This is a genomic window from Pedobacter jejuensis (assembly GCF_003725795.1).
Lineage (GTDB): Bacteria > Bacteroidota > Bacteroidia > Sphingobacteriales > Sphingobacteriaceae > Pedobacter > Pedobacter jejuensis.
The window spans coordinates 1-57671 of sequence record NZ_RBEE01000001.1 but is presented as its reverse complement, the minus strand read 5'-3'; the positions used below and the strand labels follow the sequence as shown (position 1 = coordinate 57671).

52 protein-coding genes (1 of these 52 running past the window's edge) are annotated in these 57671 nt (G+C 35.4%); 26 read left to right on the top strand and 26 right to left on the bottom strand.

Annotated elements, in window-relative coordinates:
• The 4 genes from D7004_RS20895 to D7004_RS00250 form a co-directional block, all read right to left on the bottom strand.
• Positions 1-252, bottom strand: partial view of a DUF6427 family protein gene (locus tag D7004_RS20895; protein ID WP_244214212.1) — the start only. It extends 591 nt beyond the left edge of the window; 252 of the gene's 843 nt are visible here — the first part of the coding sequence; its start codon is at positions 250-252; the stop codon falls past the left edge of the window.
• An 895-nt stretch (positions 253-1147) separates the two neighbouring features.
• A complete protein-coding gene (locus D7004_RS00260; RefSeq protein ID WP_123203866.1) occupies positions 1148-2137 on the bottom strand; it encodes a glycosyltransferase family protein in 990 nt (329 codons plus the stop codon).
• 23 nt (positions 2138-2160) lie between these two features.
• Complete coding sequence (locus D7004_RS00255; RefSeq protein WP_123203865.1) at positions 2161-3015, bottom strand: UDP-2,3-diacylglucosamine diphosphatase; 855 nt, start codon at positions 3013-3015, stop codon at positions 2161-2163.
• A gap of 361 nt (positions 3016-3376) precedes the next feature.
• On the bottom strand, positions 3377-5872 hold the full coding sequence (locus tag D7004_RS00250; RefSeq protein WP_123203864.1) for a YfhO family protein: 2496 nt from the start codon (positions 5870-5872) through the stop codon (positions 3377-3379).
• Positions 5873-6069: 197 nt separating this feature from the next.
• On the opposite strand from D7004_RS00250, the gene D7004_RS00245 reads away from it, so the two are divergent.
• Entirely contained in the window at positions 6070-6579 is a 510-nt protein-coding gene (locus tag D7004_RS00245; RefSeq protein ID WP_123203863.1) for a GbsR/MarR family transcriptional regulator, read from the top strand.
• A gap of 262 nt (positions 6580-6841) precedes the next feature.
• On the opposite strand, the gene D7004_RS00240 is transcribed toward D7004_RS00245, so the two are convergent.
• The 5 genes from D7004_RS00240 to D7004_RS00220 all read right to left on the bottom strand — a co-directional run bounded on the left by D7004_RS00240 (position 6842) and on the right by D7004_RS00220 (position 12673).
• Positions 6842-7102, bottom strand: coding sequence for a DUF4834 family protein (locus D7004_RS00240; RefSeq protein WP_123203862.1), 261 nt, complete (start codon positions 7100-7102; stop codon positions 6842-6844).
• A gap of 87 nt (positions 7103-7189) precedes the next feature.
• A complete protein-coding gene (locus tag D7004_RS00235; RefSeq protein ID WP_123203861.1) occupies positions 7190-7387 on the bottom strand; it encodes a YwbE family protein in 198 nt (65 codons plus the stop codon).
• Positions 7388-7406: 19 nt separating this feature from the next.
• Positions 7407-9449 carry an excinuclease ABC subunit UvrB gene (gene uvrB, locus D7004_RS00230; RefSeq protein WP_123203860.1) on the bottom strand — a complete coding sequence of 681 codons (2043 nt, stop codon included), beginning with the start codon at positions 9447-9449 and terminating at the stop codon, positions 7407-7409.
• Positions 9450-9704: 255 nt separating this feature from the next.
• Positions 9705-12077, bottom strand: a complete 2373-nt coding sequence (locus tag D7004_RS00225; protein ID WP_123203859.1) for a M1 family metallopeptidase — start codon at positions 12075-12077, stop codon at positions 9705-9707.
• Positions 12078-12088: 11 nt separating this feature from the next.
• Entirely contained in the window at positions 12089-12673 is a 585-nt protein-coding gene (locus tag D7004_RS00220) for a HupE/UreJ family protein (protein ID WP_208646768.1), read from the bottom strand.
• 90 nt (positions 12674-12763) lie between these two features.
• On the opposite strand from D7004_RS00220, the gene D7004_RS00215 reads away from it, so the two are divergent.
• The 4 genes from D7004_RS00215 (at position 12764) to D7004_RS00200 (ending at position 15363) form a co-directional block, all read left to right on the top strand.
• Positions 12764-13276, top strand: a complete 513-nt coding sequence (locus tag D7004_RS00215; protein ID WP_123203858.1) for a DUF6702 family protein — start codon at positions 12764-12766, stop codon at positions 13274-13276.
• 83 nt (positions 13277-13359) lie between these two features.
• The gene (gene upp / locus D7004_RS00210) at positions 13360-14004 is read left to right on the top strand and encodes a uracil phosphoribosyltransferase (RefSeq protein ID WP_123203857.1); all 645 of its coding nucleotides are present in this window, start codon (positions 13360-13362) and stop codon (positions 14002-14004) included.
• 120 nt (positions 14005-14124) lie between these two features.
• Entirely contained in the window at positions 14125-14823 is a 699-nt protein-coding gene (locus tag D7004_RS00205) for a YjjG family noncanonical pyrimidine nucleotidase (RefSeq protein ID WP_123203856.1), read from the top strand.
• Between the two features lie 21 nt (positions 14824-14844).
• Positions 14845-15363 carry a DinB family protein gene (locus D7004_RS00200; RefSeq protein ID WP_123203855.1) on the top strand — a complete coding sequence of 173 codons (519 nt, stop codon included), beginning with the start codon at positions 14845-14847 and terminating at the stop codon, positions 15361-15363.
• Between the two features lie 14 nt (positions 15364-15377).
• On the opposite strand, the gene D7004_RS00195 is transcribed toward D7004_RS00200, so the two are convergent.
• Positions 15378-16277, bottom strand: coding sequence for a hypothetical protein (locus D7004_RS00195; protein ID WP_123203854.1), 900 nt, complete (start codon positions 16275-16277; stop codon positions 15378-15380).
• A 108-nt stretch (positions 16278-16385) separates the two neighbouring features.
• Between D7004_RS00195 and D7004_RS00190 the strand changes: the two genes are divergently transcribed.
• From D7004_RS00190 to D7004_RS00170, 5 genes are all read left to right on the top strand, one after another.
• Positions 16386-17705: a flippase gene (locus tag D7004_RS00190; protein ID WP_123203853.1), complete on the top strand. Its 1320-nt coding sequence runs from the start codon at positions 16386-16388 to the stop codon at positions 17703-17705.
• The gene (locus D7004_RS00185) at positions 17702-18349 is read left to right on the top strand and encodes a class I SAM-dependent methyltransferase (RefSeq protein WP_123203852.1); all 648 of its coding nucleotides are present in this window, start codon (positions 17702-17704) and stop codon (positions 18347-18349) included. Before D7004_RS00190 ends, D7004_RS00185 begins: the two co-directional genes overlap by 4 nt.
• A 17-nt stretch (positions 18350-18366) precedes the next feature.
• The gene (locus D7004_RS00180) at positions 18367-19128 is read left to right on the top strand and encodes a class I SAM-dependent methyltransferase (RefSeq protein ID WP_123203851.1); all 762 of its coding nucleotides are present in this window, start codon (positions 18367-18369) and stop codon (positions 19126-19128) included.
• Positions 19129-19233: 105 nt separating this feature from the next.
• A complete protein-coding gene (locus tag D7004_RS00175; protein WP_123203850.1) occupies positions 19234-19644 on the top strand; it encodes a GxxExxY protein in 411 nt (136 codons plus the stop codon).
• Positions 19645-19777: 133 nt separating this feature from the next.
• On the top strand, positions 19778-20683 hold the full coding sequence (locus D7004_RS00170) for a glycosyltransferase (RefSeq protein WP_123203849.1): 906 nt from the start codon (positions 19778-19780) through the stop codon (positions 20681-20683).
• A gap of 197 nt (positions 20684-20880) precedes the next feature.
• Here D7004_RS00170 and D7004_RS00160 read toward each other — a convergent pair whose 3' ends face one another.
• The gene (locus D7004_RS00160; RefSeq protein WP_123203847.1) at positions 20881-21084 is read right to left on the bottom strand and encodes a DUF2683 family protein; all 204 of its coding nucleotides are present in this window, start codon (positions 21082-21084) and stop codon (positions 20881-20883) included.
• Positions 21085-21165: 81 nt separating this feature from the next.
• On the opposite strand from D7004_RS00160, the gene D7004_RS00155 reads away from it, so the two are divergent.
• Positions 21166-22617 carry an alpha-L-fucosidase gene (locus D7004_RS00155; RefSeq protein WP_123203846.1) on the top strand — a complete coding sequence of 484 codons (1452 nt, stop codon included), beginning with the start codon at positions 21166-21168 and terminating at the stop codon, positions 22615-22617.
• A 1-nt stretch (position 22618) separates the two neighbouring features.
• Here the strand turns inward: D7004_RS00155 and D7004_RS00150 are convergent, their stop codons facing one another.
• Positions 22619-23365: a class I SAM-dependent methyltransferase gene (locus tag D7004_RS00150; protein WP_123203845.1), complete on the bottom strand. Its 747-nt coding sequence runs from the start codon at positions 23363-23365 to the stop codon at positions 22619-22621.
• A gap of 135 nt (positions 23366-23500) precedes the next feature.
• On the bottom strand, positions 23501-26692 hold the full coding sequence (locus D7004_RS00145; protein WP_123203844.1) for a S41 family peptidase: 3192 nt from the start codon (positions 26690-26692) through the stop codon (positions 23501-23503).
• A gap of 84 nt (positions 26693-26776) precedes the next feature.
• On the opposite strand from D7004_RS00145, the gene D7004_RS00140 reads away from it, so the two are divergent.
• The 4 genes from D7004_RS00140 to D7004_RS00125 all read left to right on the top strand — a co-directional run bounded on the left by D7004_RS00140 (position 26777) and on the right by D7004_RS00125 (position 30146).
• Complete coding sequence (locus tag D7004_RS00140; RefSeq protein WP_123203843.1) at positions 26777-28048, top strand: glycosyltransferase; 1272 nt, start codon at positions 26777-26779, stop codon at positions 28046-28048.
• Position 28049: 1 nt separating this feature from the next.
• A complete protein-coding gene (locus D7004_RS00135; RefSeq protein ID WP_123203842.1) occupies positions 28050-28682 on the top strand; it encodes a DUF1016 N-terminal domain-containing protein in 633 nt (210 codons plus the stop codon).
• 1 nt (position 28683) lies between these two features.
• Positions 28684-29430, top strand: a complete 747-nt coding sequence (locus D7004_RS00130; protein ID WP_123203841.1) for a glycosyltransferase family 2 protein — start codon at positions 28684-28686, stop codon at positions 29428-29430.
• 155 nt (positions 29431-29585) lie between these two features.
• Entirely contained in the window at positions 29586-30146 is a 561-nt protein-coding gene (locus tag D7004_RS00125) for a type 1 glutamine amidotransferase domain-containing protein (protein WP_123203840.1), read from the top strand.
• A 63-nt stretch (positions 30147-30209) separates the two neighbouring features.
• Here the strand turns inward: D7004_RS00125 and D7004_RS00120 are convergent, their stop codons facing one another.
• The 4 genes from D7004_RS00120 to D7004_RS00105 all read right to left on the bottom strand — a co-directional run bounded on the left by D7004_RS00120 (position 30210) and on the right by D7004_RS00105 (position 35116).
• A complete protein-coding gene (locus tag D7004_RS00120; RefSeq protein ID WP_123203839.1) occupies positions 30210-31253 on the bottom strand; it encodes a hypothetical protein in 1044 nt (347 codons plus the stop codon).
• A gap of 362 nt (positions 31254-31615) precedes the next feature.
• Positions 31616-33421 (bottom strand): translational GTPase TypA, encoded by a 1806-nt coding sequence (typA, locus tag D7004_RS00115; protein ID WP_123203838.1) that lies wholly within the window; start codon positions 33419-33421, stop codon positions 31616-31618.
• A 320-nt stretch (positions 33422-33741) separates the two neighbouring features.
• A complete protein-coding gene (locus D7004_RS00110; protein ID WP_148042729.1) occupies positions 33742-34293 on the bottom strand; it encodes a hypothetical protein in 552 nt (183 codons plus the stop codon).
• Positions 34294-34306: 13 nt separating this feature from the next.
• Complete coding sequence (locus D7004_RS00105; RefSeq protein WP_244214204.1) at positions 34307-35116, bottom strand: alpha/beta hydrolase; 810 nt, start codon at positions 35114-35116, stop codon at positions 34307-34309.
• A 167-nt stretch (positions 35117-35283) separates the two neighbouring features.
• Between D7004_RS00105 and D7004_RS00100 the strand changes: the two genes are divergently transcribed.
• The 10 genes from D7004_RS00100 (at position 35284) to D7004_RS00055 (ending at position 46906) form a co-directional block, all read left to right on the top strand.
• Entirely contained in the window at positions 35284-35991 is a 708-nt protein-coding gene (locus D7004_RS00100) for an esterase family protein (protein ID WP_123203836.1), read from the top strand.
• A 60-nt stretch (positions 35992-36051) separates the two neighbouring features.
• Positions 36052-37107 (top strand): ATP-grasp domain-containing protein, encoded by a 1056-nt coding sequence (locus D7004_RS00095; protein WP_123203835.1) that lies wholly within the window; start codon positions 36052-36054, stop codon positions 37105-37107.
• A 28-nt stretch (positions 37108-37135) separates the two neighbouring features.
• Entirely contained in the window at positions 37136-38236 is a 1101-nt protein-coding gene (locus D7004_RS00090; protein ID WP_123203834.1) for a carboxylate-amine ligase, read from the top strand.
• Positions 38237-38243: 7 nt separating this feature from the next.
• Positions 38244-39071: a type 1 glutamine amidotransferase gene (locus D7004_RS00085; protein WP_123203833.1), complete on the top strand. Its 828-nt coding sequence runs from the start codon at positions 38244-38246 to the stop codon at positions 39069-39071.
• 83 nt (positions 39072-39154) lie between these two features.
• Entirely contained in the window at positions 39155-40342 is a 1188-nt protein-coding gene (locus D7004_RS00080; protein WP_123203832.1) for a hypothetical protein, read from the top strand.
• A gap of 317 nt (positions 40343-40659) precedes the next feature.
• A complete protein-coding gene (locus D7004_RS00075; RefSeq protein ID WP_123203831.1) occupies positions 40660-40818 on the top strand; it encodes a FeoB-associated Cys-rich membrane protein in 159 nt (52 codons plus the stop codon).
• Between the two features lie 10 nt (positions 40819-40828).
• Positions 40829-41416 carry a Crp/Fnr family transcriptional regulator gene (locus D7004_RS00070; protein ID WP_123203830.1) on the top strand — a complete coding sequence of 196 codons (588 nt, stop codon included), beginning with the start codon at positions 40829-40831 and terminating at the stop codon, positions 41414-41416.
• 274 nt (positions 41417-41690) lie between these two features.
• Positions 41691-42221 carry a YceI family protein gene (locus D7004_RS00065; protein WP_123203829.1) on the top strand — a complete coding sequence of 177 codons (531 nt, stop codon included), beginning with the start codon at positions 41691-41693 and terminating at the stop codon, positions 42219-42221.
• Positions 42222-42275: 54 nt separating this feature from the next.
• Positions 42276-43145, top strand: a complete 870-nt coding sequence (locus D7004_RS00060; protein WP_123203828.1) for a pirin family protein — start codon at positions 42276-42278, stop codon at positions 43143-43145.
• Between the two features lie 356 nt (positions 43146-43501).
• Complete coding sequence (locus D7004_RS00055; RefSeq protein WP_123203827.1) at positions 43502-46906, top strand: glycosyltransferase; 3405 nt, start codon at positions 43502-43504, stop codon at positions 46904-46906.
• Between the two features lie 48 nt (positions 46907-46954).
• On the opposite strand, the gene ispF is transcribed toward D7004_RS00055, so the two are convergent.
• Positions 46955-47434, bottom strand: a complete 480-nt coding sequence (gene ispF / locus D7004_RS00050) for a 2-C-methyl-D-erythritol 2,4-cyclodiphosphate synthase (RefSeq protein WP_123203826.1) — start codon at positions 47432-47434, stop codon at positions 46955-46957.
• A 56-nt stretch (positions 47435-47490) separates the two neighbouring features.
• Complete coding sequence (porV, locus tag D7004_RS00045) at positions 47491-48678, bottom strand: type IX secretion system outer membrane channel protein PorV (RefSeq protein WP_123203825.1); 1188 nt, start codon at positions 48676-48678, stop codon at positions 47491-47493.
• A 675-nt stretch (positions 48679-49353) separates the two neighbouring features.
• Here porV and D7004_RS00040 point away from each other — a divergent pair.
• Positions 49354-51012 carry an SUMF1/EgtB/PvdO family nonheme iron enzyme gene (locus D7004_RS00040; RefSeq protein WP_123203824.1) on the top strand — a complete coding sequence of 553 codons (1659 nt, stop codon included), beginning with the start codon at positions 49354-49356 and terminating at the stop codon, positions 51010-51012.
• A gap of 104 nt (positions 51013-51116) precedes the next feature.
• Here D7004_RS00040 and D7004_RS00035 read toward each other — a convergent pair whose 3' ends face one another.
• The 7 genes from D7004_RS00035 to D7004_RS00005 all read right to left on the bottom strand — a co-directional run.
• A complete protein-coding gene (locus tag D7004_RS00035; RefSeq protein WP_123203823.1) occupies positions 51117-51617 on the bottom strand; it encodes an acetyl-CoA carboxylase biotin carboxyl carrier protein subunit in 501 nt (166 codons plus the stop codon).
• A 2-nt stretch (positions 51618-51619) separates the two neighbouring features.
• A complete protein-coding gene (locus D7004_RS00030; protein WP_123203822.1) occupies positions 51620-52345 on the bottom strand; it encodes a DUF4159 domain-containing protein in 726 nt (241 codons plus the stop codon).
• Positions 52332-53048, bottom strand: coding sequence for a 16S rRNA (uracil(1498)-N(3))-methyltransferase (locus D7004_RS00025; protein WP_123203821.1), 717 nt, complete (start codon positions 53046-53048; stop codon positions 52332-52334). The genes D7004_RS00030 and D7004_RS00025 overlap by 14 nt, the downstream gene beginning before the upstream one ends.
• An 8-nt stretch (positions 53049-53056) precedes the next feature.
• On the bottom strand, positions 53057-54481 hold the full coding sequence (locus D7004_RS00020; RefSeq protein WP_244214203.1) for a hemolysin family protein: 1425 nt from the start codon (positions 54479-54481) through the stop codon (positions 53057-53059).
• Positions 54481-55032, bottom strand: a complete 552-nt coding sequence (locus D7004_RS00015; RefSeq protein WP_123203820.1) for an inorganic diphosphatase — start codon at positions 55030-55032, stop codon at positions 54481-54483. The genes D7004_RS00020 and D7004_RS00015 overlap by 1 nt, the downstream gene beginning before the upstream one ends.
• 2 nt (positions 55033-55034) lie before the next feature.
• Positions 55035-55691 carry a DedA family protein gene (locus tag D7004_RS00010; RefSeq protein ID WP_123203819.1) on the bottom strand — a complete coding sequence of 219 codons (657 nt, stop codon included), beginning with the start codon at positions 55689-55691 and terminating at the stop codon, positions 55035-55037.
• A gap of 515 nt (positions 55692-56206) precedes the next feature.
• The coding region (locus D7004_RS00005; RefSeq protein WP_123203818.1) for a T9SS type B sorting domain-containing protein at positions 56207-57671 on the bottom strand (1465 nt) is incomplete at its 5' end.

Below are 57671 nucleotides of genomic sequence, written 5' to 3'. Positions count from 1 at the left end.
TAGTTTCAAAAACTTATCTATTAGCCAAATTAAGAGAAAATTACATAGCAAAGCCGGACTTAAAACCATAAATGGTAGAAATAAACTTGCACCAGTAATAAACATTAAAGCTGGCAAAAAACTTGGTTTAGATAAAAGGTTATGGTTATTAATTATCCTATTGAATATAAGTGCTTGGCTAAAAACCAGAACACTAGCAAAAAAAATATTGGTTGATGGAGAAAAGGCTTTATCTAAATCGATATTTATCATTAACCTGGCAAAAGGCTCTAGAAAGTCGAAATTTAACTGGGCCGGCATCTCATAAAAAATAACGATACGCATGAAAAACGTGTACGCCAGTAATAAAAGAAGGTTAATCGGATTTAATTTTCTGAACTGATTAATCATGCCATGCTAAAGAATAGGCAAAGTAAACATTTTATTTTGACTAAAAATATAGCAAGGTCTCAGGATAACTTATGATTATGATGTAAAGGACATCTAATCTGTGAGGACACAAACCGAGAAACGAAGGAAAAATCTGTGTATTTAGCGTATTCTGCGGGAAATTTTACTCCGTTAAAAACAACCTTGGTCTTTGTTAATCTAAGTTCGATTATTAATAAGATGCTTTTTTAGTTTACGTCACCCTGAATTTATTTCAGGGTCTTGTTTGCAGGCAAGAAGCCCAACTGTGGTCTGTGTCCTCACAGACCACTAGTACAAATAAATCTGTATAGCTATAAGTAACAGAAAAGGCAATAGATAAATTTCATTCTGTGGCGACACAAACCGAGGCAATGGGACCTAGGAACGAAAGAAAAATCCGCGTATTTAGCGTATTCTGCGGGAAATTTAAATCCGTTAAAAACAACCTTAGTCTTTGTTAACCCAACCGTGGTCTGTGTCCTCACAGACCACTAGTACAAATAAATCTATGTAACTATAAGTAACAGAGAAGGCAATTGATAGATTTCGTTCTGTGAGGACACAGACCGAGGGAAGGGAATTTATTTCAGGATCTTTTTTGAAGCCAAGAAGCTAAAATAAATTCAGCATGACATGTCGCACAAGCAATACGGAGACAAAACAGCAAATATTAAGTTTAAGAATCGAACTCAAGTTAAAAAGACACAAGAGTGGATGAAGCGACAAATAACATCACTTAAACCCTTGCGTATTTTTTTACCATATCATCTATGATTTTAGCCGTTTCATCAGGAAAATTAAAGGTATGCTCTTGAGGTTTTGCTACCCAGTCTTTTACAATCGGCAACCAATTTTTGGTGCTTCCCCAAATTACTGGCAGTCCAAATTTCTTTAATGCAAAGGCGTTACACTGTTGCTCAAACTGAAACCGCATTGGCGCCACCAAAAGCTTCTTACCTAAGTATAGTGCTTCCGCGGGGCCTTCAAAGCCACCTCCTGTAAACAAACCTTCACAGGTTGCAAGGCTTTTATTAAACTTTTCATTGTTAACAGGCTCAACAAAGACATTTTTTTCCTGGTAACTATCTTTACTATGCTTGGAGAAAACCTGCCAGTTTACATTGGGTATCTGAGTAAGTAACTTTACCAATCTTTTATCATCGACTGCGGGTAGATAAACCGTATAATGTCCAAGGTTTTTACTTTCCAATGCCCTTATTTCTGACCGGATAACTGGAGTATAAATAAAATCGTCGTACCTATCGAAATGGAAACCGATGTGATATTTGGTAGGTGCATAGTGACTAAGAATCACCTTACCCCAATCAATAGTACGTGGGCGAGGAACTTTTTTTGACTTAAATGCTGCCTGATGGCTTAAGGAAACGCAATCTACACCTTGCAGTTTGCAAGCCCAGGCACTTACCGGTTCAAAATCATTTACAATAAGATTGTAGTCTTTAAGGTTAAGCTGCATCATATCTTTCCTAAAGCGAAAAAGATTCATGCTCAGCCAGGTTTTAAAATGATCTACACCACCTTTTTTACCAAAAATAAAGCTAAAACCATGCAACTGGTACTTTACCGGCTGACTTAATTTTACATCGGCTTGCGTTCCACTAACTAAAATATCGAGTTCGCCGTATTTCTGCAGTAAGGGAATGATTTCTCTTGCCCTGCTAATGTGCCCATTTCCTGTGCCTTGTATTGCGTAAAGTATTTTCATTGTTATCTGCCGAATATCTTAAATTATCGGGCAATTTCATACTTTATATTTTGCAAAAGCAAATTTATATCCAACTTACTCTTTAAATCTTCTGCATCAGATAGTATTCCTTCATCTATTTCATCTTTCACAAAATCACGATGATCATATTTAAAAATATTCCAACCCTGCTCATTATATTCTAAAGCGGTTAAACTTTCTACCCAATCACCACTATTTAAATAGGTTACTTTTCCAGTATCTGTGGCTATTTCTCTTTTCTCTGCCTGATGGATATGCCCACAAATCACATATTCGTAGCCCTTTTCTATAGCTAGTTCGGCTGCAACCTGTTCGAAACTATTGATAAACTTAACTGCATCTTTAAAACGAGCCTTTATTTTTTTTGAGAAACTCATTTTTTCTCTGCCAAACGCATTAAGCACCCAATTAACAAAACTATTTATCAAAATTAAAGTATCGTAACCCACGGCGCCCATTTTGGCCAGCCATTTAGAATGTTGCATGGTAACATCAAAAACATCACCATGAAAAAACCAAGCCTTCTTACCATCAATTTCCATAATGAGTTTATTGCCCAAATGAAATGAACCCATTTCCATACCATCAAACTTCCTCAACATTTCATCGTGATTGCCAGTTAAATAATGTACCTCTACACCTTCTGAAACAAACTTCATCAACTTACGGATAACTTTCATGTGCGATTCTGGCCAATAGCTCTTGCTAAATTGCCAGATATCAATAATATCGCCATTTAAAATAAGTGTTTTAGGCTTAATCGTTTTTAAATATTTTAAAAGTTCTTTCGCATGGCAACCATAGGTGCCCAAATGTACATCGGATATCACGACTACTTCGACATTTCTTTTATCCATAAATAAGAATTTTAGGGGGAGGAAATTTTATTACCGCTTTAAAAAAGCAGTTTGAATGTAAGAAAGCTATTTTACCATTCCTCTTCCTCATCGAGTTTTACCTCAAAAGGGCTAAAGAAATAAAGTACAACGACTAAAAGACAAATCGCAAAGAATGATTCTAACATTACATCTGATTTTATATACAAATGTAAGTTACTGAATATCAAACAAATGTTATCATATTGTTAAATTTAATCATTTGATTGATAAGTATTTTGAAATGACATGAAATAAAAATACCCCCAAACTGTATTGCTTGAGGGTATTAATATTAAGCCATTAAATTATAATGGCATTTAAGCCTAAAAATATTTAATATTTATGCTTTAAGCGTTTTCTTTTTTTTGTTTTCTGTGTAGAAGCCAAATCCTAAACCAAGCACTAATAAAATTGAACCTGCCAATGATATTTTCTCGCCAGTATAATAAGAAGTTGGGTGAAAAATGAATTCAAGTTTATGATTACCAGCCTCCAATTGAGCGGCACGTAATACATAATCGGCCCTAAAATAAGGTTTTTCAACGCCATCGATATACATTTTCCAGCCTTTGTTGTAGTAAATTTCTGAAAATACTGCAATTACATCTTTTGCTGTAGAGTATTCGTAAGTCAGGTGATCGGGATTGTAGTTTGTCAATTTGATGAAACCTTCTTCTCCTGTGCCTAAAATTTTGCTGTTCATTAAGACTTTATAACTTTCATCAACAATAGCTTCTTTTTTTGCATCGAAACTGCTGATAGCTTTCATCTCTTCATCAGAATTTTTTACATATTGAACACTACCAACAAACCAGGCATTACCCGCGGCAGTTGGGTTACGCTGCATTTTATACGAGCCTGTTTTTTGATCTTGGCTGATGATGTATTTAGTATTCAACATATCCAATACATCTTGGTTGATGCTTTTTGTGAATTGATTTTGAATCAACTCATCGTAACGTTTTAGTTTAGCTGCGTGGTAACCACCAACAGTTTTATGAAATGTGGATGTACTCGCATCCTGAAATGTTGAAATCGACAAATCAAAAACCCTGAAATTGGGATCTTTATCTGCCGCTATAAACGTATCTACATCACGAGGCTGAAAATAATTCTCTAAAGTAGATTTAGTTTCAAAGTTTTTATTGTTTAAGTATCGTCTGTCAACCTGCCACATATCTACTAAAATTGCAAGACTTAATAAGCCGAATGCAAATTGCATATTCATTTTCTTTGTAATGAATGCCCATACAATTCCAAAGCCTATCAGCACGAAGAAGAAAGAACGAAAGGCATCAGCACGAGCGATAGAGATTCTATCCTCCACTAAACCATTTGCAATTTTTTGTGCAATTGATGCATTATTCTGTAAATATTGGGTTAAAGCCTGTACAATTTCTGCATGATTAGATGTTTTGAAACTAAAAAACAATGTTGGTATTAAAGCAACTATCAATGCAAAACCACCAACTATGCCAGCTGACCAGGTTAACTTTTTAACCAATTCTTTTTGGTCGATATTTCCTTCCTGCGCTTCTTTAACGGCTAACAATGCCAATACAGGAACAAGCAATCCAATTACAGCAAGGATTGATTCTACTGCTCTAAATTTATTGTATAATGGAAAGTAATCGAAAAATAAATCGCTAACCAACGGGAAGTTTTTACCTAACGATAATAAAATAAATAATATTGTTGTGGCTAAAATCCACCATTTCAATCGACTACGAACGATAAATAAACCAAAAACAAATAGAAAGCAAATTACAGCACCGAAATAATATCCTCCAGAAGTACTAGGTTTTTCACCCCAATATTCCTGCATATTTAATTGCTGACCTAAAGATTGAATGGCTTGTATAGTTTGTCCCTGGTCTCCATCAGTAATTTCAGCAACAGCCTTGTACATATTGCTTTCTGGCTTAACCAATTCATCAATACTTGTTTTGCCGCCATATAAACTTGGAATTAAAAAACTAAATGTTTCTCCAACGCCCTGGCTCCATCCATAAGCATATTCTTTAGACATGCCAGCACCTTTTTCTGCATTTGCAGAGTTTAGATTAGATTTTCCACGATTGGTCTCTTTAGCATATTCGGAGGTTGTCCACAATAAACTTGCATTTACCATTACAGATAGCAAAACAGCCACAGCCAAAAAGCCAATTGCTTTACCCAAAGCAGGGAGGGTTTTAGCTTTATATGATTGATAAACTTCGATTCCTACAAAAATTAATATTGCTAAAAATAAATAATAGGTCATTTGGATGTGGTTGGATCTAATTTCCAACGCTAAAAACAATGCAGTTAAGCTTGCACCGTACCAGTATTTACCTCTTAATGTTAATATTATTCCGGCAATGATGGGTGCAAAAAAACCTATAGCCAATGCCTTGTTGCTATGCCCAGTGGCAATTAACACAAAATTATATGACGTAAAAGCAAATGCGATGGCACCTGCCGCAGCCAGCCATGGGTTAACTTTTAAAACTATAAAAAGAAAATAGGCACCTAATAGAAGCAACATAACCGTACCAACAGGGTTTGGTAATGCCTTAGTAATTAATGCGATACCATAAGTTGCTCCGTTATATGCGTATTGTACCCAAATTTGATAGGAAGGCATTCCGCCAAACATTTGATTGGTCCAAAGTGGGCCTTTGCCATCCTTCGCCTTGTAATCCATTATTTCCTTTTGCATGGCTTTTGATTGGATAACATCGCTTTGTGCGGGCGCTTTACCCTGCAAAACAGGACTGAAGTAGGCAAAACAAATGACTACAAAAATTGCAATAATGGCTAAATGGGTGCCATTGTTTTTAAACCAGTTATTCATTAAGGTTTGTTTAAGTTTAAACGAACGTCAAAAATAAAAATTTAAAGGGTATATTAAAGGAATAAATTGAATGCCTTCACATTAAAAAATTATAAACCTGCAAATAGCGATTTAAATATTCCAAAAATGAATGCTTATTATGGATGAATTAACTTTCAATAATTTTTGAAAGTATAAAAATCAACTTACATTTGTATATGGAATTAGCTGAAGCAAAATTGAAATTTATTGAGGCTTGGGGAAAATTAGGCTCGGAATGGGGAATTAACAGAACCATGGCGCAGGTTCATGCCTTGCTGTTAATTTCTCCTGAAGCAATTACTACCGAAGATATTATGGAGCAGTTAAGTATTTCGAGAGGAAATACAAATATGACCGTTCGAGACTTGATTGGTTGGGGTTTGGTTGAAAAACAACATAAAGCAGGCGAACGGAAAGAATATTTTTTCGCAGATAAAGATGTTTGGAATATTGCTCGCCAAGTTGCTAAAGAACGTAAGAAGCGAGAATTAGAACCAGTTCTAAAAATATTATCAGAATTAACCTCTGTAACTGGCGATGATAAAGATCCTGAATTTAAAACCTTTCAGAAATCGATAGGAGACATTAATAGATTAGCTAAAAACATCGATAAAACCATGGAAGCTATGATGAAGGCAGAAGAAAATTGGTTTTTAAGCTCGATACTAAAAGTTTTTAAAGGTTAAAGTTTTCTGACATAAAATAACGAATAAGTTCAATCAAATTAATTTTACCTAATAACCTGCGTTCGATTATTAATTTTCCTTCGCAGTATTAATAAGCTGTTTTTTTAGTTTACGTCACCCTGAATTTATTTCAGGGTCTTTTTTTGAAGGAAAGATGCTGAAATAAATTCATCATGACGTGTCGTACAAGCAATAAGGCAATAAAATTGAAAACGTATTAAGGTTAAGAATCTTAGGTTAACAAAAAAAGTCTTGATTTTCATCAAGACTTTGGTTCTTTAACTTCTTCGTAATCTACAAAATCACCAAGTTTATCTGTTTTACCTTGGTCAGGTTTGGGTGGCATGTAATCAATAGAAATTGCACCCTCTGGTTTTCTTTTTGGTTGTTGTGGTTGCCCAGTTGCTTGCTGTTGCATTTTGCTAGCAAGATTGCTGAACAGCATTGGCAAAATCAATCGGATTAACATTCTGATAATCCAAAGCACTAATATTGCTATAAAAATGAACTTAACTAATCCCATCCTAAATTTAATCTTCTACAAATATAGACGTAGCTATAAATATTTTGTTACTTTTTAAACCTTTAATTGCATTTTGATTACAATTTGTTAATCTTCAACAATTTCGCAAACTCTTCCAACTTGTCCATCGTCAAGCCTTACTTTTATCCCTCTGGAGTGAAATGAAGATGAAGTTAATAAATCCTTAACAATACCATAGGTAACATTTCCGCTTCGCTGATCCTTTTTTAAGATAATTCCAACCTCTAAACCAGGGTAAATATCATTTCTATTTTGTCCGTCCATATTAAATTAAAATCCAGAATTATTTCCCAAACTTTTCGCTAAACATTTTTTCCAAAGCAAACATTTCATCACGCAGTTTTGCAGCTTGTAAGAAATCCATATCCTTTGCCGCCTTTTGCATTTCTTTTTTGGTGTTATCAATTGCTTTTTGCAACTCACCTTTACCCATGTATTGCACAATAGGATCTGCAGCAATGCTAATTTCTGCATTTTCAATATATGCTCTGGCTTTGTTGTCGCTTGCTTTCTGAGAGAAATCTAATACAGATGTTTGTTCTAATATTGCCTCACGAGATTTTCCAACGGTCATTGGGATAATACCATGCTCTAAATTATAGGCAATTTGAATATCTCTTCGTCGGTTGGTTTCAGAAATTGTTTTTTCCATGCTATCCGTAACTCCATCTGCGTACATAATTACCCTGCCCTTATCATTTCTTGCAGCACGTCCAATGGTTTGAATTAAAGATTTTTCTGACCGCAGGAAGCCTTCTTTATCTGCATCTAAAATAGCAACCAAGGTTACTTCAGGTAAATCTAAACCTTCCCGTAGTAGGTTAATACCGATTAACACATCAAATTCGCCTAAACGCAATCCGCGAAGAATTTCTACTCTTTCTAAAGTTTTAATTTCAGAGTGGATGTATCGGGTCTTGATGTTCAACCTATCCATATATTTCGTTAACTCTTCGGCCATGCGTTTGGTTAAAGTAGTTACCAAAATACGACCACCTTGTTTAATCGTAATGTCGATTTCGTCTAGCAAATCATCAACCTGATTAATTGCAGGTCTGATTTCAATTACCGGATCCAATAAACCAGTCGGGCGAATGACTTGCTCTACCACTACCCCTTCAGATTTTTCTAATTCATACTCTGCAGGTGTTGCGCTTACGTATATGGTTTGGGGTGCTAGTGCCTCAAATTCCGTAAAATTTAGTGGGCGGTTATCTAATGCGGCCGGTAAACGGAAACCATATTCAACTAATGATAATTTACGCGATCTATCGCCACCGTACATTGCCCTGATTTGGGGAACGGTAACGTGACTTTCATCAATAACCATTAGATAATCATCAGGAAAATAATCTAATAAACAGAAAGGCCGCATACCCGGACTACGACCATCGAAGAAACGGGAATAATTTTCTATACCTGAACAATATCCCAACTCTTTCATCATTTCGATATCGAAGTTTGTCCGCTCTTCCAATCGTTTCGCTTCTAGCAAATGTCTATCTCCAATAAGTTGGTTTTTACGAATTTCCAATTCTTCCTGAATGCCCCAAATGGATTGATTAAATCTATCTTTAGGTGTAACGAATAGATTTGCAGGATATATCGCCATATCTTCCAGCTTTTCAATGGTTTTACCGGAAACCGGGTCGATGGCAGAAAGTTCTTCGATATCATCTCCGAAAAAAGAAACCCTGTAAGCATGATCTAAATATGCAGGATAAATATCAACTGTATCACCTTTAACCCTAAAAGTTCCGCGTTTAAATTCGGTAGTTGTGCGGGCGTACATAATCTCTACAAGGCTGTGCAAAAATGAATTTCTGGAAATGCGTAAACCTACACCAAAACGAAATACCATTCGTGAAAAATCTTCTGGATTTCCCATACCATAAATACAGGAGATGGATGAAACCACAATCACATCTCTCCTACCACTCATTAATGCAGAGGTTGTGCGCAAACGCAGTTTTTCTATTTCCTCATTGATGCTTAGATCCTTTTCAATGTATGTATTGCTAGATGCGATAAAAGCTTCAGGCTGATAATAATCGTAATATGAAACAAAATAATTTACCGAGTTTTCTGGAAAGAAGTTTTTAAACTCACCATAAAGTTGAGCTGCTAATGTTTTATTATGACTTAAAATTAAAGTTGGCTTTTGAGTTTGCTCTATAACATTAGCAATTGTAAAAGTCTTTCCAGAACCAGTTACACCTAATAATGTTTGATAATTTTCGTTAGCATTTACACCATCTACCAGTTGTTTTATGGCTCCGGGCTGGTCTCCGGTTGGTTGATATGCGGATGTGATTTTGAATTTCATTGGTGTATCAAATATACGGTTTTAGCCGTAAAGACTAAACAGGCAAAAGTCAGGAAAGTTCATTACGATTTTGGTTTTAATTGATTGACAACGGTCAATAAAGGTGGCAAGATGAATCGCAGCAAGTTAGCTTTGATAACTTTTAAAAAGTTGTCAAAGCTGTTGTCTATCAATCGACGAAATCCGCGAAGCCAAAAAGCAAAGCCTCGCTGAGTTTCAACGAAGCTTTGCCATATAAATAAACAATAAAATCTGTTATTTACCCGCAGCCTTTTGCATTGGGTTTACACCAACAGATTGGCCGCGAACTGAAGATGCTGCTTTAGCTTTGAAAACCTTAAACTTACTTTCTTTTGCCTTACCGCCCCATGTATTATTTGAGGTATCGATATCAGCTGTTTCTCTTAACGGGTCAATCAAAATAGATTCTACTTCTTTATCCTTTACATAAAATTTTGAAGTTTTTAATTCATTATGTCTCCATACTTGTGCAGGAATTCTATCGATGTCTTTTGAGCCATCTTTGTAGATAAATTCAACAATAATTGGCATTACCAATCCTCCCTTATTGCTGAAATTTAATTCATAGAAAAACTTATTTTCATACTTCTGCTGGTCGGCTGCTGGTACAACATCCAAAGGAAAAGAACCAACAGTTTTTACGGCAGTCGTAGTATCTACAGATACCAAACCTCTATCATATTTATAATAGAAATCTTGTGCTGCAGGGGTTTTATCGGCATAGAAACTAATCTTTTTATCCTCACGGTTTCTGATTTTAGAAATATCCTGAAAAGCATTTACAGCTGGCTTATCTACCTTAATCATTCTAGATCTAGCTTCAGGGATTGTAGTTGGGAAATCTGCTTTCGCAAACTTCACTGTATCTAAAGCGATATCGCATGGCTCAGTTCCGTAAAACCAACCTCTCCAAAACCAATCTAAATCTTCACCGCTTGCGTCTTCCATCGTACGAAACAAATCGGCTGGTTGTGGATGTTTAAAAGCCCATCTTCTAGAATATTCTTTAAATGCATAATCGAAAAGTTCACGTCCCATAATGGTTTCACGAAGAATATTTAAACCTGTTGCAGGTTTCGAATACGCATTCGGACCAAAGCGAGCGATGTTTTCAGAGTTAGTCATAATTGGCTCCAACTCATCTTTGGGTAACTTCATGTAATCAACAATGGTATAAGCGGGGCCTTTTTTACTTGGAAAGGTATTATCCCAAAGCTCTTCGGTTAAATATTCAACGAAAGAATTTAAGCCTTCATCCATCCATGTCCACTGGCGTTCATCACTATTTACAATCATAGGGAAAAAGTTATGCCCAACTTCATGAATAATTACGCCAAGCATACCATTTTTAGTGCTTTCGCTGTAAGTTCCATCAGCATCGGCACGACCGTAATTGAAACAAATCATTGGATATTCCATTCCATTTGCAGCTTCTATACTTTGCGCAGCAGGGTATGGATAAGGAATTGTGTAATCAGAATAGGTTTTGATGGTATGCGCTACTGCACGAGTAGAAAATTTGCTGTATAAATTATAAGCTTCTTTTCCGTAGAAACTCATGCACATTACGGTATTATTATTCGCGGCAATTTTTTGAGGCATTGCATCCCAAATAAATTTACGAGAGGCTGTCCATGCAAAATCGCGAACATTATTTGCCTGGAAAACCCAGGTTTTAGTGCCAGTAGCTTTTTTACCTTCAGCGGTTTTAGCTTCAGCAAGCGTTTGTATTTCTACCGGTGCATTGGCAGTTTTTGCAGCATTGTATCTACTCAATTGTGCAGGATTTAATACCGCACTGTAGTTAATGCATTCTCCTGTCGAGCCCACCAAATGGTCGGCAGGCACCGTCATTTGTACTTTGAAATCGCCAAAAGTTAATGCGAACTCGCCTCTGCCAGTAAATTGGTGATTTTGCCAACCTTGAAAATCGCTGTAAACACATAAACGAGGATACCATTGCGCCATGGTAAACAAATAGTTTCCATCTGCAGGGAAAAATTCGTAACCACCACGACCACCAACAGACATTCTATCGGTAATTTTATAATTCCAATCGATATTAAAAACATACTTCTGCCCGGTTCGTAAAGCTACAGGCAAATCAATTCTCATCATCGTTTTATTAACCGTATAACTCAGTTTTTTACCAGTTGCATCGGTTAATTTTAAAACGTTTATACCAAAACCATTATTTGCGGTAGAACTTAAATTATCAATGCTTTGCGTTGTACCAACTGCAGGCATTTTTGTTGCATCCTGATAATTTGCACTTTTATCGGTACTATGCTCATTTTCATCAAGTTGTAGCCAAATATAAGTTAAAGGATCGGGCGAATTATTGGTGTAGGTTACGGTTTCGCTACCCGTTAACAAAAGGTTCTTTTCATCAAGCGTACACTTAATGTTGTAGTCTGCCCGCTGTTGCCAGTATTTTACACCTGGTGCGCCACTTGCTGTGCGCTGTCCATTTGGTGTAGGCAAAATGGTTCCTAACTGCTCAAATTTATTGCCATGGTTGCTTCCAGGGTTGTTTTGAATGTTTTGAGCCATTGCTAAGCTACCGGCAAAAGCCATTAAACCTGTTAATGTAAATAGTTTATTCATGTTATATTCTATTAAAAAGGGATTCTCTCTAAAGCCATTTTTAAAGCCAGGCTAAATACGGCTGCAGAAATAAATAATACCCAACTTGGGCGTTTAATTTCACTATAATTTAGAACTATAAATGTAGCAGCTAAAATTATAATAACTACAAAAATTTGTCCTGCTTCTAAACCGACATTAAAACCAAAAAGTCCCCAGCCAATATTTTGATCTTTGGCTAGCATTATTCTGATTGAGTTTGCGAAACCCATACCATGTATCAAACCGAAAATTAATGCCAAATAGTAATTTATTTTAATTGATTTTAAAGAAAAATCTTTAATAAACAAATTACTAAGAGCGGTAAATACGATTGTGCAAGGTATTAAAAACTCTACCCATTTGCTCTCAAAACGTATAACATCGGTAACGCTTAAAAATAAAGTTAACGAATGCCCAATTGTAAAAGCAGTTACCAAAATTAAAACTTGCTTTAAATTATGATAGCTATAAATGGCTACTAAAGCCAAAATGAACAATTGGTGATCTAAAGCATCGGCACTTATGATGTGTTCCCAACCTAATTTAAAATAAAAGATAAAATCTTGCAACGGCATTATAATAAATTAGCTTTGTGAGCGAAGCTTTAGTATTTTTGATTGCATAAAATTAAAGTTTTAATTATAAAAAAGGCAAAATCAATATAAATGCATTTCTTAAATACCAAATTTGTTACCTTATTTTTAGTTTTTGCACTTATTAGCAGTACAAAAAGATTGAAGCATCCACTACATGTAAGTACAACAGAAGTAAACGTTAATGCCAAAGATAAAACCCTAGAAATTAGTACCCGAGTGTTTAGTGATGATTTTGAATCCGTTTTGGCCAAAATATACAAGCAAAAAACGGATCTTTCCAAACCTGAGCTTAAAACGCAAATGGATAATTTAATTAAGAAATACTTGTTATCGCATTTACAGATTAAGACCAACGGCAAAGTTGTAGCGCTAAATTATATTGGCTTTGAGCAAGATCATGAAGCCACAAATATTTATTTAGAAGCAGAAAAAATTAATGCTCCTAAATCTATCGATGTAAGCAGTACGATTTTATACGACATGTTTGATGATCAAATGAGCATTGTTCATGTAGTAAATGGTGGTGTAAGAAAAAGCACAAAAATTTTATATCCTGATAAAACTTTTACAGCAAGTTTTTAATTACTTATTGTTAGAATGAAAGTAAACACACATAGCTGAAGAATTTTCAGAGGATGGTTAAATATGCAGACTAAATAATTATGATGACATTCGATTTAAGCAAGACTAAATCTATCGCCAATACTTTTATTGCCGAATTGCGTGATGAAACTATCCAAAAAGATTCTATGCGTTTTCGCAAAAACATGGAGCGACTGGGTGAGTTTTTTGCTTTTGAAATCAGTAAATCCCTCAAATTTATCAACAAAGAAGTAACAACTCCATTAGGAATTTCACAATGTGATATTTTGGAAACACAACCCGTATTGGCTACAATTTTACGTGCCGGTTTACCGCTACAGCAAGGCTTGCTAAACATTTTTGATAAGGCTGAGTGCTGCTTTATTTCTGCATATAGGAAGGTAAAAAAGAATGGCGATTTTATCATTCAAATGGATTACATCTCAACACCTGATTTAGATGGTAGAGTGCTTATAATGGCCGACCCAATGCTTGCCACCGGGCAAAGTATGGTAATGTGTTGTAAAGAATTGATGAATCGATATAATGTTGCAGAATTACATATTGTAGCAGCCATTGCCAGTGTAGAAGGTATTGCTCATGTTAAAGCCAACCTGCCAAAAGCTAAACTGTGGCTTGGTGCAATTGATGAGGAAATGACCAGCAAGGCTTACATTGTTCCTGGTTTGGGTGACGCAGGTGATTTAGCTTACGGTGAGAAAATTTAACGAAGGTTATTTTAACAGGATTTGCGGAATTTTAGAAAGACCAGGATTTATTCATCATAATTTAATATCCAACCCAAACATTTCAAAGTTTTTACAGTTCAATGTTTTAACAATTTAACAATTTTGAAAAACAAAAAACACATTTTCTTCGATTTAGACCATACCATTTGGGATTTTGACCGTAATGCAGAAGAAACTTTAAATGAGCTGTATCAGATTTATAATCTTCACGAATTGGGATTAAAATCTTGCGAAGAATTTATAAGCACCTATACCGAAAATAACCACCAGCTATGGGCGGATTATCATTTGGGAAAAATTACCAAAGATTTTTTAAGAGCAGAAAGGTTCAATAAAACTTTTCTTCAGTTAGGCGTTCAGCCAGATGCCGTTCCTAATCAGTTTGAAGATGATTATGTAAGCATTTCGCCAACTAAAACAAATTTGTTTGATGGAGCAGAAAACGTATTGACTTACTTAAAAGAGAAATATACACTTCACATCATATCCAATGGGTTTAAAGAAACTACGTTAACCAAAATGAATCTTTCTGGATTAAACCCTTATTTCAAAAATGTTATCATATCAGAAGATGTTGGTGCTAACAAACCTAATCCGGTTATTTTCGAACACGCTTTAAATAAAGCCAAAGCGGTTAAGGAAGAAAGTATAATGATTGGTGATAGTTTAGAAGCTGATGTTTATGGTGCGCTGAACTTTGGCATGGAAGCCATTTTTTTTAATCCAACCAAAAAAGAAAAACCTGCAGATGTTAACAAAGAAATTATTCATTTAAAGGAGTTACTATCTTTATTCTAAGCTTATCTGCTACCTTTATGTATGAATTCGAGCAAAGTTAAAATTTCATTTCACCATATTATTGATGCGTACAAGGCAAAACTTTCTTCGTACTCTGATGATGTTTTTCAAATAACGCCACCTATAAACGGCTGGAGTTATAGCGAAGTTTATGCTCATATCTTCGATGCAAGTTTACTTTCACTTTTAGCGCTAGAAAATGCTGCACAAGGAAAAGGAGAAAATCAACCAACACATTTTGCCGTAAAACTGATACTGTTTTTTGGTTCTTTCCCTCCGGCAAAAAAATACAAAGCACCAAAAAGATTGGCCGAAAGGGTAAAAAAAATAAGCAAAGCTGAAGCATTAGATTTTATTTTAGAATTCGAAAAAGCATTGGAATTAACCTATCCATTAATTGCGACAGCAAATTTGCATTCGAAGACAAAGCACCCAAGGTTAGGGTATTTAAATGCAAAACAATGGTTTCGATTTACTGAAATCCATTTAAAACATCATCTAAAGCAATTGATTCGCATAGAAAAAAGCTTCGGCTTGTAATTTCAAGAAATAAACTAATATTTCACATTTGGAAAATCTGTTCTGGCCTTATTAAACTGATTTTCCATATCAGTGGTCCAGCCAAAAGCAATTGTTGCCTGCCCTTTTAAATTTACACCCGCTGCACCACTCCAAAAATGCACAAATTCGCCAAAATTCATATCTCTTGAATAGTCTGTCCCATTGGAAGGAAAGTTTTCTGATAACAAAACAAAGAATTTATTTAGAGCAGCTGTACCGCCATTTTTTGAATATATTGGATAAAACCAGTTTTTAAACCACTGAGTATTTGCTTTAGGGAAGTTATCAACCGTAGCCATGCACTTATTGTACCAACGCTCTGCATCACTCGCCATACCCAGATTTTTATACACATCGTACTGATAAATTTCCATCCACTTACTATCGCCCCAAATTTTAAAGGCTGGCGAGTTGTGTTTTCCTTTGGAAGCAAATTCTACAATGTGGCCAACTTCATGAGTTACAATGTCTTTTTCATTTGCTGTAAATCCCTCCCATGCTTTGGGATCTACCAGACCAACATCAATCACATTTCTATTATCATGGCTGGCTTCAAAATAATTTGAAGGATGCCCTCCTCCATATTTGCCAGTATGAAAAATGGCATATAACTTTTTATTTGAACCAAAACTACCGTAAACAGTTTTGGTATATTGCCAAACTTTTGTTAAATAATCGTTGGGCCAGGTAACGGATTTATTTACATCCTTATCGTAGAAAACGATTAAATCATCATTAGAAAAAACGCTATTAAGTATTTGATTGTGCTCAAACCAGTGTTCCTGCCAGGTCTCGGAAATTTCAGGTTCTTTAACAGCATCACTATCTTTTTTACATGCTGTAAAAATTAATAGAAAGGAGAAAACGCAGGAGATAATTCTGAATTGTTTCATAACCTATTATATTAGTTTAATTATTAACGCTTTATTGCTTTAAATGTTTTCTTTACAGATTATATATAGGTTACAAAGCGACAAACAATTTTTCACATCTTTGCGATAATGAAATTACCCACCATAAAAGGTTTTGATGAGGAAGCATTTAACAAGTATTTAAAAAATACGGGTTGGTTGATGTTTGGAAAGATTATCAGCCTGGTGGTAAATCTTGCCATAACTACATACCTGGGGCCAATTTTATTTGGAAATTTAAGTTTCGGATTATCCTTGGTGGCTATATTAGCAGCCGTTGGCGGTTTAGGGCTCGATACATTTATCATCCGTGAAGTTATTCAGGAGCCTGGCAAAAGAGATGAGATATTAGGCACTTCTTTGTGGTTAAGAATAATTACGAATGGCTTGCTAATTCCCATTGCCATCGGAATTTATCTAATTAGTCATTCCTTATCCTCCAATCCCGGAGAATCACTTGTATTGTTAATCGCATTACTTTCCTTTGCCTCTTTTTTCAAGTCGTTTAATGTTATTGATTCTTATTTTCAATCTCAGGTTCAATCGAAATATGTTGTTCAGGTGCAGAACATTAGTTTAGTAGTTACCTCCATTTTCAAGATTTTAATAATAGCTTTCAGTTTGCCGTTAATTTATATCGTTGTGGCATATATACTGGATGCTGTTGTTTTAGCAATTGGATTAATTATCGCCTATCAAAAACGAGGCTTAAACATATTTAATTGGAGTTTTAATAAAACAAGAGCAAAATTATTATTAAAAAAATCCTCGCCACTTATACTTTCTGCTGTGATGGTTACGATTTATATGAAGATTGATGTGGTAATGTTGAAGAGTGTTGGAAGCAAGGCAGTAGGAATTTATAGTAGTGCGCAAAACTTAAGTGAGGCCTGGTATTTTATACCAACCGCAATAATAACATCTGTTTTTCCTGCTTTACTTAATGCCCGTAAAACTGATTTAGTAAGGTATAAAAAACGCTTGGGGAATCTTTACGATTTATTAGTGTACATCAATATTCCTATAGCCTTGTTTATTAGTTTTTTTGCCGCTGATATTATTCACATTGCTTACAGTGGAAAATACGACGGTGCCGGAATAATGCTTTCAATCCATATCTGGTCGGGTATTTTTGTGTTTTTAGGAATGGCAAGTTCTCAATATCTTATTGCTGAAGGATATACTAAAATTTCTTTTTATAGAACAGCAGCTGGCGCTATTGTAAACATACTTTTAAACCTTTGGCTTATTCCCAAATACGCCGGAGTAGGAGCTTCATTAGCTACCCTAGTTGCCTGCTTCGTATCTACATTCTACCTTTTATTAATCCCGAAAACCCGCCACCAAGGTATTATGATGTTAAAATCGTTATTTTTGGTCACGGCATTTCAAAAAATATTTAAACATTGAGTACTCTAAAAGCATTAACAACATTAATTGCGAAGCCAAACAGGCTTAAAGCATTATTATCTTACGGACACAAAGGCTATTTAAACAGCATTGGCTGGTTTACTGCATTCGATAAAAAACAGGCGGTTGATGGAAAAGGCAATGCACTTCCGTGGGTAACCTATTCTTTCATCGATTTTATAAATTTTCGAATAGAAAAAACCCATCATATTTTCGAATATGGTTCAGGCAATTCTACTTTATTTTATGCAGAAAGAGCCGGTACAGTTACCGCTGTAGAGCATGACAAAGGTTGGTTTGATAAAGTTAAAAATAGCAGTCCGGCAAATGCTGAAATGATTTTCTGCCATTTGGAGCGAGATGGCGAGTATGCTAAAAAGGCAACTTTGCTAAATAAGAAATTCGACATTATTATTGTTGATGGTCGCGATAGAGTAAACTGTTGTAAATATAGTGTAGATGCTTTATCAGCAAATGGGGTAATGGTTTTGGATGATAGTGAACGCCGAACATACCACCAAGCAAGAATTTTCCTGCAAGAGAAAGGGTTTAAAGAAATCAGTTTCAGCGGAATTTCGCCAGGCTTGTTTTATGAAAAAGCAACATCGGTTTTTTACAAGGCGGACAACTGTTTAGGCATTTAAACTTCATATTTTGATTTATGATAAGCGAAGAAGTAAAAACTGCCTACGATAATTTTTACACCAATAGCGATGTAGCCTGGCGAATGCTTGGCGCAAAATACAAAGCCCAAAACATTGTTGATGTTTGCAAAGCGATTAAGCCGAAGAAGGTTTTAGAAGTTGGTGCTGGTGATGGAAGTATCCTTCATTTCCTAGACGAATGGAAGTTTGCACCCGAATTATATGCTTTGGAAATTGCACAAAGCGGCGTTGATATTATTAAAGACAGAAAATTATCATTACTAAAGGAAGCGCAAACATTTGATGGATATAAAATTCCATATGAAGATGACACCTTTGATTTAGTGATACTTGCACATGTTTTAGAACACGTAGAGCATGAAAGAATTTTACTTCGTGAACTAAAAAGGGTTGCAAAATACCTCGTTGTAGAAGTGCCAAAGGATTATCGTTTTGGTGTAGATTCGAGAATGAAACACTTTCTGGATTATGGGCATATTAACATGTACACCCCAACTTCACTTCGATTTTTACTGCAGAGCGAAGGCCTGGAAATTTTAGAGGATAAGGTTTCTATGACAACACCAGAAACTGTTAAATTTAATGAGTTTGTTAACAGAAAGGCACCAAAAACTTTTAGCAAAAATTTAAAAATTGAGTTAGAGTATCGTATTAAAAAGGCTTTAGGAAATTTTTTAGGGAGAAAAAAGAAGGAACAATTTGCTAATGCTTATACGGTTTTAACACAAAAATCGGATTCTAATCTGCATATATTTTAAATTCAACATACCATATAAGAAATGTAAGAAAATATAAGCTCATGTTTCATTAAGTCTCTATTCATAAAAACATCCATTTTAAGTTATTTTTCTAAATAGAATAATATGATATTGACCAGAGACTATTTAAAAAATTTAGTTTACAAAGTAAACGGAGCAGCTATTGAAGTTCATAAGGCCTTGGGGCCAGGCTTGCTAGAGTGTACGTATCATAAATGCATGATTCATGAGCTAAAATCGAGAAATATTAGTTTTAAATCTGAGATGACGATACCCATAAATTATAAAGGATTAGAGCTAGATGCAGAATTACGTTGTGATTTGTTGATTGAAGATACCTTGATTGTCGAGTTCAAGTCTGTGGAGCGAGTTCAGCCTATTCATGTTGCTCAATTATTAACTTACATGAAACTATTGAAACAGCCAATGGGATTAATGATAAATTTTAATTGCTTACACATTTTTAACGAGGGACAAAAAACTTATGTAAACGAGATTTACGAATCCATTTATTAATATTTTTGAATCCAACTTATATGAACCTTATATTCCTTAAATGGTAAAGATTTAAGTTGCAATACCTCACCCAATTAGAAAAAAAATATATTAAACTAGAAATTAGCGATTTCTTAAATGGCAAAAAACTAACATGCAAAACCTTGCTCCAATAGCACTATTTGTTTACAATCGTCCGAAACATACCGAACGAACGATTAAGTTTTTGCAACAGAATAATCTTGCAGCAGAAAGTAAATTGTTTATATTTTCTGATGGCGCAAAAACCAAGCAGGATGAGGAGAAAGTTGCAGAAGTTAGGGCTATTATTAATAAAATTGATGGCTTTAAATCGGTAAGAGTTATAGAACGTAAAACCAACTCTGGTTTAGCAAACTCGGTTATTGCTGGCGTTACCCAATTAATAAATGATTATGGAAAAGTAATTGTTTTCGAAGATGACTTAGTCACCTCTCCGCATACCTTAACCTATTTTAACGAAGGTTTAACTCGTTATGCAAACGAAGATAAAGTGATGCATATCGGTGCATATATGTATCCATTAAAACACGACGAACTTCCAGAAACATTTTTCTATCGAGCAGCAACAAGTTGGGGTTGGGCAACCTGGGCAAGGGCCTGGAAAAATTTTGAACCGGATATTGACACCTTGATAAAGCAATTTGATGGGAAGAAAAAATCAGCCTTTGCTATTGATAATACCATGAATTTTTGGAAACAGATGCAGGAATTCAAAAGCGGCAAAAATAATAGCTGGGCAATTCGTTGGTACGCTTCAATCTTTTTAAAAGGTGGTTTAACGTTAAATCCGTCCCAATCATTAGTTAACAATATCGGTCACGACGGAACAGGCGTTCATTCGGGCATTAATGATATTTATAATGTTATCATCAACCCTAAACCAATAACCGAATTTCCTGCTGTAATTGAAGAAAATCCAGCGGCTTATCAAACCATAAAAAACTTCTTGTCAAACCGTAAAGGAAATCTTTGGGAAAGAATAAAGCGATTTGTTAAGGAAAAGATGAATAAAAGTTAGGTACTATTTATGCAATTCTTACATTTTCTCCAAAAATAGTTGGACGATAGAGATATGGATTTTTAGAAATTTTCAATAAAATTGATTCTACCTTTAATTCAAATATATTTGCATGAGTTTCTCCCCATTTATCCAAAACTAATTTATAGCATGCAAGAAGAGTAAATTTTGCTCTTGAAGTATAAACTATTGTCACTTTAAAATACTAAAGATCTAACATTTGCTTTACTGTTGAGAATTTCGTCATCTTTTGCTTCTTTTCTCGAAAGTTCTATTTCGTTTATTATAGCAAGTGGAATTTCATTCTGCTCAACTTCAAAATTAATATTTTGCTCTTCCATAAAAGCTTTTAAAACTTCAAGCTGTTCTAAATTTTCAGGATGTACTACTATCGTTTCCATACTCGAATTTAATTTAAATAATCCAAAATTCCATTAGCGATAATTGATATTCTTTGTACTTTAGTTGCAAATCCCATCAGCATGAAATGGCTAACCATCCTACTTCTTTCATTTACTACACTAACAAATGCTCAAACTGCACCCAAACCTTATGGAGCTCTACCTTCCAAAAGGCAGCTTGCATGGCATGATATTGAAGTTTATGGATTAATACATTTCACGCCAACCACCTTCGAAAATAAAGAATGGGGATTCGGTGATGCTGACCCAAAAACATTTAACCCCACAGATTTTAATGCAGAACAAATAATAAAAGCAGCTAAAGCAGGTGGGCTGAAAGGCATTATTTTGGTTGCTAAACATCACGATGGTTTCGCACTTTGGCCGACTAAAACCACTGAATATAATATTTCTAAAAGCCCGTTCAGGGATGGAAAAGGTGATTTGGTAAAGGAAATTGAACAGGCAGTTAGAAAAAACGGATTAAGTTTTGGGGTTTACTGTTCTCCGTGGGATAGAAATAATGCTAATTATGGTACATCAAAATATTTAGCCATTTATCAGGCACAGCTTAAAGAGCTTTATAGCAATTACGGAAACCTTTTTATGAGCTGGCATGATGGCGCAAATGGCGGAGATGGGTATTATGGCGGTGCTAAAGAAAAACGCTCGATAGATAACACTACTTACTACGATTGGAATAACACATGGGGCATCACCAGAAAAATGCAGCCTATGGCGAATATTTTTAGTGATATTGGACTGGATATTCGTTGGGTTGGTAGTGAAGATGGAACCGCAGCAGAAACCAGTTGGGCAACTTTTACGCCCCTTCCCCCTGAAGGAAAAAATGTGGCTGTTCCAGGGCAAGCAAATTACCCTCAAAGTCCGATGGGTATAAGAAATGGTAAATATTGGATGCCTGCGGAATGCGATGTACCGCTAAGAAAAGGCTGGTTTTATCACCCTTCAGAAAAACCAAAAACACCTGAAACCTTGTTTGATTTGTATTTGCAAAGCGTTGGCCATGGCGCTGGTTTAGATTTAGGCTTAGCGCCCGATACCCGCGGACAATTGCATGAGGATGATGTAGCATCTTTAAAGGTATTCGGTGATATGGTTAAACATACCTTTGCAAATAATTTAGCTGTGAAAGCAACTGTAAAGGCTAATAATATTCGGGGTAACGCTTTTGGTGTTGCTAAACTTTTAGATAACAACAAGCAGACTTATTGGGCCACAGCAGATAATATCCACACAGCGAAACTAGAGTTTGACTTAAAAACTGATAAAACTTTCGACATCATCAGCCTGCAGGAATATATTCCTTTAGGACAAAGAATAGAGGAATTTAATATCGAGGTTTTCGAAAATTATGAGTGGAAGAAAATATACGATGGAACAAGTGTTGGCGCTAAGCGATTAATCAAATTGGATAAGCCAGTTACCACTTCAAAAATTAGATTAAACATTACAAAATCGCCGGTTTGTATTACGCTAAGCGAATTTGGGATTTATAAAAAGACACCGTAATTTACTTTCTTGCTTCTAAAATAATATATGGCGACAAGCTTTTGCTTTCGAAAGGAATAATCTTTGTAAAAACTTTTCCGCTAAGCCATACAAGTTTTTTGAATAAGCGAACACCTGTTGATTTTTGAGATTCATTTTCTAACCAAACACTAAACTTACCAAAATAACCAGCCTTCACTTCTTTTAAGCCAGCTTTTTCGCAAATTGACTTCAGCAGCTCAGGGTTCATGCTATCGATATTGTGTTTATCGTAATTTTCTTTATCGAAGTTTTTTTGAAACCATCCGTTAACAGCTTTGAAATTTGGCAAAGTAATGAACAAAGTTCCGCCTGGTTTTACGAAAGCAATGTGGCGATTAATTATATCTGCTGTATCATTAAAGTGTTCAATTAAACCACAACTCAAAACCAAGTCATATTGTTGTTCTGGCACATAATTAAACAAATCCGTTTCGACGATGTGAATGTCTTTTTCGGTTAAACCATTTTTATCAAGCAGCTCATTTACAACGGGCGGATGAACAAAATAATCCAAAAGTGTAACATCAATTTTGAAGTATTTTTTTAAGAAAACAGCATAATATCCAGGGAAACCGCCCAATTCAATCGCGTTTTTCACCTTGTTTTTATTGATAATATCTGCCAGCTGGCGATGAAAAACGTAATCGGATGGTAATTCAACAGCAAGTCCCTTTTTTCTTTCCCAATAATTTACCCAAAAAGCTCTGTCTGTTAATAAATTTGCCATGTGCTAAAATAATTCAACCCCAAAGAAACGGAAAAGAATAGGAAAATCGAAAGTTAAGATGGACGAATTGTTTTATTGCTGAATTGTTTCGGTTACATTTTACGCAACACAACAATCCAGCAATTTATCAATACCTTATTTCAAATCCTTCAAAATCTCCGCAACAGCTTTTTCTAACTGAGGATCCTTATCGGCGAGTCTATCTTCAAAAGTGTTTTTTACAAAGATATCTGGCTTAACACCTTCCTTTTCGATGTTTTTTCCATCCATGGTATAACAGCCCCACGATGGTAAACGGTAAGAAGAACCATCTACCAAACCTTTTGCAGAAGTGAAAATTATCCAGCGGTAAGTTTCAGTTCCAATGATTTTACCCAGTTTTAATTGTTTAAATCCCGCAGCTGTCATTTCTGCATCACTTAAAGACTGCTCATTAACCAACAAAACAATAGGCTTAACCGCCGGCCCGAAATTACTTTGCGGTGCCATTTTACCTCCGCGATATTTCCACTTCAAATATGGTTTTTGCGAAAGGAATTTCAAAACGGCATCATGGACATTTCCACCTGTATTGTAGCGCAAATCTAAAATAATAGCATCTTTATTTTCTTCCTGTTCAACCATATCCAATAAGAAACGTTCCAATTCGCCCGAGCCCATATTTTTCATGTAAGAATAGGCAATGCGGTTGTTTCCCCATTTATCTACATTGGTTTTATTTCTAGCAATCCACTCATCATAAAGATTGTTTTTTAATGTGCCAGAATTTTGAGGGTGGATGTTTACAAAGGTTTCTTTCCCTGCACGAGAAAAGGTTAAAGTCATTTCCTTATCTAAGGATGGCTTACTGAAATAGAAATCTATATCCATTTTATCATCTACTTGCGTTCCATTAACTGCAATTAATACATCTCCAGGCTTAACGTTCACTCCACTGTACGATGCATTACTTTTCGCAACCAACCTTTCAACTTTATAAGGATTTTCATTTTCAAACATAATTCCTGTTTGATTGGTAATATAGGTTAGGTTTTTGCGCTCTTCGGCACCAGAACTATTAAAGCCCATATGCGATGAATTTAATTCGCCCAGCATATCATTCAACAAAATCCTTACGTCGCTTCTGTTATTTACATAAGGCAGATAAGCGGCGTAACGGTTTTTCATTTTTTCCCAATCTACGCCGTGAAAATTTTCATCATAAAAATTTTCATCCAAGCCTACCCAGGTTTCGTAAAACATCTGATTAAACTCTGCATTTAAGTTTCTTGCAAACTTATAAGCGTGTTCAATTTTATCCAGTTTATTTCCATCAATATTATATTTGCTAATTGCACCACCTGCAAGTGTGAAGAATTTATCGCCTGACTGAACAATGCTATAACCTTCTCCTTCGCCAACTTTTTCAGTTCTATTCGCTTCGAATGGCTCGATAACGGTACGATAAATTCCAAATTTTCCACCCTCGTGATTTGAAGAATAAAATACATAGGTTTTATCACCCTTAGCAAAAACATCGGTACCGAACTGACTACCAAAAGCAGGGCTAACCAGTTCTACTCTATCCAAAATATTCTGCGTGTTAATCGTAATAATGCTTGCAGGTTTTGGCGTTGGTTTAGCGTCTGTTTTCTTTTTAGCTGTATCGGTAGTTTTTGTTGTTTTCTTATCGGTAACAGCGGGCTTTACATCTTTCGGCTCAGGAGCAGTTTCTTTAAACAAATCATCGAATTTATCTGAACGATAAGGCGCATCGTAATTATTTAGCGCCATTCGATAGATATGAACATTTTCACTCCCTGAAGGGTAAGCCGGCTCAGTTCTCGCACTCGTAAAATAAATATATTTTCCATCAGGCGACCAGGCAGCGTCGGTTTCAGTAACACCTGTATTGGTCAAATTAATTGTTTTATTGCCCTTTATGTTATGAACCAAAATATCCTGCTCGAAATTTCTGTAGGCTGTAAAAAGTACATATTCATCGTTTGGTGAAAAGCTTGGTGTAGAACTCTGAATTGCCCAAAACTCATCTGTCACCAGTGTTTTGCTTTCGAAAGTTTTCAAATCCAACAGCTTTAATTCGTTTCTTCCGCTTAAATAAACACCCATCGTTTTGGTTTTATTTAGCGTAATATCTCTATTGTTGGCTTTGTCTTTAGTAATCTGTTTAGGCGTTCCTTTTCCATCGCCTGTTATCGTAAACCAGTTTTGGAAACCATTCCAGGTTTGGCAAAACAAAATGGTTTTGTTATCGGCAAGCCATTTACATTGCATTGCCCGTTCGCCGCCATTGGTAATTTTACGGATAAATTTTCCATCAGCATCACTTACAAAAAGTTCTCCACGAGAAACAAAAGCCATTTTTTTACCGTCAGAGGCCACATCAAAAGCTGAAATATTTCCTTTTACATCATATTCCTGTGCCTTCGTTAAAACCTGATTGCGGGAAGTGCTGATGTTTACTTTCTCCGTTTTTTTCGTTGCCACATCGTAAGTAAACAGTTGATAATCCTTTTCGAAAACAATGGTTGTTCCATTTGCCGAAACAAAAGGACGTTTTATAGAAGTATCGAAATTAGTAAGAGCTGTTTTTTTCCCGCCTAAAAAAGTATAAAGATTGTATTCTTCATTTCCCTCATCCGAAACAAAAAACACATTTCCTTTTGAATCTACACTCGTCCAGAAATCTTTACCGATGTAATTCGTATATTGTTTATAAGCTTTGGTTTTTGGATTGTAAGATTGAATATCCGGATTATAAGCACCTTTGTAGTGCTTTCTATTTGCAAAACGGTAGCTTTCCCAGGTATCGCTGAAGAATAATTCCCCGTCCGGAGCTTCTGCAATATGGTGTGTGGTATTAAAATAGTTTTCGAACAATCGAACCGCTGTTCCGCCGCTCACAGCAACTTTATAACTAGAAAATGAATTAAATCTTCCGGATGTAAAATAGATGGTTTTCGAATCCCAACTCCAGTTATCAACTTCGTCCGATGCATCGTTAAATGTTAATTGCTTAATATCACCACCTGCCAAAGACATTAGGTAAACATCATAATTTCCGTACTGATTAGAAGAAAAAGCCATCCATTTGCCATCAGGAGATATTTTTGGATTAATTTCTTCACCTTGCATGGCTGTAATTCTTGAAGCTGAACCACCTTTAACAGCGACTTTCCAGATATCTCCATCGTAACTAAATACTATTGTTTGTGCATCAGGCGTTAAAGCAGGATATGCAGCAAAATAGGTTTGACCTTGAGCAAAGGAATGGAAAGGCAACAGAAATGCTATTGCCGCAAGCGATTTAAGTAGGGTTTTGATCATGATTTTGTTTGTTTGGCTTTGGTAAGTTGAAAATACACAACAGATTTTACATTCGTAAACAATAAAATGTATTTTTGAATTGATTTGAAGATAATACACCTAAATACGTACGATGGAAATGGAGGTGCAGGACGTGCCTGCTTACGCCTAAGCGATGCCCTAAAAGCAAGCGGAATTGATTCGAAAGTTTTGGTGTATTACAAGTTCGGTGACAACCTAAAGGTTGATACTTTCAGCAAATCGCCACTTCAAAAAGCACTAGCCGTTTACAATATTTTATCCGAGCGATATTATTCAAAATGGTTAAGCAAATCGGTAAAAACACCTTTCAGTTTGCAATGGTTTGGCCGTTCGATAAAAAACCATCCCGATGTAAAAAGTGCCGATGTAATTCATTTGCATTGGGTAAATCATGGTTTCCTTACTCCGAAATTTTTAGCAGAGCTTGATGAACTGGAAAAGCCAATCGTTTGGACTTTTCACGACAGTAATGCCTTTACAGGTGGCTGCCATGTGCGTTATGGCTGCGAAAACTTTCATCAGCAATGCGGCAATTGCCCGATTTTGAAATTAAGTGGTAAAGATGACATTTCGCATAAAACCTGGTTAAGGAAACAGAAAGCTTACACGGCATTAAATTTCCATATTGTTGCGCCAAGTAACTGGATGGCAGCATCGGTTAAATTTAGTAGTTTATTGGGTACTCGAAAAACGTCTGTAATCCCGAATACCATTGAAACCAACATTTTTAAGCCTTACGTTAAATCAGAAGCGAAGAAAATCCTAAAAATAAATCCAGAAAAATTTGTTTTGATGAGTGGTTTTATGCCGTCTAAAAATGACAAACATAAAGGAACACCTTATTTAATTGAAGCGCTGGAGATTTTATCAAGACGAAAAGGAATTGACAAAGAGAAAATAGAACTGGTAATTTTCGGGAACAAAGAAAACGCAGAAATGCCCGAATTTCCCTTCAAAACTACCTTTTTGGGTACTATAAATAAAGATGAACACCTGGCAAAATGTTATTCAGCTGCCGATGCTTTCATCACGCCGTCGCTCGAAGATAACTTGCCAAATACCGTTATGGAAAGTCTTGCTTGTGCTACGCCAGTTATTGCTTTTACTACTGGCGGCATTCCAGACATGGTTAAGCACCAAAAAAATGGTTACTTAGCAGAATACCAAAATGCTGCAGATTTGGCTAATGGAATAGAATGGCTTTATCACTACCCGAATAAAGAGGAAGTACAAAAAGCAGCACGGTTAGGCATTTTAACTGATTTTTCGGAAGAAGTTATTGCCGCAGAGCATATTCATTTGTATGAAACATTGATTGATTTGCAACCGAAGTAACATGGAATTATCCAAAAACTATATCGAAAATATCAAAGCACTAAAATCGGCAATTTTACAAAGTCGCTATAGGGCTGCATCTCTTGTTAACAAAGAACTTTTAACGCTTTACTTTGCAATAGGCAAATTTATCTCCCATAAAATCGAGGAAGAAAAATGGGGAGCAAAAGTTATCGAAATTCTCTCTGCCGATTTGCAAGTTGAATTACCCGGTTTAAGAGGTTTTTCAGCAACTAACATCAAGCGAATGCGTCTCTTTTTTGAAGCTTGGAAGGAACAAACTCAAATTAGACCAACACAGTCGGGCCAATTACAAACAATTGATTTAGAAGAGATTACATTTAGACCAACAGTGTCGGCCAAATTGGAGAAATCATTTTTTAGATTAAGCTTTTCGCATCATTTAGAAATTATACAGGGAACTCAGAAAATAGAGGAAAAGATATTTTATATTCAAAAAACAGCATCAGAAATTATCCTTTGTAAGGAAAAGAAAAATAAGATAGTCGAATTTTCTTTCAGAGATTTTAATAAGGCGATGGGTGTTTCTACATACAAAACAAGTGCTGTATTGCCCGCAGCATACAAAGGCGTATTACCTGATGTTGAAACGCTTAAAAAACTAATGGATTAATATGCCAAAGCTCTCGATAATTACAATCGTATATAATAACGTTCGCGATATTGAAAGAACGATAAATTCTGCAATCAATCAAACCTTTAAGGATATCGAATACTTGGTTATCGACGGTGCATCTAACGATGGAACTTTAGAGGTTATTCAAAAATATAAAAATCAGATTTCGAAAATAGTTTCGGAGCCTGATAAAGGAATATACGATGCCATGAATAAAGGGTTGGCTTTGGCTAAAGGCGATTATATTTTGTTTATGAATTCTGGTGATGAAATTTACGATGAACATACTGTCGAAGAGATTTTTGATTCATCTCCCGGTGCTGATATCTATTACGGCGAAACAGAAATGTACAACGATAATTGGGAGAGTTTAGGCAGAAGAAGACATGAAGCACCAGAATCTTTCGATTGGAAAAGTTTTAGGTATGGAATGAATGTTAGTCACCAAGCGATTTACATTAAGAAAAGCATTACCACTCCTTACGATTTGCAATATAAATACAGTTCGGATATCGATTGGATAATCAAAGCGGCTAAAAAATCATCAAATATTGTTAACGTTCATAGGTATGTTGCCAAATATTTAATTGGCGGAATGAGCAAAAAGAAACATCGCGAAAGCCTGAAAGAACGCTTTCAAATTTTTACAAAATATTATGGCTTAGTTCCAAATATTCTAAATCATATTGTAATTGCAGGCAATTTAGCTTTCTATTTTTTGCGGAATAGAAGAACAAATGATTAACATAAAATACTGATATCCTATGCTTTAAGCGTTTGTTGATAAGAAAATTGACAGTCACTTAAGAGCAAAATCGTAAGCATCAAATCTAAACTTCTAAAAACAATAATATCTTAATAATGTATTTAAATATATCACCTATTTAAAAATTAAGAATTATGGGACAATTAAGTAATCGCAACATAGCTGTACTTTCAGAAGATGGATTTGAAGAAGTAGAATTAACTGAGCCAGTAAAAAGATTAAAAGAAGAAGGTGCAACAGTACATATCATTTCTTCAAAAAGCGGAAAAATTAAAGCTTGGGATGAAGACCATTGGTCGATAGAAGTTGATGTAGATAAAACCATTACTGAAGCAAATGCTAGCGACTATGACGGTTTATTACTTCCTGGTGGCGTTATCAATCCTGATAAATTACGTGTTAATGAAGATGCCATCACATTTGTTAAAGCATTTTTTGAAGCTGGTAAACCGGTAGCGGCAATTTGCCATGGACCACAAACTTTAATAAGTGCTGGTGTTGTTGATGGAAGAAAATTAACCTCTGTAAAAAACATTGCACAGGATTTAATTAATGCTGGTGCCAATTGGACGGATGAAGAAGTTGTTGTAGATCAGGGTTTGGTTACCAGTCGTACACCAAAAGATTTACCTGCATTTAATGATAAAATTGTAGAAGAGTTTGCCGAAGGTGTGCATGATGGTCAGCATGCATAAATGTTTTGAGCGCTCTCCTAAATTACTCAAAGGCGGCTGGTTTATAAATAACCGGCCGTTTTTTTAAAGCTTAACCTGCCTAATAATATTTTTAATATTAAGTTCGATAATATCGGTCATGGTTTTACACCTCAAGTAATTCTGATCGTTAAAATAATCAGACATAGATTGCTTAAGCAAAGCGATATTTTCTGGCGTTGTTAAAGCTTCTTTGTTTGATACATCTCGTAAATCTGTTAAGCGATGGCGTTCACTCCTAACCCGATGCACTATTGATGAGCGTTCTTCCTGTCGATATTGAAGTACCGTTTTGTCCGTTAACTGCTCCATACTCATTTTCACATAAGGCAAATTCTCTTTAAAAAATTGCGGCAGATAAACCTTTAAGTTCCCTTCATAAAATTGCTGATCGAAATCTATCGCTCTAATTCTAAACTGGATATCATCAAAATCTGGCGTTATCTGAACAACAAAATTATAAGCTCGCATATCGCCCAAAAGCATAATTAAACAGCGCTCATTAAATTTCACAAACTCTTTTGCAATACGTGTTGGGTTAAATTCTGGTGTATATAACTGTCCTTTTGTAAAAACATCACCCGGAATGCCAGCAATGTGCTCTTCAACCAGAGTTTCTCCATCTACTAGATAATTAACTTGATTTGGAGATAAAATTTCTTCCAATTCTAAACCATAAATTCGAGATGCATCAGCCTTTTTAATATAGAAATAATCATAAACATCGTTCAATCGGTTTACAATTCTAATTCGAAAAGGATGAGTGTTTCCGAAAGTACAATATTCAATTTTATCAATGTATTTGTGTTCGACGATGCGAAGATTCCCAGAAGCCTTTAAATTGGCATAAATCTCCTTCAAGCCGTTATGCAACGTATCAATTAAATCCTGGGCATAAATTGGTCCCTCCCAAAGTGAATCTTTACCAAATTTATCCATCAATGGAAAAGCTTCGTTAAACTGCATTAAATCATTATAGGAGATTGGCAATTTTGCATCACGCTGATATAAACGCAAATACTTTTGCAGTGCAGGTGTAACCGGAAAAATCGGTTTTTTCTTTAGGATTTTTACATCTTCATTTTCCATTGGTCAACAATGTAGCATTTTAATAATTTAACCGCAAAGATTTTTAAGGGAAGCGCAAAGTAGGCAAAGCCGGATGCAACCTTATATTTACTCTGTATTCTTTGCAGTTAAAACTTTTTAATTCTGGATATTATTAAAAATTTCTACAGTCCAACCATAACCGGAAAAATCGTTTTTTTACTTTCGGATTTTTATGTCAAGATAGTATTTTATTCCTTTTACTACAAAGTTTGCTGAGAAACCTAAAAGCGAAATAATATTAAACCCTACTTAGTTGTTCTTAGGTGGTAAAAAACGAAAAAGCCCCGATTTACATCGAGGCTTTAGTAATATTATTAAGTCCCCTTCAGGGGATTTAGTTGTTAAGCGAATTGCTTTCCTTTAACTTTACGTTCTTGTTCTGTTAAGAAGATTTTACGTAAACGCATGCTTGCCGGTGTAACCTCGATGTATTCATCAGCCTGGATGTATTCCATAGCTTCTTCTAAAGAGAATTTAATAGCAGGTGCAATACGAGCATTATCATCAGTACCTGATGCACGCATGTTCGTTAACGCTTTCCCTTTAACAATATTTACGACCAAATCATTATCACGAATGTGCTCACCCATAATCTGACCTTCGTAAACATCAACTCCTGGATCAACAAAGAAACGACCTCTATCTTGTAACTTATCAATTGAATAAGCAGTAGTTTGACCTTTTTCCATTGAAACCAATACACCGTTAGAACGACCAGGAATTGTACCTTTCCAAGGCTCGTAAGCTTTGAAACGGTGTGCCATAATCGCCTCGCCAGCAGTAGCTGTTAAAACGTTGTTACGTAAACCAATAATACCACGAGATGGGATTTCGAATTCTAAGTGTTGTAAATCGCCTTTTGGCTCCATAATTAACAACTCACCTTTACGTTGAGTTACCAATTCGATTACTTTACCAGAAACTTCACCCGGTACATCAACAATTAAAGTCTCAATTGGCTCACATTTTTTACCGTCGATTTCTTTAACAATAACCTGTGGCTGACCAACCTGAATTTCGTAACCTTCGCGACGCATCGTTTCGATTAATACCGATAAATGGAGAATACCACGACCGTAAACCAACCATGAATCTGGAGATGCAGTTTCAACAACTTTTAACGCCAAATTTTTCTCAGTTTCTTTAATTAAACGTTCTTTAATACGTTGAGAGGTAACTAATTTACCTTCTTTACCGAAAAATGGAGAGTTGTTAATGGTAAACAACATATTCATCGTTGGCTCATCGATGCTGATAACAGGCAATTGCTCTGGTGCATCAAAATCAGAAATGGTATCACCAATATCGAAACCATCAATACCTACAACAGCACAAATATCGCCTGAACTTACTTCTGTAGTACGGATTTTTCCTAAACCTTCGAAAGTATAAAGTTCTTTTACTCTTGTTTTTACAACTCTACCATCGCGTTTAATTAACGTTACTGGTTGGTTTTCTTTAATTGTACCACGATGAACACGACCAATTGCAATACGACCTACGAAAGATGAATAATCTAACGAAGTAATTTGCATTTGTAAAGTACCATCATTAATTGGTGCAGGTGGAATGTTTGCTACAACAGCATCCAATAAAGCGAAAATATCAGTAGTTGGCACTTTCCAGTCTGTACTCATCCATCCTTGTTTCGATGAACCGTAAATAACCGGGAAATCCAATTGCTCTTCAGTTGCTTCAAGGTTAAAGAACAATTCGAAAATTTGTTCGTAAACCTCTTCCGGGCGACAGTTTTCTTTATCTACTTTGTTTACAACCACAATCGGTTTTAAACCAAGTGCCAAAGCTTTTTGCGTTACGAAACGTGTTTGAGGCATTGCACCTTCAAAAGCATCGCAAAGTAAAAGTACACCATCTGCCATTTTCAAAACACGCTCTACCTCACCGCCAAAATCCGCGTGACCAGGAGTGTCAATAATATTAATCTTTACATCTTTATACTGTACCGATACGTTTTTAGATACGATTGTGATACCACGTTCGCGTTCTAAATCGTTATTATCCAATATCAAATCTCCTGTTTGTTCGTTATCACGAAAAATAGAACAAGAATGTAAAATCTTATCAACCAATGTAGTTTTACCGTGGTCAACGTGTGCTATAATAGCTATATTTCTAATCTTTTGCATAAAATGCGCCTCAAATTTGGCGCAAAGATAGTGTTTAGAAATGGATTTTCAACTATATAGCTTGCTATTTAATGCTAAGATAATATTGTAATTATCTCATTTTTAATAAGAAAAGCAATTCCTGTAAAGTTTTGGCAAGGTTCAGTCCCGCTGCCAACTTTAGCCCGCGTAAAAACTCGGGGCTGCCGTTTCCATCGGGTTTAATTAGAAATGCTTGTGCAAGCAGCAGGATTTGTGATGCGCAAACCTTGCTTCACTAACAATGAAAGGATTCTGTTGCGCTTTTTATAAGCGAATAGAAGCGATAATACCAAACAGATTTAATTCAAAATATACATTGATTTATCAGGATCTGATTTTTTTAAAGTTACCGTAATAGCTAACGTCATAAAAGTCTGATAAATAAGCCCGGCAACACTAATGCCTCCCTCCTCTATTGTTACAACTGAAAATTTTTGTTGCAGAAAATAAGTTAACCATGAAGAAATCAAACCAAGCATTAAAATCATTAAAACTTGAATAAATTTTATAGTTATATCTTTAATAGTTAGTTTAACAACAGTTGTAACCATTAAAAATGTAATTAAACCAACATATATAAAGCTTAAATGTTCTAGTCCTAAATCCTCAAAGACCTGATAAAATATTGGACTTCCAAATATGAAAATCAAAAAGAAAAGCACAAGTATTATAGCACCGCTATATTTATATTTAAGATAAGCATAATTAGTGATAATAAGAGAGGTTGCAAATAGAATAGGGAAAAGAAATATGGCTAAAGGAAAAAAGAAAGCCAATGGCGCATTTAAAGAAGTTGCAACTCCTGACCATAAAATGGTTTCTTTCTGTCTTTGATTGACCCAACTTATCATTGCACTTTTTGCTTTAAACCTCAAATGCCCAGTTTAAAAATGCAGGCATTGCGTTTTCCCAGGTTGGCACATCATGTTTACCGCCAACTTTTTCGTAATAAAAAATATTTTCAGGTCGTTTATAGCCTTTCTTCATCAGTGATTTCACCACGTCGATGGTATCATCTATAGAATCAATAATCAAATTTTTATTACGATCTGCCTTTTCATCTTCCGTTCCTGTCATTAACCAGAATTTCATATCTGCTTTGGTAGAAGAGGTATCGATAAGCGAGTGCATAATCCTATCTGCATCTGTATATCCATCAGCCAAATCTTTTTTGCGCCACCAAAAAGCACCCGAAAAAACACCAATCGAATCGAACACTGACGGATTATTCCAGGCAATATCAAAGGCAGATAGGCCGCCTAATGAGAAACCACCGAAAGCGACTTTACCTGTGATTGGCATCGCTATTTTCTTTTTTACAAATGGCAAAAGTTCTTTTATAATAAAATCGCTGTAAAGATTAGCTTTGGCTCCGCGACCTTTAAAATCTGGTACGCCGGCAACGCCGTATTCCATTAATCGCTCTGCAGATGCTTTTATGGCAACCACAATTAACCTATGGTTTCTTTTATTATGATGTGCTTCTTCCAAAATTTTTTTAAAATCCATTTTGGCCACATCCTGCCCATCGTTAAGCAAAAGCAATTCTAATTTTTCATTACCTAAAATACCTTCTGGTACATAAATATCTATGTCAACATCACGCTTTAAAAAAGCAGAAGGAACTTTAAATGAAATGGAATTAACTTTAACTGATAATATTGTTGTGTACATAATATTCAAACTCACTAAAATTAGGCATAGCCATAATTGTTGCAAAGGTACAAATCATTATAAATTATCAATTAGCAGCCATCAATTTTTACATTACACATAATTTTGAAGTTTTTAGATTCATTTTATTAAATTTAATTTATACCTTAAAACATTCAATTTTATATATGGTTAAAGAAGAACATAAAAAGTGGTACAGCCCAAATTTAGGTACTGATATCGACATGCTCATCTTTGGTCACGGTGGTATCCCTATTCTACTGTTCCCAACGAGCATGGGTAGATATTTCGAAACGAAAGACTTCAAATTAATTGATTCTGTAGAAGGATTTATAAATGAAGGCCGAATTAAGATTTATTGTCCGGATGGTATTGATAAATTAAGCTGGTACAACAAAGGCATACATCCCGCAGATAGAGTTAAGAATCACATTTGGTACGATAAGTATCTTCTGGAGGAAGTTGCACCTTTAGCCAGACATGAAACCGGGCATAGCAAAATCATTACTGCAGGTTGCAGTTTTGGTGGTTACCATGCTGCCAATTTTGCATTCAGGCATCCGTGGTTGGTTAGCCACATGTTTAGCATGAGTGGCGCATTTGATATTAGTGGCCAGCTGGATGGGTTTTATAATGATGATGTTTATTTTAACAATCCTGTAGATTATTTGTTAAACAACAGCAACCCAGAGTTACACTACTTGAAAATAGTTTTAGGTACATCAGATAGAGACATTTGCCGCCCGGAAAACGAAAGACTTTCGCAAATTTTGGCTCAAAAAGGGATAAATCATTGGCTGGATGTAAGGCAAAATGCCGACCATGATTGGCCTATTTGGCGAGAAATGTTTCCGAATTATATTGCACAACTTTAAATAATAACCGTTTTTCGATTCACTTATTGAGATGAAAAACAAATCAAAACAACAAAATTTATGAAAAAAATAGGGATTTTATTTGGTCAGGAACGCTCATTTCCTGAAGCCGTAGTCGAGAGAATTAATCAGAAAGCAGAAAAAGGCATTACCGCCGAACCTGTTCAAATAGAAAAAATACTTCAAAATTCGCCTTTAGATTATGCCGTAATAATCGACCGCATTTCACAGGATGTTCCATTTTATCGTGCATCGTTAAAAAACGCAGCAATAACCGGAACTGCTGTTATCAATAACCCATTTTGGTGGAGTGCCGATGAAAAATTCTTTAATAACGCATTAGCTGAACAAATCGGTGTTCCGGTACCAAAAACGGCTTTAATTCCATCAAGACAACATCCAACAGGTACAACTGGCGAATCGTTTTCTAATTTAACAATGCCTTTAAACTGGGATGCCATTTTTGAATATACTGGTTTTCCTGCTTATATGAAACCTTATGATGGCGGCGGATGGAGAGATGTTTACAAACTTCATGATAAAGAAGATTTTTTTGATAAACATGCCGGAACCGACCAACTGGTAATGCTTTTACAAGAGGAAATTATTTTCGACGAGTATTTTAGATGTTACTGCATTGGCGGAAAACATGTTCGAATTATGCAGTATGAGCCTCGCAACCCACATCATTTGCGTTACGCTGTGGATGGAAAAAGTCCAGATCCAAAATTGCTAAAAACTGTTGAAGAGTATACTTTAAAACTTTGCCAATATTTAGGTTATGACTTTAATACAGTAGAATTTGCGGTGCGAGATGGTATTCCAATTGCCATCGATTTCTGTAATCCTGCTCCTGATGCTGACATTAAAAGCGTTGGACAAGAAAACTTTGATTGGGTAGTGGAAACAACAGCAAACTATGCCATTGAGAGAGCAAAAGCACAAAAACCTGGTCAAGATAACTTAACTTGGGGGGAATATATCAAAGCTTCAGTAGCGGGCAGACCGTTAATTGCAAAAGCAGAACCAAAGGTAAAGGCAGAGCCAAAAGTAAAAGCAGAGAAAGCGCCTGAAAAGCCAAAACCTGCTCCAGCTAAAAAAGCACCAAAAAAATAAAAGGGATTTCTAACCAAATATTACTAAAATGAATGAATTCACGCTTGGCATAGAGGAAGAATACATGGTAATTGATCCCGTTACCAGGGAACTTACCTCGCATGACCAAAAAATTGTAGAGGCCGCACAAAAAATACATAAAGACCAGGTGAAAGCAGAAATGCACCAGGCCGTTGTAGAAGTTGGAACCGGCATTTGCAAAACAACAGAAGAAGCTCGTAAAGAAATCTCTCAATTGAGATATACGGTTTCGCAACTTGCAGGAGAGCAAGGTTTAAGAATCGGCGCAGCCGGAACACACCCATTTTCACATTGGGAAAAACAGTTAATAACAGAACATCCCCGTTATAACGAAATTGTAAATGAGTTGCAGGAAGCAGCCCGTTCAAATTTAATTTTTGGTTTACATGTTCACGTTGGTTTTCAATCTCGCGAATTGGCCATTCATATCGCAAATCAAGTACGGTATTTCTTACCACATGTATTTGCATTGTCAACCAATTCTCCTTTTTGGGAATCAAGAAACACGGGTTACAAATCATTCAGAACCAAAATTTTCGATAAATTTCCACGTACAGGCATTCCTGATATTTTTAACAGTATCGAAGATTACGACAATTACGTAAAACTCTTAATCAAAACCAACTGCATGGATAATGCAAAGAAAATTTGGTGGGATATTCGCGTACATCCATTCTTTGATACGGTAGAATTTCGCATTTGCGATTGCCCGATGTTAATTGATGAAACCATGGCTTTTACAGCTTTATTCCAAGCTTTATGTGCCAAATTGTATAAACTTCGTTTGCAAAACATGGAATTTATCAGTTATTCAAGAGCCTTGATTAATGAAAATAAATGGCGTGCGGCTCGTTACGGAATTGATGGAAATTTAATCGATTTTGGTAAAGAGATGGAAGTGAATTGCCGAAACTTAGTCTTGGAATTATTAGATTTTGTAGATGATGTTGTAGATGATTTGGGCTGTAGAAATGATTTAAATTACGTCCATAAAATACTAGAACATGGCACAGGTGCAGATAGGCAGTTGGCAGTTTACGCACAAACTGGTAACTTTGAATCGGTAGTAGATTACATTACTACTCAAACACTTATAGGCGCTAAGTAATTTTACAATGGATAAAAGCAGTTTAAAGGTCGCCGTTATTGACATGAATAACGGCGCTCCAAATCAGGGTATGCGGGGAATTCAGGAAATTTTATCCCGGTTTGGCAAAGAGCATCATATTAACCTTTCTTTCGATATTTTTGATTTAAGGCAGAAGGGAGAAATTCCAGGACTTGAGTACGATGCTTACATTTCAAGTGGTGGTCCTGGTAGTCCAATTGCGAGTAAGGGCGAGCAATGGGAAAATGATTTTTTTAACCTTCTTAATGAAATAGAAGCTTTCAATCTTAATAATGAGGATCGGAAGAAATATGCTTTTCTCATTTGCCATTCATTCCAGCTGGCTTGCAGGAAATTTGAGTTGGGAAATGTAACCGAAAGGCGTTCTAATGCTTTTGGTATTTTCCCAATTACCTTAACTGCTGATGGTGAAAAAGAGCAAATTTTTGAAGGCATTACAAACCCGTTTTTTTCTGTAGATAGCAGAGATTGGCAGGTTATCGAACCCGATTTTGCAGCTTTTGAAGCCAAAGGCGCTAAGCTGTTGGCAATAGAAAAAGAACGCAAACATGTCGATTTAGAACGTTGCATGATGTCTATCCGGTTTACAGACGAAATTATAGGTACGCAATTCCATCCAGAAGCAGACCCCATTGGTATGAAAATGTATTTGCTGCAAGATGAAAAGAAGAAAGCGATTATAGATTTGCATGGAGAACAAAAATATTTAGACATGTTAAATAGTTTAGATGATCCAACTAGAATTGTACTAACTCAAAGCGTTATTCTTCCTAATTTCTTAAACAAAGCAATAGGAAATTTACAAGAAGCATAAGCCCGAATTCATAACGAAAATTGAACTATTGATGAGCAAGTTAGATTTATTTTAATTTGCTCATTTTTTATAAACCGAATATTATGATACCTGCTCAACGCCAAAAATACAACCAACAATTTACCACAGAAAAGTATAAAAACTTTATAAATGAATTAGAAAATGGCTTTAAAGAAATTCCATTTCGAGTTGCAGAAACACCTGTATTTGTACCTAAAGCTTTAAAAGAAAAATTAATTGCCGCCGGTGAAGAAATCATAAATCTGATAAAACAGGAAAACTTTAAAGCTATAACTCAAAAAGCAATCCCTGCAGATTGGAACGTACCAAATGAAAATAAGCAACCGCATTTTTTAACTTTTGATTTTGGAATTTGCAAAAACGAAGCTGGCGAGTTATCGCCAATGTTGATTGAAATGCAGGGATTTCCATCACTTTATGCTTTTCAAATACATTTAGCAAATACTTTTCGAAAATGTTTTGACATTGATAATTCTACAAACCATTTTTTAAATGGTTTTGATGAAGAAAAATACATCAAACTTTTTAAAGAAGTTATTATAGGTAATCATCAACCACATGAAGTTGCAATAATGGATGTTGATGCCCAGAACCAAAAAACTGCTATCGATTTCTTTGTAACCCAAAAAATGCTTGGCATTAAAATTCTCGCTTTAGAAGAAATCAAGAAAGTTGGTAAGCAATTGTTTTATGAAGAAGACGGTAAGCAAATTCAGTTGAAAAGAATTTATAACAGATTAATATTTGATGAAGTTGCAGATAATACCGAGATTTTTAAAAATAGTTTCGACCCTCGTGATGAATTGGAAATAGAATGGGTAACGCATCCAAATTGGTTTTACAGAATTAGCAAATACACCATGCCATTTCTTAAAAGCGAATTTGTACCAGAAACCAGATTTTTAAATGAGGTTACAGAGATTCCTGCTGATTTGGAAAATTATGTGCTAAAACCTTTATTTTCATTTGCAGGTATGGGTGTAATTATCGATGTAACGGAGGCAGACATAAATAAAATCTCTGACCCTGAAAATTGGATTTTACAAAGAAAAGTAAAGTATGAAGCCGTAGTTCAATCTCCTGATGGTGGCGTAAAGGTAGAAATCAGAATGATGTATTTATGGCCAGATGGTGGTGAACCGCAACTTTGCACCAATTTAGCCCGGTTAAGTAAAGGTAAAATGATTGGCGTAAGGTACAATGCCGATTTTGATTGGGTTGGTGGCACTGTTGGTTTTATGGAAGAATAATTGTTCTTCTAATAGAATAGCATTTTTAAGTACATAAATTATTGGATGACAAGCTTTTTATAGATTTTACATTTTGGCGGTCGTCATGCTGAATTTCTTTCAGCATCTTTTATGCTAAACCACCCAACTATTATGGTCTTGAAACAAGTTCAGGATGACGACCGTTCTTTATGGCGCCATTCAAACCTAATATTGTTATTAAATTATTTCTGCTTTTTCTATGAATTTTCGACTTCTTTGCAATCTCAAAATTTCGCAATCAACCTTTTTTACATTCAACTGAACTCAAAAGCGTAAAAGCAACTTATATTTGTTTTATGAATACGCAAACGATTTTAGTCTTTTTGCTTTTTGCAGTTGCATTAATTTATGTTGCCCGTTTAATTTATAAATCTTTACAGGTTAAGAAAGATGGCTGTGGCGGTAATTGTAAGTGTGGGGTTGATTTTTCTGACATCAAACCCATCAAAAAATAATACAGCTAATATGATCAATCAGTTTAAAAATTATTTCCAGGCTAAAATAGAAATAACTGATGAGCAGTTTGATAGTATTTCATCAACATTAAGAGTAAAAAAATTTGATAAAAACGAAATCTTGCAATACAAAGGCGATATGCTTAAATATGGCTTTTTTGTAGGTAAAGGTTTGCTTCGTTCTTATTCAATTGATGCAAAAGGTAAAGAGCATATTCTTCAGTTTGCCCCAGAAAATTGGTTTATCTCCGACAGAAATCAAATGCATGAAGAGCCATCAGATTTTTTTATCGAAGCAATAGAAGCTACTGAATGTGTTATCGTTCCAGATAATTTTATGAGTGAGGCATCGAGAAAGGTTCCATGCCTATTAGCATTAAACGTAACCATGCTTCATAATTCTATCCGCTTTATGCAAAAAAGAATCAATATGCTATTAAGTGCAACAGCAGAAGAACGGTATCTCGATTTCATAAAACTTTATCCAAGCCTTACCCTTCGCGTTCCGCAATGGATGATTGCATCTTACTTAGGCATAACTCCAGAATCATTAAGCCGAGTTAGAAAAGAATTGGCGAACAAACACTTCAGACCATAACCTGCTAGGATTTATTGGATTATAAGATTTTAAGATAAAACGAATAAGAAGATTTACCAATTATTACTTTAGAAAAGGTTTTAATTGTAAAACTGAATATCTAAAAGGAAAAATCGTTTACTAATCTTCCAATCTTATTAAACTTAATCATCAATTTTCATCCTAAAACCCCATAATCCCAGTAATCCTTGTTTCTTATCATACATCAATTCTATATTCCTATCTGTGCTATACATTTGTGTTGTTATTTTAAACACCTCAAAAACAAAAAGATATGGCAACTACAAAATGGACATTAGATCCAACCCACAGCGAATTACAATTTAAAGTTAAACACTTAATGATAACTACTGTGACCGGTAGCTTAAAAACTTTCACTGCAGATTTAACTTCTGAAGGTGATGAATTTGAAAACGGAGAAATTGCATTTAGCGGAGAAATTGCTTCTTTAGATACAGGAAACACCGATAGAGACAATCATTTAAAAAGCGCTGATTTTTTCGATGCAGAAAAATTTTCGACAATAGAATTTAAATCTTCATCAATTGAAAAAGACGGTAGTGATTACCTGGTAAAAGGCGATTTAACAATTAAAGGCGAAACAAAATCAGTAAAATTAACTGCTGAGTTTGGTGGTATTGCAACTGATCCATGGGGAAATACAAAAGCTGGCTTTACATTAAGCGGCAAAATTAATCGTTCTGATTTTGGCTTAACCTGGAATGCTGCCTTAGAAACTGGCGGGGTTATGGTGAGCGAAGAAGTACGCATTTTAGGCGAATTACAGTTCGTTAAACAAGCATAGAGTTTCGGGCATAGCTTATATGCCCAAAACCCCTTGCCTTAATTTTAAAAGGTAATGGAAACTAAACAAATCTCAAAAATACTACAAGCACCAGCACCACACATGGTTGGCGATGGTTTTAGAGTACACAATTTTTTCCCAAGCGGATATAAAATTGATATGAATCCGTTTTTTCTAATGGATTATGGCTCTAAAATAGAATTTTCTGCAAGGAAAGAGCCTCGTGGAGTTGATATTCATCCACATCGTGGTTTTGAAACCGTAACCATTGCTTATCATGGAGCTGTTGCTCACCATGATAGTGCCGGAAACAGCGGTATTATTTATCCTGGGGATGTACAATGGATGACAGCAGCAAGTGGCATTCTTCACAAAGAATATCACGAACAAGCTTATAGTTTAGATGGCGGTCCTTTTCAAATGATACAGCTTTGGGTTAATTTGCCTGCGGCTTATAAAATGAGCAAGCCGAAATATCAGGCAATAAAACAGGCTGATATGGCAAGCTTTAACTTACCAGAAAACGGTGGGCATATTGAAATAATCGCTGGAAACTATCAAAATATAACTGGGAATGCCAGCACATTTACCCGAATTGAACTATATAACGCTCGTTTAAATAAAGGCGGCAAAGCAAGTTTTACTTTTCCCGCAGCTTTTAATACAGGCTTTATGGTGGTAGAAGGAGCAATTAGGGTAAACGAAAAGGAGACTGCCGAAGTAAATAATTTTATCCATTTTGAAAACGAAGGAGAAGAAATTCACATTGAGGCTTTACAAAACAGCGTTATTTTGGTGCTAAGTGGAGAACCAATTAATGAGCCCATTGTACAATACGGACCATTTTTAATGAACACGCAAGAAGAAATCAATCAAGCAATGCGTGATTATAATGAAGGCAAATTTGGTTATTTAGAAGGATAGTTTTTCCAACAATAGAATTAATCGCCGATGTTTTAACAATCATCGGCTTTTTTGTGCTTCAGAATTTTTATAAATCGAAAAATCAGCTATAAATCTAAGTTAGATTTTTGATTTTCCCTCACATTATTACTAAGCTTACTTTTTTTGTTCACCTCACCCTGAATTTATTTCAGGTTCATTTTTGCAGGAAAGATGCTGAAATAAATTCAGCATGATGTGTCGTGCAAGCAATACGGCAATAAAACAGCAAAATATTAGGTTTAAGAATCGAACGCAGGTTATAAAATTGCATATCGAATCATTCATGCAATCTTCATATTGCATTGTCATATTTGTTTATAAATCAGAACAGAAAAATGTCCGGAAAACAAATATTTCAAACTGAGACTAAAAAAAGGTGGCATGCCTTTACATGGGTTAGTCGAACATTCTTTATCGTATTTGTAGGAGCAATAATATGCGTTGCGCTTACACTCTCATCCGTTCAATACCCAAGTCTTCCATACATTAATACCAATAGTCCTTTAACACAAAAGCAGTTACAAAAGCTTAAAAAATCTCAGCAATACAAAGATTTCACGATAGAGAAATCTAAACTTCAAAAAATTAAAACCGACAGGGCAAACAGAATTTTAGCTAAACACGGCGATAAAAAGCGCATAAATATGGCTTTCTATGTTAGTTGGGCTGGTACTGTTAGCAAATCATTACCCGATTTAAAAAGAAATATCGGTCATTTAGATATGGTTGCGACAGAATCATTTTTTTTAAATGGCGATTCGATAGTTGATAAGGCAGATACCGCAGCGTTACGGGTAATTCATGAAGGAAAAAAATCGGCTATTGCAGTGGTTTCTAATTTTAATAAAGATCACTGGGATGGTGCGGCAGTACAAAGGCTATTGAATGATATGCCAGCACAGCAAAAACTAATTTCTAATCTGATTAACATTACAGGAAAGTACGGATACAGAGGTATTAATATAGATTTCGAAGAACTTAATCTCGAGAACCGCGAAGACTTTAATAATTTCATGAAAAATCTATATGCTCAATTTCATGCGAAGAATTTAATCGTTTCGCAAGATATATCTCCAGAGAATGATGATTACAGTCCGGAAGTTTTACAGCATTACAATGACTATATCGTTTTAATGGCTTACGATCAGCATACAGAAGGCAGTAACGCAGGTGATGTTTCTCATCAAGAATGGGTTGAAGAGAAGCTTGATGATATTTGTAGTAAAATGGATGCAAATAAGGTAATTCTAGCCTTAGCTTGTTATGGCTACGATTGGCCTGAAAAAAGTATTGGAACGTCAATAACCTACGAAGCTGCAATTACCACTGCTGTAAATTATAAAAGCCGTATTAATTACGATTCTGCCTCTGCAAACTTAAATTTTAGCTATAAAGATGGGAGCGGCATAAATCATAAAGTATATTTTACTGATGCAGCAACTAACTTCAACTTAATTAGAAAAGCCGATGATTGGGATATTGCCGGCATTGCACTATGGCGCTTGGGTTCAGAAGATAAACGTTTATGGCAGTTTATTTCTGATGATTTGAGTTTAGCTGCTCTAAAGAAAAAACCAGTAGATTTTAGAAAAATATCACCGTTAAATATGGGTGGTATTGCCTATATCGGCGATGGAGAAATTCTGGATTTAATTTCTACACCAAATCCAGGCGCAGTACGATTTACATTAAATAAGGATAATTTCACTATTGCAAATCAGCAGTATATGAGATTGCCTACCCAATATGTTATCAAAAGATTTGGCGAAGCAGATAAAAAAATCGTTTTAACATTTGATGATGGTCCTGATCCGGTTTACACACCACAGGTATTAAGCATTCTTAAAAAAGAAAATGTACCTGGCTGTTTCTTTGTAGTTGGGATTATGGCCGAGAAAAATATGGAGTTATTAAGGCAAGAATATGATGGTGGATATGAAATCGGAAATCATACATTCTTTCATCCTGATATGTCTTCTATCGGACCAAGACGAGTAAAGTTTGAGTTAAATGCAACACGCCGTTTAATCGAAGCCGTTACAGGTCATAGTACCATTTTGTTTCGGGCGCCATTTAATGCTGATGCGGAGCCACAAAATACTTCAGAGATTTTGCCAGTGGCACAAAGCAGAAAAGAAAATTACATCAACATTGGTGAGCTTATAGACCCAGAAGATTGGGAGCCAGGCAAAACTGCAGACCAAATTTTTAATGACGTTGTTAAACAAAAAGATAATGGCAATATCCTTTTATTGCATGATGCAGGCGGAAATCGCGAAGCTACCGTTGCTGCCTTACCACGAATTATAAAATACTTTAAGCAACAAGGGTACACATTTACAACTGTTGGTAATTTGATGGGCAAAAAGAGATCAGAATTGATGCCTGCTGTAAATTCAAGTGCAAATAGTGGTTTTCTCGGTTCTGGCGATTACTTTTTTATTAACTTTTTTTACTATGGAAATATACTCTTAAACATTGTATTTAGTGTTGCAATTGTGTTGGCCATTTTGAGAACATTGTTTATTGCCTATTTAGCAATATCTCAACTCAAAAAAGCAAAGAAAAACGCCTACAAACTCATAAGCAATCCAACTGAAAAAGTTAGTATAATTATTCCTGCTTACAATGAGGAGGTTACGGCCTTACAAACCATCAATAGCTTATTGAAAACGACTTATCCAAATTTCGAATTAATTTTTGTGGATGATGGATCTAAAGATAAAACCTTTGATATTATTAATGAACATTTTGGCAACCATCCATTGGTTAAGGTTTTTAAAAAAGAGAATGGCGGAAAAGCATCGGCTTTAAATTTTGGTATTACTAAAGCAAGTGCAGAATTTATCATCTGTATTGATGCAGATACTCAACTTAAAACTGATGCCGTAACAGAACTGATGCGCTATTTTTACAGTTCAAAAATTGCTGCTGTTGCAGGAACCGTAAAAGTGGGCAATGCACATAACATTATAACAAAATGGCAATCAATTGAATACATCACCGCTCAAAACATGGATCGCCGTGCCTTCGATTTACTGAACACCATTACGGTTGTTCCGGGTGCTATTGGCGCATTCCGCAAACAGGTGGTTTTAGAAGTTGGTGCGTTTACCACAGATACACTTGCCGAAGATTGTGATTTAACAATGCGCATTTTAAGGGCCGGTTATGAAGTGAAAAACTGCGATGCTGCCATTGCTTATACAGAAGCTCCGGAAACCGTAAACATGCTTTTGAAACAACGATTTCGTTGGAGTTTTGGCGTTATGCAAAGCTTTTGGAAAAACAGAAAGACACTATTAAACAAAAAATACGGTTATTTCGGAATGGTTGGAATGCCGAATATTTTAATCTACCAAATCATATTGCCGCTATTTTCACCCCTGGCAGATTTATTTATGCTGATATCTTTAATCAGCGGATTATTTTCTCTAAGCGCCATTAACAATTTAACGCTAACAGGCTTTACAGGGATTTTAAGTTTACACAATGGCTTTGGGCAGGTATTATTTTATTACCTCATATTTATTTTTGTTGATATGATTTTTGCGGCAATTGCATTTAAAATGGAACATGAAAAATTTAAGAATCTATTGTACATATTTCCGCAACGTTTCTTTTGGAGGCAGCTAATGTATATCGTACTCTTTCGTTCTTTCCGCAAGGCGATAAAAGGTGAATTAGAAACCTGGGGTACACTGAAAAGAACAGGAAATGTAAAGGAAGCTATGAGTTAACAAAAAAGCCAGACTAAGAAAGTCTGGCTTTTAATTTTTTTTCAAAAACTATATCTTTTCAATTAAACACACCGCATAAGCAACAACACCTTCTTCTCTACCAACAAAACCCATTAATTCGTTTGTTGTAGCTTTGATAGAAATTTCTTCTGTAGAAATTCCAATTGCTGCAGCAATGTTTTCTTGCATAGCAGGAATATGTGGATTAATTTTTGGCGCTTCCAAACAAAGCATGGCATCTATGTTTCCTACTTGCCAACCCTTTTCAGTGAGTAACTTTACAGTTTCTTTAAGCAAAATTACACTGCTGATGCCTTTCCACCTATCATCAGTATTTTTAAAATGAAAACCTATATCCCGTAAGTTTGCGGCTCCTAAAAGTGCATCGCAAATGGCATGCAATAATACATCAGCGTCTGAATGACCAAAAGCACCTTTGTGATGTTCGAGCGTAACTCCGCCCACTACAAAAGGATGTTGATCTTTTAACTGATGGACATCAAACCCAAAACCTACCCTTATTTTCATAAAATTATCATTAAAATTATTGGCACGAAATTGCCAAAATAATTCTGAATAGATGGCTATCTTAAGCCTTTTTTCTCTCCAAAATTGAATAATAAACTAAACCGTAGCGTATTTGCCAGCGGACTTGTTTGCGCATTTGCAATCAAATATGCAAAATCAATATTAAATACATTGTATTTTAAACCTGTACCCAAGGTGAAATAACGGCTGTTTCCTTTCTGCGGACTCTGGTAATTATATCCACCACGAATGGCAAACTGTTGGTTGTACCAATATTCAAATCCGGTAGAGATGCCAACTTCCTTTAATTCCTCACTTAAGCCACCTGGTGCATCAGAAAATGAACCAAATATACCTGCCGGTACCGAACGATTTGGATCTTTACCACTTAGAATATTTCCACTTAAATCATAAATCGGTTGCGTAGGAACAAGTAATTTATTAAAATCTAAAGCAAATGTGAACGTATTAAAATCATCAATAGCCATTGTACCCGCACCACCTAATTTGAAATTAGTAGGTAAAAAATAATTTTCTCCACCATCAGAATAACTCATTTTAGTGCCAATATTCGAAATGTTCGCACCGGCAGAAAGTATGGTGTTTTTATCAAATAATGTAGTTGACGTTTTATACAAACCAGCAATATCAATTGAAACCGCATTGCCGCCACGAACTTGCCCGGCAGATGAAAACTGACCCGAAGCTAAATTGGAATAAATGTATCTTAAAGAACTTCCTAACGAAAACTCTTTACCAAATGAGCGAGCAAAAGTAAAATCAAGCGCCAATTCGTTGGGATTTGAAATCCCCAAATCTTGTTGATTAATATCAGTTAATTGAATCTGACCTAAAGAAAAATATCTTAATGATGCTCCGATTGTATTTCTATCATCCAACTTATAAAAACCACCAACATATGCAAGATTAATATCTGGAACCAAACTTTTTAACCAAGGGCTGTATGAAAGTGCAAAGCCGTACGGTTTATCAAGGAAAGCTAGTTTTGCCGGATTGATACTCGCAGAATTTATATCTCCGGGAACTGCCACGCCAGCATCGCCCATCGAACCTGCCCTAGCATCTGGCGTAATTAATAAAAAAGGAACAGCAGTTACAATATTATTAGATTCACTTCCATTGGTTTGAGTGCCAGAAATCGTAGCTTGAGCATTTGCTTTTCCAAATACTAGTGCAACAGAAAGTGCAGAAAAAGCAAGTTTACCAATGTACTTGAAATTCATCCTGATAGGTACGTGATTTAAGATTTTGCGTAAGTTAATATTTTTGAATAATATATTTATCAAACGAACAGGCAGTAAATATATTTTACAATAAACTTACGGATTTTTAAAATCATCCTAACTAAATCTGCAATTTTTATACATAAATCTTTCAGCTGGATATTCTAAAAAATGCATAGTTCTTTTTAATTAACAAGTTATTTAATTTATCAGAAATTGAATTATTAATTTTTCAGGTTACTGTTAATTTTTATCCCAAAGTTGAGGGAAAAAATTATGAGGCTTAAGTCGGAATTCTTGAAATTTCCCTTAGTAATTTTACCTTAAATTATTGACGATTCGATTTTCAAATCTAATGTCGAAATAATTGCCGCATATTAAGAAGTATAGATGATAGTGCCAATTATAATGAAAAATTCTTTTAACATGACTTTACCTTTTTGTAAAATTTATTTGGAATGATTTAATAGACAATAAATACACTAAAATTAGCACCCAACTTGTGCATATATCCATACCTATAACTATTTTAAGGCATACACAATACATTAATCATTAATCCGTTATGCTTAAAAAACATGAACCAAATTTTTATTAACACAATTATTACTAAATCATTAAAATTTCTGTAATTTTATCAGTTGAATAAGCCTTAGTTCATACTATATAGCATTTATGAAAAAACAACTACTATATTCTTTTTCTTGCCTTGCCCTTGCAGCTTTACTTTCCTCTTGTGGTGGAAACAAAAGTGGTGCATCTAGCAAAACAGGTATTCCTTATGCAGATAAGAATAATAAAACTTATGGCAGTTTTGCCGTAGCTAGCAACTACAAACGTGCACCAGGACCAGGTTTAATTCCTATCGAAGGTGGAGTTTTGGTTGTTGGAGGTAGCGCAATTGAGGTTGCAGGCGTTGAACCAAACATTTACAATTATAAAAGACAGGTTACAGTTCCTTCCTTTTATATGGATGAAACTGAGGTTTCTAATACCGATTGGTTAGAATATTTACATTGGATTAGAACCAGTTACCCAGAAGACCGCGAATTTTATTACAATGAATTACCCGATACTTTGGTTTGGCGCAGGGCTCTTTCATATAATGAACCTTACGTTGATAACTATTTAAGGCATCCGGCTTATAGAGATTATCCTGTAGTTGGTGTAAGCTGGGAGCAAGCATCTCGTTTTTGCGAATGGAGGACTTCTCAGGCTAACGAATACATTTTACGCCAGAAGGGAATTTTAACCGATTACAAAACTTTAGCTGCAGGCAATAATCCTGCTAGAGGAAATACAACTACAGGAACTACAACTGCTGCAAGACCTGATAAACCTTTCAACACGGATGCCTATTTAAATGGCCAATATGATGATAAAGGTAAAAACGCACCTAAAGATTATAACGCCAAAGCTGGAGCATCTATTGGTGCTGCAGGAGGAAGAGGTGGTAACGCAGTTCCAACTAGAAATGCGACTTTAGAGGATGGGGTAATTATGCAACCCTATCGTTTACCGACTGAAGCAGAATGGGAATATGCAGCTTTAGGATTAATTGGTAATACAGAATACGAAAACATTAATCAAAATAAAATTTATCCGTGGAACGGATTAGGTGTGAGTTCGGCAAGTAAAAAAACACGAGGTTTAATACAAGCTAACTTTAAAAGAGCACAAGGTGATTACATGGGTGTTGGTGGTTCTTTAAATGATAAAGGTGATTTAACTGTTCCTGTTATATCATATACTCCAAACGATTTTGGCTTGTACAATATGGCTGGTAATGTTAACGAATGGGTAAATGATGTTTACCGTACCGGAACTTTTACTGATGCTGAAGCTTTTAACCCGTATCGTGGTAACCAGTTTCAAGATAAACAGCTTTCTGATGCTGCAAATGGAAAAATTGCTTTAGATAAATATGGCAAACCGATTAAAGAAAATGCCTATTCGGGTAAAAAATTAAGCTGGGCAGATAAACAAGCTTTAGCAAAAAGAGCCGATTCAATTTCTAAATCACCGGATCCTAAAGGTATGGTAACTTCGTACCAGGCAGATGAACGTGGATACCGTGACAGACAGAATAAGTTATTAAATGAAGAAGGTGTTTCTTTAGTTAATGATAAATCGAGAGTTTACAAAGGTGGTTCATGGAACGATATGGCTTATTGGTTAAATCCAGCTACTCGTAGATTCTTACAGCAAGACGATGCATCTGCCGAAGTTGGTTTCCGTTGCGCTATGACAATGCTAGGCGCTCCAGAGATTAGTACCGCTGGAAAACGAAACTTTAAACAGGCTAAAGCAAAACCTTTTAATCCAAAAAGATAAAATAAAAAATCCCGATTTCTATTCGGGATTTTTTTTTGTTCTTAAATCTATAATTTATGGTGTAGTTATTTTATCAATACATTATGCTATTGAGCTTTTAATAGCTACTTGAATTGGATTAAGATTTGATTTTTTTCTACCTTATCACCTTGCTTTACAGTAACCTTTTTTACAATACCATCCGTTGATGATTTTAGAATGTTTTCCATCTTCATGGCTTCTAAAATTAACAAGTTATCACCTTTCTTTATCTCTGAACCCTCTTCTACCATTACATTCAAAACCAATCCGGGCATAGGCGCTTTAATTTCAGCTACTTTATTTGATGCTAAATTATCAAGTCCCAATTGTTTTAATAGTTGATCAAACTTATCTTCTAAAGAAACAGCATAAATATTACCGTTGACTTTTATCTTACAGCTTTTTTCAGCCTTATTAATCTCGACTACTTCTGTATTGAAAGATTTATTTTGATAAATAACATTAGACAAATTATTGCCTAATGCACTAATATCAATATCTATTGGCTCGCCATTTAATAAGGTATTAGCACCAGTGGTATCTAAATCAAATAGAAATTTTTCATTAACCTTTACTTTGTACATAATTATTGAGTTAAAGCATACTGAACTAAATTAGCGCCCATTTTTAAAGCTTTTAAGCGTGTTTCTTGAGAATCTTCAGGATATGTCCCAAAATCTTCCCAACCATTGCCTAAATCACACTCGAATGTATAATAGCAAACAACTCTACCTTTATAAATTAATGCAAAACCTTGAGGTCGTTTGTTATCATGTTCATGTATTTTAGGCAATCCACTCGGAAATTTAAATTTCTGATTATATAAGACGTGATTAGCAGGCAATTCTACAAACTCCAGTTCAGGAAATACCTTTTTCATTTGGGGCCTTATAAATTTATCCAATCCGTAATTATCGTCAATATGCAGAAAGCCACCGCCAATTAAATATTGCCTCAAATTTTTAACCTCTTGCTCGCTAAAAACAACATTACCATGCCCGGTCATATATACAAACGGGAAATTGAAAATTTCTTTACTACCAACCTCTACAATACTTTCTTCGGGATAAAAATTTGTTTTAAGATTCGAATTACAGAAAGCAATCAGGTTTGGCAAAGCAGTTCTATCTGCATACCAATCTCCACCACCGTTATATTTCAATTTCGCCATTCGATAAGAAGGAGGAGCAAATGAAACGAGAATAAGGAAGAAGAAGCAAGAGATAAAGATAAAAGAGAATGAAAGTAACCGTTTTAACGACAATGAACTCAAATCCATAATTTTTAACTTACAACATTCAACTCTTCTCATTGCGGTTTAGGTAATTTATTTCAAAGCAGGCAGCGAGTGCCGCAGTTTCGGTTCTAAGCCGATTGTTACCTAAAGTTAAGGCTTTAAAGCCTTTTTTCAAAGCAAGATTAACCTCTTCGGGCGTAAAGTCGCCTTCCGGACCAATAAGAACTAAATATTTATGCTGAGGAACAATAAGCTCTGAAATGTATTTCTTTTCTTCGTTATCAATGCAATGCGCAATTAACATATCGCCATCAAAAGGAATCTTTAGAAATTCCTTAAATGAAATGGCTTCATTTAGCTTAGGATGATAAGCTTTGATAGATTGCTTCACAGCTGATGTTATGACCTTATTCAACCTATCTTCTTTCACAATTCTACGTTCAGAACGATGGGAAATGATTGGTGTAATCTCATCTATTCCTAGTTCCGTTGCCTTCTCTAAAAACCATTCTATGCGATCGATATTTTTGGTTGGTGCAACTGCAATATGGAGGTAATGATTCCTTTTATGGAATTCCCGCTCTACTTGTTTAATGAATAATATTACCTTTTTAGGATTGTCTGAAGTTATTTCAGCTGTATAAAAACCTCCTCTTCCATCAACCAGATTTACAATAGTACCTACAGGTAAGCGCAAAACTCTTACACAATGCTTGCTTTCTTCTTCATTAAGTGTGTAAGTATTTTGGGTTATATCTGGAGTATAAAAAATATGCATAGTTGAAATTAGTGATTATCAACCATATCTGATTTATTTATAACCAATTCTAATTTAATGGTTTCGATATTCTGTTCTGTTTTCTTCAGGATGGTAAATAAATATCCATAAGATTCGTTGCTTTCACCAACTTCAGGAATGCGTTCGAACACATGAGAAACTAAACCTCCTATGGTATCAAAATCTTCATCCTCTGGTAAATCATGTGGCAAATGCTCGTTAACATCATAAACCGTTGCAAAGGCATTTACTATAAATTCATTATCAGATATTTTTTCAACCAAAGGTTTCTCTTCATCATATTCATCCTGAATTTCGCCGACAAGTTCTTCTACGATATCTTCCAGGGTAACCATACCAGCTGTACCACCAAATTCATCTAAAACAATTGCAATTTGAATGCGGTTGCTTTGCAGCTCACTCATTAAATCGTTAATCTTTTTTGTTTCTGTAACGAAATATGGTTTACGAATAATGTCGTTTAAAGTCCAGTGTTGATTACCTGCCGCAACCAATGGTAAAATATCCTTGGCATGAATTATACCCACAATCTTATCCATTATTTCATCGTAAACAGGTAAACGAGAATAACCTTCTTTAATAATTGTGTCAATAACTTGTTCTTTTGGAGAAGTTAATTCAACACCGGAAATTTTGGTTCGTGGAACCATGATATTTTTAACAACACGCTCATTAAAATCAAAAACGTTTTTAATCAATTCGTGCTCATTGTTATCTAATGCACCGCTTTCCTTACCTTGATCCAGTAAATATTGAAGTTCTTCGGTACTGTGTAACGATTCATGACCTGCAGAGGTGTCGATACCAAAAGGTTTTAAAATGATTGCAGCAAGGTTGTTAAGTGTCCATATAAAAGGCCTAAAAACAACATAAAATACTTGAAGCGGAACAGCAATGAAAAGCGTAGTTGCTACTGGTCGTTGAATTGCAAATGATTTTGGCGCCAACTCTCCAAAAACAATATGCATAATGGTTATCACAGAAAATGCAACAACTGTAGATGCAGAATGTATAAAAGCTTCGCTAAAACCCCATTGCAAACTATCAAAAAGATTTTTGAAAATGGTATGCATAACGCCTTCACCAACCCAACCTAAACCAAGTGATGCAAGCGTTATACCTAGCTGTGTTGCGGCAAGATATCCATCCAAATTGTGGATAATACCTTTTGCCATTTTACCAACCCGACTGCCAGATTTGGCTTTAATTTCTATTTGTGATGCCCTAACTTTTACAATTGCAAACTCGGCAGCAACAAAAAATCCGTTAAGTAAAACTAAAAATAATGCGAAGATTAATCTCCATCCAATTGATGATGTATCTGGCTCTTGTAAAGCAACCAAAACTACGTTTGTTGGTAAGATTGTACTTAACTCTAAATTTAAAAACAAACAGACCGTGGGTAAATCCATTAAGCTAATTCTCTAAATGTTGTGTTATAAAGTTCTATGCTTTCTTTAATTACCTTATGCGCATAACGAACACCAAGTAAATGTTCGATGGTTACGTTTTTCTCTTCTAACGCTTTATAATCCTGAAAGAAACGAACAATTTCTTTCATTTGGTGTGGCGGTAATTCATCTAAATCATTAATGTAATTTACCGACATATCATGAGCAGCAACAGCGATGATTTTATCATCTTGCTCGCCATTATCAACCATGTGCATAACACCAACAACTTTAGCTTCTATCAAAGTCATTGGGAATACATCTACCGAACATAGGACTAATATGTCCAATGGATCTTTATCATCACAATATGTTTGTGGGATAAAACCATAGTTTGCTGGGTACATTACAGATGAAAAAAGAACCCTGTCTAATTTAATCAAACCAGATTCTTTATCTATTTCATATTTGGCTTTTGAGCCTTTTGGGATTTCAATAATTGCGTTTACAACTTCTGGAACGTTTTTTCCAGGAGATACGCTATGCCATGCGTGATGATCGTCTTTTGCCATTTTTAATTTAAATCTGTCTTTTCTTCGTCAGAGCTACCAACTTTACTTTTTACAAAGGTAATCAATAAAGGGATAGTTGTGATAAGTATAAATCCAATAATAATATATAATAAATAATCGTTTATTTCTTCTTTAAACTTTATGCCTAAAAAATAGCCTAATAAAGTTAATGAACAGGCCCATAAAACACCTCCTACAATGTTGTAAAAAGCAAATTTTTTAAAGTCCATTTTTACCACACCAGCAAAAATCGGTGCAAAAGTTCTAACTATGGGAACAAATCTTCCCATTATTAGCGCAAAAGCGCCCTGCTTATTGTAATAGGCCTCTGCAGAACGCAAATATTTTTTCTTAAAAAAGAAAGAATCCTTTCTGTGATACAGTGATGGACCTGTTTTGTGCCCAAACCAATAACCTACAAAGTTACCAACTACTGCCGCTATACTTAATGATATAATTAGAGTAATGATATTAACATCCAGTTGTTTATTGGCAACAAACATGCCTGCAAGAAACAATAAATAATCACCTGGGAGAAAGAAACCAAAAGCTAAACCCGTTTCTGCAAAAATCACAAACACAACAAGGTAAAAACCGCCCTCTCTCAATAATGTTTTGGGGTCAATTAAATGCTGTAGGCTATTCCAGAAATCCTGCATATTTCGATTATTCGTAAAACTACAAATAATTATTAAAGAACAAAGGTTTTATGTAATTATGGATATTTACAAATTAAATATTAATCGATTTATGGATGTAGCAGTTCTATAGAACATAAAAAACACTCGCTATTATTGCGAATAGAGCCAGATGATAATTACAATACGGGCATAACGCCAGTTTCATTGACTAATGCGTCATGAACACCTTGATCCGTCCATTTTCCATCTTTTAAACCCAACATTTCATCGCAATTCTTTATCGTTGACAGACGATTTGCAATAGTTAAATTTTTTTTTGTTGTTCAAATAAAGCTGACGTTTCTTGCGCTTGCTGACTTACTAGATCTGGTGAAGAATGTTAACATGTACTGACTAAATTGTATATGCTTTTAATCATGAGTAAACTTAACGGCAAACTGAAGTATTGTAAGTGATATGAATAGTCTTTTCATATAGAAATGATTGATAACCGAAGAAGCTGATAGTAGCCTCTTCGGTTAATCTTTATTCTTTTATTTACTAAATACTCTAATTAAAGTGATGTAACCTTTATAAACTTTCCAATTTGAGCCACTGGTGTCTTTTACACGCAACACATAATAATATGTTCCCTCATTAAGCCCTTCACCTGTCCAGTTGTTTTGGTAGTTCTTTTGTTTATAAACTTCGTTACCCCAACGGTTTACAATAATCAGGTCGTTCTCGGCAAACATTTCCAGTCCTCTGATTACGAAAGTATCATTATTACCATCGCCATTTGGAGTATAAAGGTTAGGAATGAAGAGGTCGTTAATTGTTGTTGGGACTTCTACATAAGGTTTATCCGGATTGGTTGGATCGATTGGATCTGTTACTATAGCTGTGTTCCTGATGCTGGTGGTACTTGCAGGTAAGTTAACTTTAACTGTTGCATTAAAACTTAAGATTAAGGTTCCATTTGCTGGTACAGTTAAATTATTCCAATTAATTATACTACCTGTTAATGTGCCTCCATTGTTGATATTGGTAATATTTTGTAATTGAATAGGTAGGTCATCACTTACTTTTACTCCTGTTTTTGCAGTGCCAAAACTGTTCGTTAAAGTAATGTTATAAGTTAGAACTTCGCCAGACTTAACACTTGCAGGATTACCAACAATTGTTTTAGTAGCTGTAATCTTGCCTTCCGTTGGTACCACAACTTCCGGTAACTCAGGATTGTTCGGATCAATTGGATCCACAACCGAAGCAACGTTTTTAATCTGTGTTGTGCCTGCCGGAAGTGTTGGTATAACCGTTGCCTGGAAGCTCAAGGTTAAGCTGCCGTTTGCAGGAACTGTCAAAGCAGACCAGTTAATTGTATTGCCGGTTAAGGTTCCGCCATTGCTAATTCCTGTGATATTGGTTAGGGTTGAAGGAACAGCGTCACTTACCGTTACACCTGTTTTTGCAGTGCCAAAGTTATTTGTTAAAGTAATATTATAAGTCAGTACATCATTTGGTTTTACGCTCGATGGATTACCAACAATTGTTTTCGTTGAAGTAATCTTCCCTTCTGTTGGTACCACAACTTCCGGTAACTCAGGGTTGTTCGGATCAATTGGATCCACAACCGAGGCAACGTTTTTAATCTGTGTTGTACCTGCCGGAAGTGTTGATATGACTGTGGCAGTGAAACTCAATACGAGTGTTCCATTTGCAGGAACCGTCAAAGCAGACCAGTTAATTGTATTGCCTGTTAAGGTTCCTCCATTGCTAATTGAGTTGATGTTTGTTAGCGTAGTTGGAACCGCGTCACTTACCGTTACGCCTGTTTTTGCAGTGCCAAAGTTATTTGTTAAGGTAATATTGTAAGTCAGTACATCATTCGGTTTTACGCTCGATGGGTTACCAACAATTGTTTTAGTAGCTGTAATCTTCCCTTCCGTTGGCACCTCTACTGATGGGTTTTGAGGGTTGTTCGGATCAATTGGATCTACAACCGAAGCAACGTTTTTA

What these genes read in the sequence shown, in the direction of transcription:
- D7004_RS00155 (WP_123203846.1), top strand. Translation starts at nt 21,166, where the DNA reads ATGAAATGGCTAACCATCCTACTTCTTTCATTTACTACACTAACAAAT.
- D7004_RS00120 (WP_123203839.1), bottom strand. Translation starts at nt 31,253, where the DNA reads ATGGAAAATGAAGATGTAAAAATCCTAAAGAAAAAACCGATTTTTCCG.
- D7004_RS00080 (WP_123203832.1), top strand. Translation starts at nt 39,155, where the DNA reads ATGATACCTGCTCAACGCCAAAAATACAACCAACAATTTACCACAGAA.
- upp (WP_123203857.1), top strand. Translation starts at nt 13,360, where the DNA reads ATGACATTCGATTTAAGCAAGACTAAATCTATCGCCAATACTTTTATT.
- D7004_RS00075 (WP_123203831.1), top strand. Translation starts at nt 40,660, where the DNA reads ATGAATACGCAAACGATTTTAGTCTTTTTGCTTTTTGCAGTTGCATTA.
- D7004_RS00170 (WP_123203849.1), top strand. Translation starts at nt 19,778, where the DNA reads ATGCAAAACCTTGCTCCAATAGCACTATTTGTTTACAATCGTCCGAAA.
- D7004_RS00220 (WP_208646768.1), bottom strand. Translation starts at nt 12,673, where the DNA reads ATGCCGTTGCAAGATTTTATCTTTTATTTTAAATTAGGTTGGGAACAC.
- D7004_RS00100 (WP_123203836.1), top strand. Translation starts at nt 35,284, where the DNA reads ATGGTTAAAGAAGAACATAAAAAGTGGTACAGCCCAAATTTAGGTACT.
- D7004_RS00110 (WP_148042729.1), bottom strand. Translation starts at nt 34,293, where the DNA reads ATGATAAGTTGGGTCAATCAAAGACAGAAAGAAACCATTTTATGGTCA.
- D7004_RS00060 (WP_123203828.1), top strand. Translation starts at nt 42,276, where the DNA reads ATGGAAACTAAACAAATCTCAAAAATACTACAAGCACCAGCACCACAC.
- D7004_RS00135 (WP_123203842.1), top strand. Translation starts at nt 28,050, where the DNA reads ATGGAATTATCCAAAAACTATATCGAAAATATCAAAGCACTAAAATCG.
- D7004_RS00240 (WP_123203862.1), bottom strand. Translation starts at nt 7,102, where the DNA reads ATGGGATTAGTTAAGTTCATTTTTATAGCAATATTAGTGCTTTGGATT.
- ispF (WP_123203826.1), bottom strand. Translation starts at nt 47,434, where the DNA reads ATGAAAATAAGGGTAGGTTTTGGGTTTGATGTCCATCAGTTAAAAGAT.
- D7004_RS00070 (WP_123203830.1), top strand. Translation starts at nt 40,829, where the DNA reads ATGATCAATCAGTTTAAAAATTATTTCCAGGCTAAAATAGAAATAACT.
- uvrB (WP_123203860.1), bottom strand. Translation starts at nt 9,449, where the DNA reads ATGAAATTCAAAATCACATCCGCATATCAACCAACCGGAGACCAGCCC.
- D7004_RS00180 (WP_123203851.1), top strand. Translation starts at nt 18,367, where the DNA reads ATGATAAGCGAAGAAGTAAAAACTGCCTACGATAATTTTTACACCAAT.
- D7004_RS00095 (WP_123203835.1), top strand. Translation starts at nt 36,052, where the DNA reads ATGAAAAAAATAGGGATTTTATTTGGTCAGGAACGCTCATTTCCTGAA.
- D7004_RS00055 (WP_123203827.1), top strand. Translation starts at nt 43,502, where the DNA reads ATGTCCGGAAAACAAATATTTCAAACTGAGACTAAAAAAAGGTGGCAT.
- D7004_RS00175 (WP_123203850.1), top strand. Translation starts at nt 19,234, where the DNA reads ATGATATTGACCAGAGACTATTTAAAAAATTTAGTTTACAAAGTAAAC.
- D7004_RS00150 (WP_123203845.1), bottom strand. Translation starts at nt 23,365, where the DNA reads ATGGCAAATTTATTAACAGACAGAGCTTTTTGGGTAAATTATTGGGAA.
- D7004_RS00090 (WP_123203834.1), top strand. Translation starts at nt 37,136, where the DNA reads ATGAATGAATTCACGCTTGGCATAGAGGAAGAATACATGGTAATTGAT.
- D7004_RS00035 (WP_123203823.1), bottom strand. Translation starts at nt 51,617, where the DNA reads ATGTACAAAGTAAAGGTTAATGAAAAATTTCTATTTGATTTAGATACC.
- D7004_RS00105 (WP_244214204.1), bottom strand. Translation starts at nt 35,116, where the DNA reads ATGTACACAACAATATTATCAGTTAAAGTTAATTCCATTTCATTTAAA.
- typA (WP_123203838.1), bottom strand. Translation starts at nt 33,421, where the DNA reads ATGCAAAAGATTAGAAATATAGCTATTATAGCACACGTTGACCACGGT.
- D7004_RS00015 (WP_123203820.1), bottom strand. Translation starts at nt 55,032, where the DNA reads ATGGCAAAAGACGATCATCACGCATGGCATAGCGTATCTCCTGGAAAA.
- D7004_RS00260 (WP_123203866.1), bottom strand. Translation starts at nt 2,137, where the DNA reads ATGAAAATACTTTACGCAATACAAGGCACAGGAAATGGGCACATTAGC.
- D7004_RS00030 (WP_123203822.1), bottom strand. Translation starts at nt 52,345, where the DNA reads ATGAGAAGAGTTGAATGTTGTAAGTTAAAAATTATGGATTTGAGTTCA.
- porV (WP_123203825.1), bottom strand. Translation starts at nt 48,678, where the DNA reads ATGAATTTCAAGTACATTGGTAAACTTGCTTTTTCTGCACTTTCTGTT.
- D7004_RS00255 (WP_123203865.1), bottom strand. Translation starts at nt 3,015, where the DNA reads ATGGATAAAAGAAATGTCGAAGTAGTCGTGATATCCGATGTACATTTG.
- D7004_RS00245 (WP_123203863.1), top strand. Translation starts at nt 6,070, where the DNA reads ATGGAATTAGCTGAAGCAAAATTGAAATTTATTGAGGCTTGGGGAAAA.
- D7004_RS00010 (WP_123203819.1), bottom strand. Translation starts at nt 55,691, where the DNA reads ATGCAGGATTTCTGGAATAGCCTACAGCATTTAATTGACCCCAAAACA.
- D7004_RS00160 (WP_123203847.1), bottom strand. Translation starts at nt 21,084, where the DNA reads ATGGAAACGATAGTAGTACATCCTGAAAATTTAGAACAGCTTGAAGTT.
- D7004_RS00125 (WP_123203840.1), top strand. Translation starts at nt 29,586, where the DNA reads ATGGGACAATTAAGTAATCGCAACATAGCTGTACTTTCAGAAGATGGA.
- D7004_RS00020 (WP_244214203.1), bottom strand. Translation starts at nt 54,481, where the DNA reads ATGGATTTACCCACGGTCTGTTTGTTTTTAAATTTAGAGTTAAGTACA.
- D7004_RS00235 (WP_123203861.1), bottom strand. Translation starts at nt 7,387, where the DNA reads ATGGACGGACAAAATAGAAATGATATTTACCCTGGTTTAGAGGTTGGA.
- D7004_RS00085 (WP_123203833.1), top strand. Translation starts at nt 38,244, where the DNA reads ATGGATAAAAGCAGTTTAAAGGTCGCCGTTATTGACATGAATAACGGC.
- D7004_RS00250 (WP_123203864.1), bottom strand. Translation starts at nt 5,872, where the DNA reads ATGAATAACTGGTTTAAAAACAATGGCACCCATTTAGCCATTATTGCA.
- D7004_RS00040 (WP_123203824.1), top strand. Translation starts at nt 49,354, where the DNA reads ATGAAAAAACAACTACTATATTCTTTTTCTTGCCTTGCCCTTGCAGCT.
- D7004_RS00215 (WP_123203858.1), top strand. Translation starts at nt 12,764, where the DNA reads ATGCATTTCTTAAATACCAAATTTGTTACCTTATTTTTAGTTTTTGCA.
- D7004_RS00195 (WP_123203854.1), bottom strand. Translation starts at nt 16,277, where the DNA reads ATGAAACAATTCAGAATTATCTCCTGCGTTTTCTCCTTTCTATTAATT.
- D7004_RS00025 (WP_123203821.1), bottom strand. Translation starts at nt 53,048, where the DNA reads ATGCATATTTTTTATACTCCAGATATAACCCAAAATACTTACACACTT.
- D7004_RS00225 (WP_123203859.1), bottom strand. Translation starts at nt 12,077, where the DNA reads ATGAATAAACTATTTACATTAACAGGTTTAATGGCTTTTGCCGGTAGC.
- D7004_RS00190 (WP_123203853.1), top strand. Translation starts at nt 16,386, where the DNA reads ATGAAATTACCCACCATAAAAGGTTTTGATGAGGAAGCATTTAACAAG.
- D7004_RS00130 (WP_123203841.1), top strand. Translation starts at nt 28,684, where the DNA reads ATGCCAAAGCTCTCGATAATTACAATCGTATATAATAACGTTCGCGAT.
- D7004_RS00200 (WP_123203855.1), top strand. Translation starts at nt 14,845, where the DNA reads ATGAATTCGAGCAAAGTTAAAATTTCATTTCACCATATTATTGATGCG.
- D7004_RS00145 (WP_123203844.1), bottom strand. Translation starts at nt 26,692, where the DNA reads ATGATCAAAACCCTACTTAAATCGCTTGCGGCAATAGCATTTCTGTTG.
- D7004_RS00065 (WP_123203829.1), top strand. Translation starts at nt 41,691, where the DNA reads ATGGCAACTACAAAATGGACATTAGATCCAACCCACAGCGAATTACAA.